Raw genomic sequence first — 57,029 nt, 5'->3', positions numbered from 1 at the left:
CCGTATCGCATCGGCCCGTCCACGATCCCGATGCGGCAAAATCCCTATGGCAGCCGCACGATGGACAATACCGCCGGTGGACGCATTCCGATGGCCAACCGCGACCCTCGCCACAACGGCCGTTTCGCCGAGGCCTTCGCGCTCGGCTATGCGATCCGCGTGCTGGATGCCGGTCTCGAATGCCTGACGCTTTCGGCGCTGACCGGCCCTTTCGGATTGATCGCCGGTCCAGATGAACCGGTCGAACGAGGCGGGCGGCGGCCGCTCTTCAACACGGTGCGGACCTTGTCGGCACTGGCAGGCGCCTCCTGGCAGGAATGCATGTCGTCTTCGCCCTCCGAAGTGCTGTCTTTCGTGGCGCGGGATGCCGCTGGCGCCAAGCTCTACATGGTCAATCTCACAGGCGAAGAGCGAAGTGTGGATGGCGGCCCATTGGCCGAAGAGCTGCGGCTCGCGCCCTTCGCAACGGTCGCTTTGCCGCTGGCGGATTGACCTCTGGCCCGCCCGCCGCATCTATGCAGAGGGAGCTCGTTCTGGGGAGGATCGGCGTGAAGACGAAGAAGCTTATCAATGCGGGGACGAATGCCGTCGATGAGATGCTGCAAGGGGTTCTCGCGGCGCATCCCGAGCACCTCTATGCCGTGGACAGCATGCCGCGCGCCATCATTGCCAGAAACGGGCCGCGCAAGGGCAAGGTCGGGCTGGTGATCGGCGGCGGCTCCGGGCACGAGCCGACATTCCTCGGCTATGTCGGCAAGGGGCTCGCCGATGCCGCCGCGATCGGCAACGTCTTCGCCTCGCCGCCGCCCGATCCGATCATGGCCTGCGCCATGGCCGTCGACGGCGGCGTCGGCGTGCTATTCATGTACGGCAATTATGCCGGCGACGTCATGAACTTCGACATGGCCGCGGAAATGCTGGCGCTCGACGACATCGCGGTGCGCACCGTTCTGACCACTGACGATGTCGCGTCCGCCCCAGCCGATCAGAAGGACAGGCGGCGCGGCGTGGCGGGCAATGTCTTCATCTTCAAGGCGGTCGGCGCTGCCTGCGATCTTCTCTATTCCTTCGACGAGGCCGAGCGCGCCGCCCGCCATGCCAATGCGCGCACCTATACGATGGGCGTGGCGCTCTCGCCCTGCTCGCTGCCCCAGACCTTGAAACCGAACTTCCAGATCGGCGAGGAGGAGATGGAGATCGGCATGGGCATCCACGGCGAGCCCGGCGTGGCGCGCGGGCCGCTGAAGACGGCCGATGCGGTGACCGACGAACTGATGGACAATCTTCTCCAGGAGATGAAAGTCGAGCGGGGTGATCGTGTCGCCGTGCTCGTCAATTCGCTGGGCTCGACGCCGATGATGGAGCTCTACATAATGATGCGGCGGGTGAAGGCGCGGTGCGACGAGGCCGGCCTCGTCATCCATACTTCGCTCGTCGGCAATTACTGCACCTCGCTCGAAATGGCCGGCGCCTCGGTCACGCTCATGCATCTCGACGACGAACTCCGGCGGCTGATCGACCATCCCTGCGATTGCGCCATGTTCAGGAGGTGATCGATGGCGATCACGACCAAAGATCTGCAGCGTCTCTTTGACCTGATCGCCGAAGATATCGCGGCGCATCGCGACCATCTCTGCGAGCTGGACGGCGCGATCGGCGACGGTGATCACGGCCTTGCCATGGACGCCGGCTGTGAGGCCGCGGCCAAGGCGGTCGCTGCGCTCGATCCCGGGCAGGCGGCGCCGACGGCCGCCTTCAATGCGGCTGCAAAGGCATTCCTGAACGCGGTCGGCGCATCATCGGGCCCGCTCTATGCAACGGCCTTCATGCGTGCCGGAGCCGCGGTCAAGGACAGGCCGGACCTCCGCGACGAGGAATTCGTGCGCGCTTTCGCTGCGATGGCTGCGGGCATCCAAGAGCGCGGCAAGACCGAACCCGGCCAAAAGACCATGGTCGATGCCTGGAAGCCCGCGGCCGATGCGGCGCTCGATGCCTTGGCATCTGGAGCCTCCCTTAAGCAATGCTTCGGTCTGGCGGAGCGGGCAGCGCTCCAGGGCTGCGAGGCGACCCGGGACATGACGGCGGCAAAGGGGCGGGCATCGCGGCTGGGGGACCGGGTGATTGGCCACATCGATCCAGGCGCGGCATCAGCGGCCATAATCATCGCTTCCTTCACGAGATTTACCATCATCATGATAGATAGCTCATATATCAGTTGGCATGCAAACGTGCGATAAGGGTTCGGCTTATCAAGAGGAGGACGTCATGCTTCTCCCAATCGGCGGCGGCGCCGATCCTATCGGCGAAATTGAACGCGTCGAGTTCTGCTACAGGCGCAGTGCAAAGATGGAAACCACCTCAGAGCAGCGTGCTTCGTGGGAGCATTGATGAGCTGCGCAACGATGCGCACCCCATCGTTTTCCTTGCACGCGCTGCCCTCGTCATTGGTAAGATTGTCTGTGGTGGCGTGCGAAGGCTTTGCAATCAACGCCAGGGTTCATCTGCAACCTTTCGCCAGATGAATGTGCTGCCTAAGCCACCTCGATCAAAAGCAGAGCGAGATCCACGCTGCCGCCTTGAGCCGGTGATACAGATTGACGCGGCCCATCGGCATAGCACTAACGCGCGGGGAGTATCTCGGTGCTATTACCGCGGGCCAGATCAATTGCCGCGCTTGGGCCGGCACACGGGCAGCAGTGAAATCCAGAATTGGCGACAGGTCTCGAAACGGCATTGGCTTTCGCCTGGGAATGTGAATATTGAGCAAACAAAGTTTCTTGGAGCTTTTGATGACGCTTTCTGGCTTTCTGGCCTATTCGGGCGCGCTCGCCATCGCCGCGATCATACCAGGTCCGCAGATCGTTGCCATTATAGCGCAGGCTCTCCACTCGGGATACCGCAGGGCAGCATGGATGACTGCCGGGATGGTGATCGGCGACGTGATCTATCTTTCGTCGGCGTTGGCGGGGCTGGCCTATATCGCAGCGACCTTCACCACACTGCTAATCGTCATCAAATGGACTGGCGTCGTCTACCTATGCTGGCTCGCCTATCGATTCTGGAACGCTCCCAACTCGCTGCTGCCGCAGCATAGATCCTCCACCGCAGGCGGCGTGTTCGCCTCCGGCATTCTGGTGACCCTGGGCAATCCAAAATCGGTATTGTTCTACGTATCCCTTCTGCCGACAGTCGTGGACGTGAATGGGCTATCGAGCACGGATATCATCCTGCTGCTTGCCATGACGGCCGTGATCCTGGCAGTTGCCCAGTATCCCTTCGCACTCGCCGGCGCCCGGGCGCGAATGGCACTTACATCGCCAAGGGCGATGTCTATGATGAACCGGAGTGCTGCCTTTTGCATGGGAGGCGCAGCGGTAGCTATCGCGACACGCAGTTAGTCCTCTACAACTGGCTTGAGTCACAACGGTATCCATAGGCCACGGTCAGCGATCCTCACAGATCACCCCTGTGTAACACTTCACTTTCGATAAGCGCATTCCCTATCGGCGCATCGAACGTATTGCGGCGGAGCAAACATCGATTCCGACGTATACCGCACTGCGCCTCGCAAAGTACTTCCGCACGACGCCGGAGTTTTGGATGAACATGCAAGCCAGCTTCGACCTCAAGACAGAGGAAATAGCACTTCGTAGCGAACTCGAGCTGATCCGGGAAATCGACAGAGCAGCATAGCCGGGCCCTGCCGACGCCCGGAACAATTCCAGTCGATCCATTATGCGATCTTCCTGGCCTAAAACGTGAACTCTATGGCAAAAAGCCGGTCGTTGGCCTTGAAAGCTCTCACCGTGCCAGAACCGTTGACCCCGGTTTTTCACTCTCAATGGTGTAAGAGGTGTTTATGGAACTTCAACTGCTTCGCTTGATTCCGGTGGCTACGATCACTACGAGTGTACCAACAGCACATCATTCTCAATCTCGTTAACAATACGAGATGCCACTGCCCCGGGGGAAGATTCAGTACGCACGTCTGGCCATGGGTGCCTATGATGACGAGATCTATGTCACCCTCGTCCGCCCAGCCCGGCGCATTGCTGCGCTTCCCCCGAAGGCGTTCGAGCATATTGCGCGTCATCTGAAGCGCGTTGAGCTCCTGTTCGGCCCGCTTGCAAAATTAAAGAGGTTGCGCCACTCGCTGCAGATAGCCTCCAATGGGATGCTCGCGGCTGGGTGATCAGCACGAAAGAGGGCGACCTCCTGATACATCCGGCAGAATTGGTTTGGTTTAGGAATCGGGCGAAAGGGCTAAACAAATATACTTCGGCATAATAGCGAGGGCACTCTAGGCGGAGTTAATGTTGCAACGGCCCTAAAAGAGACACCCTCCCATCACGGGCCGACTTGCCGCGCCGGCGTTTTGCTTGACCGCGAGACCTTCACCCTTGCCGGCGCGGCGCTTTTTCAAGCATGAAACCGTGTTGCCGCAGCTTTGCTCGTCGCGAAACTGACTTAACAACATGCACCGGAACCTGAGTCGGAGGAAGATCAACCGAGATGCGACCGCTTCGATAATCCGAAGCATAGGCTCGTTGACATGAGAGGGAAGTCGGTGAAGCTTGATTGGATCTGCGATGCCTGCACCTCAGATGGTATGCGGGCAGCATCGAAGCGAGCGGTGTGCCATGGACGACACGGTCAAAGATGCGCAGAAGACCAGGAAGAACATGTTCGGGCGGAAGCGCGCTGTCGCTTCCATCGGCCAGCAGACTTCGACTGACCTTCGGTACCACGAGCCACAATCCTCCTGGAGTGACGGCGATCGCATCTTTACACGAGAGCTGATCCGGAGCAGCGACGGCGCATCAAAAGCCGTTCTGAGGGTGCAGCTTGCAGCCGAACATCCGAGTCGAACCAGCCTCGACAGACTGGCCCACGAATATCGCCTGAAAGATGAACTCGACCGGCAGTGGGCAGCCAAACCGCTGGATTTCAAAACCGAAAATGGTCGTACCATACTCGTCCTCGAAGATTGCGGCGGCGTGCCCCTTCCGCAGTTGATGGGACGGCACAGCCGTGGCATGGCCGGCGAACTCACTGTCTTTTTGCGTCTTGCCAAGAGCATTGCGGCGGCAGTCGGCAAGGCTCACGGATGCGGCCTCATTCACAGGGACATCAAGCCGGCGAATATACTGGCGGACGAGGCGGACGGGCGAGTCCGTCTCACGGGCTTCGGAGTGGCGTCGCATCTTTCTCGTGAGCGCCAGTCCGCCGAGCCCCCTGAGGTCATTGCTGGCAGCCTCGCATACATGGCGCCCGAACAGACCGGCCGCATGAACCGATCGGTGGACTCGCGTAGTGACCTCTACGCCATCGGCATCACGCTATACGAAATGATCACCGGCCAGTTGCCGTTCACTGCTTCGGAGCCGATGGAATGGGTGCACTGCCACGTTGCCAGGCGACCGGTGCCGCCGTCCGAGCGTGTAAGAGGGCTACCAGGCGTTATCTCGGCGATCGTGATGAAGCTGCTCGCCAAGAACGCAGAGGAACGCTACCAGACGGCCGCCGGGCTAGAGGCGGATCTGCGACGTGCCCTCGTCGAGAGCGAGAAGTATGGGCGGATCGCAGATTTTCCGCTCGGGACACGCGATGTGCCGGACAGACTGGTAATTCCCGAGCGGCCCTATGGCCGCGAACGCGAGATCGCCGCCCTAACCTCCGCATTCGACCGGGTCGTCGCGGGCGCTGGGCCGACGCTGGTGCTGGTTTCGGGTCATGCCGGCGTGGGCAAATCGATGGTCGTGAATGAGCTCCACCGCGCTCTCGTGCCGCCGCGTGGGGTGTTTGCCTCCGGCAAATTCGACCAGAACCAGCGTCACATCCCTTATGCGAGCGTAGCGCAGGCCCTGCAAGGCCTCGTCCGAGGGCTGCTGGGCAAGAGTGAAGCGGAACTCGTGCCCTGGCGCGCTGCTTTAACCGAAGAATTGGGCGCGAGCGGTCGCCTGATGGTAACGCTTATTCCGGAACTTGAATCTCTCATCGGGCGGCTTCCAGCGATTGCGGATTTGCCGCCTCAGGACGCCAAACGCCGCTTCCAGTTGAACATCAGGCGCCTACTGCGAGTGTTTGCAACAGCAGAACATCCGCTCACGCTGTTTCTAGACGATCTCCAATGGTTGGACGCAGCAACGCTCGATCTGCTTGAAGATTTGTGCACCCAGCAGGATATGCGTCACCTGCTGCTCATTGGCGCGTATCGCGACAACGAAGTATCGTCCACCCATCCGCTGATCCGCCGGCTGACAGCGATCCGGGAGGCCGGTGGCCAAGTGCATGAAATCGTACTGACACCGCTTAGGCTGGAAGATCTGACCCGGATGCTGGCCGACGCTCTTCATTGCGGAAGCAAGCGTGCCCAGCCGCTTGCGCGGCTAGTGCACAAGAAGAGCGGAGGCAATCCTTTCTTCGCACTCCAGTTCCTGAGCACGCTGCCGGAGGAAGGCCTGCTCGAATTCAATCGCGAACAGACGCACTGGGATTGGGATCTCGATCGCATACGAGCCAAAGGCTATACCGATAACGTCGTGGATCTTATGCTAAGCAAGCTGCGGCGCCTGCCCGATACCACGCAGGCTGCCCTGAACATGCTAGCGTGTCTCGGCAATCACGCGGCGGTTGATACCCTGGCTCTGATCCGGAGCGAAAATCACGACGCTGTTCATGCAGCCTTTTGGGCAGCGGCGCGGGCCGGACTCGTGCTGCTTGAAGAGGGGTCATCATACCGCTTCCTGCATGATCGTGTTCAGGAGGCCGCGTATGGGCTGATCCCTGAAGATGAGCGGGCGGCAGCGCATCTTTCCATTGGGCGCCTCCTGCTGATGCATACGCCGCCGCAGGCACTCGAGGATAATATTTTCGAGATTGTCGGCCAACTCAACTGCGGCGGCGCGCTCATCGCGCCCGGTGAAGAGCGCGAGCGTGTCGCGGACTTGAACCTGCTTGCCACTCGCCGCGCCAAGGCGTCGGCTGCATACGAATCGGCGCTTTCCTATGCCGGCACGGGTGCGGCTTACCTGCCGGACGATGCCTGGGAGCGCCGATACGAACTCGCTTTCGCCCTCGAACTCCACAGGGCCGAATGCGAATTCTTGACCGGCTCACCGGCGGAGGCGCAGGCCCGCCTCGCAGAACTGGCAAGCCGCGCCACCAGCCTCGCCGATCTGGCCCGCGTCACGCGCCTGCGCGTCGACCTTTTCATGAGCCTGGGTCGAAGCGATCAGGCCATCATATTCGGCCTCGACTACCTGCACCGGGTCGGCATTTCGTGGTCGTCCCACCCGACCAGGAGCCAGGTGCGCCAGGAATACGCGCGGCTTTGGCGACAACTCGGGGGCCGCCCTATCGAAGCGCTGCTTAACTCGCCCCCTATGGCGGACCCGGTCGCGCTCGCGACCATGGACGTTCTGACTTCACTTGTCACTCCGGCCCTGTTTACCAACGAGAATCTGCGCTGCCTTGTTATCGGGCGAATGGGCAACATCAGCCTCAAGCACGGCAACAGCGACACATCCCCTTATGCCTTCACTGCTGTGGGCACGGTGCTCGGGCCCTATTTCGGCAACTATGAAGCCGGTTTTCGGTTCGGCCTGCTCGGACTGGACCTGACGGAACAGCCCGGAATGGAACGCCTGAAACCACGAGTCTACCTCGCCTTCGGTAACCTTGCGAAATCGTCATCGCGTCATGTCCGCACCGGCCGTGCACTTGCGCAGCGCGTGTTCGAAACGGCACAGCAGGTCGGCGATCTCACCTACGCCGTCTTGAGCCGAAATAACCTTGTGACGTATCTTCTGGCCGCTGGCGAGCCCCTCTCGCAGGTTCAGCGCGATGCGGAAGCCGGTCTGGACTTCGCGCGTCAGGCCGGCTTCGGAGTCGCCGTCGGTTTCATCAGCGGGCAGCTCCAACTCATCCGAACACTTCGCGGGCTCACGCCAATCTTCGGATGCTTCAACGATGAAGGGTTCGACGAGCAGCAATTCGAACTTAAGACCGACGGCAAGCCGGGTAGTTGCCTGTACTGGATCCGCAAGCTACAGGCATGTGTATTTGCCGGAGATACCTCCACAGCACTTTCGGCAGCGGCGAAAGCAGAAAGCCTCCTCTGGATGACGCCCGCTATTTTCGAGCGGGCGGAATTTCATTTCTACACCGGCCTTTCTTTGGCCTCTGCTTTGCAAGGATCGACTACTGAAACAGCTCTTTATCGCAGGGCCATACGCGCTCACCGCCGGCAGCTCGACACTTGGGCCGCGCACTCTCCGGAGAATTTCGCAAGCCGCGCAACATTGCTTGGCGCAGAAATCGCCCGCTTGGGAAGCCGTGAGTTGCATGCCGAGCGCCTCTATGAACAGGCGATCCAGTTGGCGAATGCGCACACGCTCCCACACGATGAGGCGATCGCGTATGAGCGCGCTTCCGCCTTTTACCGGGCGCGCGGCTTCGATCAGATTGCTCGCCTCTATCTTCAAAACGCCCGTCGCTGTTATCTCAGGTGGGGAGCCGACGGCAAGGTGCGGCAGCTAGAAGAAGCCTATCCCCAATTGCGGGATGGACAATCGGCGCCGGCTGCAACAAGCACGATCGAGGCGCCGATCGAGCATCTCGACCTCGCCACCGTCATCAAGGTGTCGCAAGCAGTCTCCAGCGAAATCGTCGTCGACAAGCTGATCGATACGGTGCTGCGAATGGCCGTCGAGCAGGCGGGAGCCGAACGTGGCCTTCTGATCCTGTCGCGTGGCGGCGAACCGCGGATTGCCGCTGAGGCGACGATCCGCGGCGAAGCGGTCCTGATAGAGTTGCGTAATGAGGCCATCACCGGCGTGATGCCGGAATCAGTTCTCAACTACGTCATGCGTATGCGGGAAATCGTGAGCCTCGACGATGCGTCGGTTGAAAACGCCTTTGCGGCCGATCCCTATATCCGCCATCGCGCGGCTAGATCCATTCTCTGTTTGCCGCTGATCAATCACGCGAAGCTGATCGGTGCGCTGTATCTGGAAAACACCCTGGCGGGCCGTGTCTTCGCGCCGGGGCGCATTCCGGTGTTGAAGCTGATCGCCTCGCAAGCCGCCAGCACGCTCGAAATCACCGGACTTTACCGCGACCTGGCAGAACGTGAAGCGCGAATAGGCCGGCTTGTCGAAGCGAACATCATCGGAATTTTTATCCGAGATATCGGCGGTCGGATTATCGAGGCAAACGAGGCGTTCCTGCAAATGGTGGGCTACAGCCGTGACGAACTCTTGGCAGGTCAGCTGCTCGATAAAGAGCTGACACCGCCGGAATGGCGCGAGCGTGACGCCCAAGCCGAGGCCGAGCTGAGAGTGACCGGCAGCGTCCGCGCCTTTGAAAAGGTGTACCAGCGAAAGGACGGCGGTCACGTACCCGTGATGATCGGTGAGGCAAGTTTCGCGGGGGCCGGGAGCCAGGCCGTGGCCTTCGTGCTCGACCTGTCCGAGAGCAAGCGAGCAGAGGAGAGGCTGCGAGCAAGCGAAACTCGCTTTCGGACCTTCGTCGACCATGCCACCGATGCCTTTTTCCTCCATACCGACGATCTGACCGTCATAGACGTCAACCGCCAAGCCTGTGAAAGCCTCGGTTACAGCCGGGAGGAATTGATTGGCATGCACCCGCGCGACTTTGACGGAGCTATCGACGAAAAGGCGCTTGCGACATTGGTGGATCGCGTCGACGCAGGACAGCCAATGACTTTCGAAACGCTCCACCGGCGTAAGGACGGAACAACGTTTCCAGTCGAGGTTCACGTCGGAAAATTCCGACAGCAAGAGCAATGGTTTCGTCTTTCGCTGGCGCGTGACATCACCGACCGCAGGCAAGCCGAGGATGCTATTCAGCTTGCGCGAGCAGAACTTGCCCATGTAAGCAGGCTGACCACTATGGGAGAACTTGTAGCCTCCATCGCGCACGAGGTCAGACAGCCGCTCACCGGGCTAGTCGGCAGCGGCAATGCCTGCCTTCGCTATCTCGACGCAGATCCCCGTGACATCGTCTCCGCCCGTCGCGCCATCGAGCGCATGATCAGCGACGCTTTTCGCGCATCCGAGGTCATCGACCGGATTCGGGCAATGGCGAAGAAATCCCCCGAACGCAGGGACCGGCTGAACCTCAACGATATCGTGTCCGAGACGATTGCGCTGGTGTCCACGGACCTAGAACGTAGCGCGGTGTCGCTTCGTACAAACCTCTCCGACGGCTTGCCCCCGATCGTAGGGGACCAAGTGCAAATCCAGCAGGTGATCCTGAACCTTATCGTGAACGCCAACGACGCGATGGCGGCGATGCCAAAAGGAGCGCGCGAACTCATCATAAGCACTGAAAAGGCAGCACCCAATACCGTTTTAGTGGCAGTCCGCGATAGCGGCCCTATCCTCGACCTGGCGAAGATCGGCGATATATTCGAGGCATTCTACAGTACCAAACCCAAGGGTATGGGCATGGGCCTGACGATCAGTCGTTCGATCATAGAGGCTCACAAGGGCAAACTCTGGGCCACGCCAAACGAGCCCCATGGTGCCATTTTTCAGTTTACATTACCAACCGAGGAGAAATAATGGATCCATGTCCGGGGCGCCGCCTGACCGGCGCAAAATTTGGGGACATGGATGAAGGAGATTGTCTACATCATTGATGATGACGCATCTGTCCGCGAAGGCCTCGGCGATCTCCTGCGCTCGGTTGGACTTGAGGTACTGACATTCGCTTCCAGCCAGGAGTTTTTGGACAGCAAGCGCCCTGACGTACCGGGCTGCATCATTCTCGATGTAAGGCTGCCGGGGCGGAGCGGCCTGGAATTTCAGAGCATGCTCACTTCCCTTGGAATTGAGCTTCCGGTCATTTTTATCAGTGCCCACAGCGACATTCCGATCTCGGTGCGGGCGATGAAAGCCGGCGCTATCGAATTCCTGACAAAACCGCTGCGCGAGCAGGAATTGCTCGATGCCGCCTATGCCGGGATCGAGCGCGATTGCGCTCGGAGGCAGGAAGTCGCGCTCATTGCCGAGCTTCGGTCCCGCTATGATTCCTTGACGCCCCGTGAGCGCGAGATCATGAACCTGGTGGTCGCGGGCAGCGTCAACAAGCAAATCGCTGCTCAAGTGGGCCTGAGCGAGGTGACTGTCAAGGTTCATCGCGGCCACGTCATGCAGAAGATGCAGGCGAGATCTCTCGTTGACCTGGTCCGGATGGCGGACGGCCTCGGATTGTCAACGAAGCCGTCGTGGGTCAGGTAGGCTCACGTATCTAGACCAAAGTATCGGGCGTCCGCCACGGATGGATAGTCGGGGCACCAATTCGGCGAGTCGCTTATCTCATTGGGCAATACGCTCCGAAGGCCCCCGGCTTTATCCTCCAGCTGAAAAACTTGCAGAGACAGGACGGACGTTATCGCGTCGCTGGGCAAGAATCTGCGTCGGGTCCGCGCAACCCTGCCATTGGGCGGACGCGCATCATGATGACGCAACGCGAGTAACCGAAAGACCGAGGAAAGGTATCATTCATGCAAAAACAGAGATACGCCCTGCGGAAGAACCTCAACATCTACTGGACGGTAATCGATACGGTTTCAGACCGAAAAGCTCTCGTCAATGGCTTCGTTATGGACATGCTTACCGCCGATGAGGCCGAAGAATTGGTCAACACGCTGAACCGTGCAGAATCCCATGCTATCCTTGCGCCTACCAGAGGGAGCACCCCGATCGAAGACGACAGTAACTTTTCGATCGCCGTCTAGCCGACCGCTCGTCCTAAAGACTGCGACGAGAGGACGATAGAGGGCGCTGATACTCTAAAGGTGGGATCAACGCGCTGCCGAAGGGTGCGGTGCGCTTTAAGTGACGCGGTCGGGTTAACAGGTGCGCAGCTCGTCGCGCGCATGTCATGGCTTTAAACCGCCGCTCGCGCCGCTCCGATTTCCGCGTCCATGCTCAACTGCAACTGCGGCGGCGTTCGACCTGCAGTGCTACCAGCGGCACCCGGCCGAGCGAGCCGGCCAGCGTCTGCATGCGCGCCGCCTGCCAGACCGGCGTATCGCAAATTCCGGCATAGATCTTGCCGGCACGCATGAGATCGTCCATCCCCCTCATGACCTCGTGGAACTGGCCCGCCTCGCCCACGGATCCCGCCCAACATCAGCCCGGGAGTCCCGCTTCGCAGCGCCAACACAAACACAAACATCTCTAATTGTCTTCCCCTTCCGCCTGGATGCGATCCAGCACCGCTTCCGGCGCAATGTCTTTCTTTAGCTCTTCGACCTCATGGTCCGCCTCGGTCGGGACTTCAAGCTTCTTTGCAATGGCTTCGACCATGGCGATTAGGCGGGTCGTTTCGTGTTCGTTTAATAAGCTGATCTGGAGGTCTAGGTCGGCGCGGATATTGTCCTGTACAGCCATTCGGTTCTGGTTGATCAAGACAAACGTCGAGAGAAAGATCGCCTCGACCGAAGCCTCCATGGCAAGAATCACTAGAGAAGGGTCCCAGGGTGGCACCTGTGGGAGCAATCCTACATTGGCGATGATCCAGACGCCATAAAACACGATGTGAATGTAGACGAACATCATGGAACCCGCAAACTTGCTAATGAGAGCAGCTGAACGCTCCTGAGCCGACGCTGCATTTTGGCTCTGCCGGCGGCGCTGCATGATAGCTTCGATGTTGCGGGTTAAGGCAGGCGTTAATCCTTCCGCGGCCGGTGTTGTTGGGCTTTTGCGCTCCGGATGGTCGTCATTCATTGCGGTAAATCCTAGGACTTGGAGTTTGGTGGCTTCGACCTTTGCCGAAAAGGGCCGTTCTGAGGATCCGGTTCGATGACTAACTCGATCCCAGGAGCAAGGTTGCTGCGCAGCGTTCAATTCAGTCCCATGGGCACGATCCCGTTAACGGTGACCTGCACCATCCAGCACTCCCACCGAAGCATGGAAGCTGTCGCTCAAGAAAAATATAGGCGTTCGAGTCTCTCCGGATTGAAGGAAGCACAGAAAGTCAGCTGGAAGGTCGTTCAGGATTGCCGGCAGGAAAGTCTCCCGCTGAAAACCTGAAGGCTCTAGGCAAATGGACGTCCGTCCATCACTCAGGAGAGGCTGCCACGTCCGGGAAGAAGAGCCGCCCCGTTCCAACATCGCTCTTGTTCGAGGCATCGTCTTCGGTCGAAACGACGGGTGATCAAGCGTGTCCTTGGAAGAGCCAATCACCGTATCGCGATGATTGCGGCTGCCGTGTTCGTCGCCTTCCCGCAATCATCCTTCTTCACACGCTCTTCCACAGCTAGAAGCGAATGGCGAGGTCCTCAAAGCTCTGCAACAAGGCCGCCGTCGCCGAATGCGAGATCGGCGCACGTGCTTTTCACAACCTGCTTCGAATATCCGCGGGAACAGCTGGCCTACGATATCGGCGTGTCGTCGGAAGCGCTCCATCGAGAGCTGTCGCAGCGATGCCGCTCTTTGTGCACATCGGGATTGACCTTCTCATCGTTGGAAACCCCATATCGGGTCACTCAGAGGGTTTGGAGACCATCATGTGCGAATTCGAAATCCACAACATGACCTGCGGGCATCGCAGGGGCAGGTGTAGAAGGCAATCAAGACGGCGATCCGGAAGCTTCCGCCAGCATCGATCTTGCTGCCAGGACTGCGAAGAAAGACGAAGGATACAGCCCAATCAATACGCATTGAGAAAGCGGGTTATCCATCCAGCTTCAGACGGATTTGATCTCGCAAAGGACCCCAGTTTTGACCAGGTGTTCCGCGCCGAAGTCCCACACTGTCACCCGAGGGCGGCGAGTCATAGATCTGCGGCGACCGTCGATATGCTTCCTCACAGCGCGGCGAACAAAACCACGGTCCCTGTGGGGCGCCCGTCTATAGGATGAATACGGTGCATGCATCTTGCACACCGGTTCGATCCAACCCGGGTCAGCCGACGGAGCAAGCTCGATCTCATAGAGAGGGACTTCACCGGCTACGGATCTGAGGGCCACCATTCCGAAGTTTCGCACGAAGATACCTCTGGCGACAGCCGCCTCGGCAACTGATTGAGTGGCAAGCAATTGACCGGGCAAAGCCAGAGCGGCTATTCGTGCGGCGATGTTGACGGTTGATCCAAAGAGATCGCCAGCTCTACAGATGACCGGTCGATGGTCCAGCCCCGCCCGGGTGAGCGGTAGCCGTGGTCCCCTACGAAGCGCTCGACGTGGCGGAGCAGGCAGCGCGCCAGGGCTGCGAAGCGACAAGACCTATGACGGCGGCCAAGGGGCGGGCATCGCGGCTGGGGGAGCGGGTGATCGGGCACATCCATCCCGGTGCCGCTTCGGCTGCGATCATCATCGCCTCAATCGCAAAATTTGCGAGGGAGCACAATGGTTAGATAATCAATGCGACAGGGGCAAGGCTTTACAAGAGGAGACGTAATGCTGACCCTATCCGCGAAATTGAAGACTGCGAGCATCGTCGCATTCGCCATGGTGTCTTTTGCCGCAACGCCGGTCCTTGCCCCGATGCGGTCACTAGAAGGCTGATCCAAACATGACTGACAAAGGGTGGAAACTTGCCGTATGAGGCGCCTGTCGGAACGACGTGAAGGCGCGAACGTGGCCTCGCATATGCGCTGAGGCGTGCTCACTCCAGCGCCGGGTCACTCCGCGGGGCATTGAATGGAAATCGCTACGAAGCTTACGGCAGACCTTAGCCGCCGCGCCTAAGTGTCTCGATGATGGTTCAAACCCACAGAATCATACAGGACGGTGTCGTCGAACAAGTTTTTCAGCAGCTTATTAATGTGCGACTTGGGAAGCTGCTGACAACAATTCTTCGGGACTCGGCGCCCGGCATACATTTTGGCCTCCCTCTTCGGCTTCTGTGAAACTCCAGCGCACAGTGCCTTCCCGATCGAGCAGGAACTCGCCGATAAGCGGCATGTGACCGGCGATCATAATCTGCTGGTCGGCCTCCGTCATTTCATACCGGTCCTTTTTCTCAAGAAAGTCGCCCGCCGCAGCCGGGTTCATCGGCACGGGCAACTCCCCCGGCAGATCGATCCGCATTGTCATGACCGCGTCCATTCCGAGCTTGTGCGGCCATTCGGTTTCATTCTCCGTGAGCTCGAGGATGGGTAAACCGAAGGCGCGATGCGAAGCCCCCTCCGGGTCGGATGCGCTAAGAAGGTTGGGTAGAGGATGGTAACGGAAGTAGAGCCGCGCCCGTTCGACCGGCGTCTTGACCACGGCGAGACATTCGATGCCTTTCTCCTTCAGGGCCGGGTTGAGTTGCGCCATCGCCGAGACATGACGCCGGCAGAACGGACAGTGTAGGCCTCGAAACAAACCGATCAGTAACGGGCTACGGCCTCGAAAATCATCGAGCGCGATCTTGCCTTCGCGCGAAATCGCGTCGAGTACAACATTCGGTGCCCGGTCGCCCGGCTGCAGCGGGCGGTTGACGCTACTCGTGGACATGAACAACCTCCTCGCCCCGGATCAGTCAAAAAAAGGCAGCACACCCCGCGCTTCGGTCGAGCCCGTGCTGGTCGCAAACTCCATACGCCGGGGCAAGTAGGGTTCGGCCTCTGCCATATTGCCGACGTCGAGATTGAGCCTTGCAGGCCCATCATAGCACGGAAAAACCATCTGCGGGTCGCCCGTTTCGTGAGCCATCTCGAGCGCCTCGCTATAATAATAATGGACCGCGAGTTCTGGCTTCCCAGGACGATCAACGGCAGCGCGAGATGTTCACGTTGGTCGAGCGCACGGTCGATCTCGATTGCCTTCTCGGGGGCTGGTACACCTCACACGAGAGACTCCCGAATGCTATTGCGCTGAAGGTCAGGTTCCCGACCTTGTTTTGTACGCTCAAGTCTGCGACCACTAACGTCGTCAACGGGTCGTGAGCTGCCACACATGAAAGCTTATTCTGATGGCTGCAATGGCGCGTTGTTGCCATCTCCGTCACAAGTGGCATTCTTTGAAATGGCACAACGCGTCGTGATCAAGGTGTGAGGCAAACACCGCTCTGATGTCCGTTGTCAATGCTTTAGGCGCGAGAAACCGACCGTCCAGACGAACGCTGTTCATGATGATGATCACGTATGGGTGGAGGCGGAACTGAAGGACGTCGGTGATCAAGCTCTGATGCGTTGGCTACCGCATTCCCGATTGTGCGTCCGGGGCTGTTCCGATCTTACTACGGGCGTCGGTCAATTGCCGGCCACAAAGCGTCTTACGGGTGTTCCCCTGCCGTTGCCCCGCCTCCGCCCATGCGCGAGGTGCAAGTTCGCTTCGGCGACTTATGATTTGATCGCCTGCGCCTCCCTTGCAACCGCCCACATGAAGCCGGTCAGCTCGCGGGCAATGGCGGTGCAAACCACCGTCGTTCGCTTTCCTCGAACGGCGAGCATTCGATATCGAGATGTCAGCCGGCTCTGAGCCTTCCATGCAATCTCTCGAACTTTCGATGGGGCTTGCTCCATGAGGTAGAGCTTTCTCGCGCCGACTTTTGGCGGATGCCGATAAGTCCAGGCGCTCTCGACCAGCATGTGCCGAACCCGACCGTTGCCGGCCTTGGTGATCGCACCCCGTCTGACCATCTCACCCGTTGATCGCTCACCAGGGACCAGGCCGAGATAGCCCATCAGTTGGCGAGGGCTCTCAAATCGGCTCACGTCGCCGACCTCCGTGGCGAATGTCACGGCGACGATCAGATCGACCCCTCGCAGGGTCTGCAGCGCTCGAATGACCGGCGCCAGCGACCAGGTTGGGACGAACTCCTCGATCACCTTCTCCAGTCGTTCGACGCGCTCTTTCGAGACGCGCACCGCCTCGACCATTTCCTACTGTTGCTCCTGCAGCCAGCGCAGGTATCGCATCGTCCAGCCCTTCTTGCGTGGATAGATGCGACTGTGTTTGAGCATAAAGGCACTGATCTGTTGTCGGTGAACCCGCAATGTCTCGACAGCAGCAGCTCGAGCGCGAACGAGGTCGCGCATCGCCTCATGGCCCTCATCAGGAACCCACACTGCCGTGAGCTCGCCGGCCCTCAATAGCCGGGCGAGCGCGAGGGCATCTCGACGATTGGTCTTTACTCTGTCGCCTGGCTTCCTGGGGATCAGTGATGGAGCGACCACCACACATTCATGGCCAAGCGATCGGATAAGCCGATGTAGACCGTATCCGGTCGGACCCGCCTCGTAGCAGAAATGAACTCGGTCAAACTTTGGTGCTATCCGCTGGATGATGCGGCGCATGCTGGTAACAGAGGCGTCAACCTCACCCCAAAAGCGGACCTCTCCCTCCCGGCCGGATTCAGCGACAGCAATCGCATTCTTTAATTTGGCGACATCGATTCCTATAAAAGCTTCTCTATAATCTGCCATGGCTCGTCCTCCTGTGATGAGGATCGGCTCGGCCTATCCGAGCAACCCTCGGAAGACCAGTGTAGGGCGAGCCACCTCAGGCACGAAGATGGACATACGGCGGTCCTGATCTGACCCGAAGGCTGACGTATCTGAAAACTCGCAAGCTTGGACCGTGCCAGGTTGCGAGTTGTATCTGGTGGATTCAGAACTGAGGAGGTTGGCTCGGATTACAGCCTGATGACGCCTATGGTGAAACCACCATCAACGGTGATCTCCTGCCCTGTGACGAAAGCCGCATCATCCGAAAGCAGCCAGGCTACTGCGCTTGCTACATCTTCTGACCTGCCATTTCGGCGAAGAGGCGTGTGGTTGGCTAGAGCCATGCAAAAGCTGGGTCAATGACGTCGCCCGCCATTGGCGTCAAAATGATGGCGGGTGGCCTGCTGCCCCTTTTTGGGACGCTGAGTTAAGCTAGTCCCACCTTTGTTTCAAATTCCATCGGGCTGTGATAGCCCAGTGTCGAGTGGCGACGCTTGGGGTTGTAGAAGCGTTCGATGTAGTCGAACACATCCGCCTTTGCGTCATTGCGTGTCCTACCCCCGCAGGAAAAGGTGCCGAGGCCCCCCCGCCGCCAACCCGGCCGGGGTCCATGATCGGCTTTCTGGACGCGGCCGAGCGGAAGGCTTTGAACGCCAGACAAAGAAGATAAAGGCCGCCGACAATCTTGATGGCCGTCAGCACTGAAGCATAAGCGGCAATCAATGCTGTCGGGCCGATCGCGGTCATGGAGGCCCAGAGAAACGATCCCGCCGAGATGCCGATCGCCAAGGCGATGCCTGCTTTGCGCCTAACGGCCATCGACGTGCCGATTACGGAAAGAATATTTGGACCGGGGCTAAACATCCCAAGCGCGAAGGCACCGAAGGCCAAACCGATTTCTGGCAAATGCTCCATGTGGTTTATCTCCATCCGATTTGTCGCGAGCGGTTGCAGACGGACCCCGAGCGGGTACCCATTCCGAGCTTGCGCAACAGCATTGGAGCCTTCGTGACCTTCGTCGCGATTTTCCCGAAATAACGGGCCTTTCGCCTCGAAACCTCTAATATATGCGTGCCTTTGCCGAGGCATTCCCTGACGAAGAATCGTGCAACAGCTTGTTTCACATTTGCCTTGGGGTCATAACGTCAAAGCGGTCGGGCGGATATTCTTTATTGCAGCCGAGAACGGATCGGTCTGTGGTTTCGGCGGTTTTGAACCCACTGGCCGCGATATCCTGCTCCAGTCGATTGCCGTAGCCCCCAGGCCACCAAGGTCGGGGCATCGGCAAGAAGATCATGTTTGACGTCCTTGAACGGGCTCGCCGATTCGGCGCCCCCAAGCCCATCTGCCATCTGCAGCGTATGAATCGATGATCATGTGGCACGAGGGGAAGGTTCGCGCCGATAAAGCAGCGGTTGCCGGTTGAGCAGCATGGAATCGCCGAATTCATGCGCACGGTAACCGCATGCAGTTAGAGCGGTGGAGGCACGGGCGAGGAGGCTGTCGTCGGCGAAGGCGCGCAACAGCTCGAAATGGCTTTCGCCCGGCTGGTGGACGCCAGTGAGAACCGCATCGACGACGCCGAGCGGAGTGCCACATGCGATGCGCCCCGTCGCAATACCATCTCCGGCGCGCACGCTGCCATCGGGATTGGCGGCTGCTTCAAGTGCGCGCACGACGCTCGTGCCGATCGCGATGATGCGGCTGCCCCTGAGCTGCGCCCGCGCTACCTGCGCCACGGTGCATTCAGGGATATGGTACGGCTCGTCGAAGGGAAGGCGCGAGTCGAGCGCGGGATCGCCGGTGGAAGAAATCCCCGCGGCATGCGTGAGTGTTGCAAAACCGATCTCGCGCCGACGCCAAGCGTGCAGTGTGCGCCAGTCGAGCGCGAAGGAAGCCGATGGCGACTCGAACGCGACCGGCCGGGCGGCAATTCTCGTCCAAACATCCCACAGTGCCAGCGGCTCGGGAACGTGCGCGTATTGAATCGGCCTGCCATGCTGCGCCAGTCCTGCAAACATGGCTGCTCGGGTGCCTTCGAAGCTGAGCTCGACAAGGCGAGGATGGTCGAGAACGCGCTCGACCCTGGCTTGAAGTGGGCCGAGCTGGAGGCGATCGCCTGATGACAGCGCAGGCGGCGGTAGCCGATCTTCCGTGCGGGTGCGGTGATCGCCCGAGCCGAAGACGATCGCAAGGAAGCGGACTGGAGCGGAAGGTGACAGCCAGCCGGCCAAGCGGATCTCGATTGTCTTTCCACATTGGCGATGCGTGCCGTGCAGGCTGGCAGGCAAGGTTGCGGCATCGTTGGCGACAACCAGATCGCCAGGATCGAATAGCGTCCCGAGGTTAGCCCGCGGTAGGTCGCGCATCGTGCCGTCCGCCTCCACGACGAGCAGCCTGGCCGATTGCCGATCGAGGCGATCAGCGGCGATCACGCGTGGGCTCCGGCGGTAAGTGCATCGTGACTCGGCAACGCGTCGAGCATCTTTTCGATGATCTCGGCAGCGGCCAGTTCCGGATCTTTCAAGGTCGACCGATCGGCGTCTGGTAGCGCCAGCGCGTGCAGCGGGGTGTCCATATCGCCCGGGTCGAGGGCAACAAACCTTATTCCATCTCCTTTCGACTCCGCGTCCCAAATCGCCGTCAGATGGGCAAGCGCTGCCTTGCTCGCGCCGTATGCGCCCCAGCCGGGATACGCGTTGACCGCCGCGTCACTGGAGATGTTGATCACCAGCCCGCCGCGGCCCTCGCGCGCGGAAGCGGCAAGCGCACCGAACAGGGCTTTGGTCAGCCGGAAGGCGCCGAGAACGTTGACTACGAGCGCCGCTTCCAGCTCCTCGCACTCCGTATCGGCAAGAAGCGCCAGAGGCACAGGACCGAGGCTCGATGCATTGTTGATCAGGACGTCGACCCCGCCAAGGTTGGCACTGATCTGCATCGCAATCGGATAGATGTCGTCCTTCTTGCCGATATCGGCGACAATGCCTTGCGCACCCGTCTCGGCTCCGACGCGTTCGACATTCGCGGCGGTGCGGGCGACGAAGGCAATGCTCGCACCCTTCTCTGCAAGCTGCCGCACAAGCGCCAGTCCGAGGCCGGAAGTGCCGCCGGTGATCCCTACGCGAAGTCCTTGAAGATCGATATTCGCCTGCATTGCGGTGCTCCTTCAATGGGTACGCCTAACTGCTACAAGTTCAAGTTAACTTGAAGTCAAGAGAGCTTCGTGCTTTTATTTATGCATGGATCCGATGCTGACCATCACCGACGTGTCGCGGCGCAGCGGCGTTGCCTCATCAGCTCTGCGCTTCTATGAGGAGCGTGGGTTGATCGCATCCGAGCGCGCCGGCTCGGGACATCGACGCTACCAGCGGTCTGCATTGCGGCGGATCGCTTTCATCGTCTTTGCGCAGCGGATCGGGTTGACGCTTGAGGAGATCGGCGCCGAGCTCGCCAAGCTGCCGGCCGATCGCGTACCGTCACGTCGGGATTGGTCGCGGTTGTCGAGCGTGTGGGCAAAACGTATCGACCAACGCATAGCCGAGTTACAGCGCCTGCGGTCTGGTCTTGGCGAATGCATCGGTTGCGGTTGCCTGTCGATCGACCGATGCCGCTTGGCGAACCCTTCCGACGTGGCAGGGCGCAAAGGCCCGGGGGCGAGGTATTGGCTGGGGTGAATGAGCCTCCAACGTTACGCCGAACGATCTTACGATCGTCTGCCGGTCCTTCGCGAAGGCGAGTATTCCTCGCGATGGGCGATTCCGGCTAGGGCGGAGCTAGTGACGGTGTTGACCATGAACTCGGCGGCGGAGCCAGTCAGCCCTGGCTGACTTGCGAGCTATAGCCCAAGTCAGGCTCATGCTCGGCAGTGTCGTTACAGGCGTTTTTAACTTCTGTGGTTTGACGCCGGCGCCTGGCCTTGTACCACCGCATCAATGCCGGCCGGTTCAGCGACCGACAGTATCGTTATTTGCTTGATGACGCTCGTTTGGTGGTGTGTATGTTTTACAACAAAAACGCTTATCTTTTTGATCTTCTGCTGCACGAGAATGCCGTTCTGCCGGCTGCATCAATCAATGCGGAACGCTCGGGCCAGAGCAGTCGTCCCGCCTCCCGGGCGCCGCTATGCTGAGGCTCCTGCGGCCGCCATTGTTCCGCCCTTAGCTGTTTAGTCCGGGGATTTGCTGGAGCGGATCAATGGACATTGCATGTCGGAAGAATGCTCGACGATGCGGGCTTTACTTTCGTCTGACGCATTGAGCAGGTTCGAAGACGCGTAGTTCGTGCACAGATTTGAGAATGTGATTCAGCCGTTTTCACCGGTGAACAGATTGGCTCAATGGTGCGTGCTTTCGGTATCCACCTTGAGAAGGCCGACAACTTGCTTTATATGATGCGTGATGTTTGATGCGCGATGAGGCGGATGTGAGAACGACCTTGGCAATCGACGACGATGTCCTGATCGCCGCAAAAGCGATGGCAACCCAGCAGCACCGGAGCGTCGGCGAGGTCATTTCTGAGCTCGCGCGACGTTCTCTGCGCCGACCGCCCAGCAGCAGCGAGCGCAATGGCATTCCTCTCCTGTCAGCTCGGCCGGATACGCCGCCAGTGACGCTCGAAATCGTGAACGCCTTGCGTGACGAACTGCCGTGACTTTCCTGCTCGACGTCAATGTGCTGATTGCCTTAATCGATCCGGGCCATGTAGCTCATGATGATGCGCACGAATGGTTCGCGGCAATGGCTTAGACCGCGTGGGCTACCTGCCCCATTACTGAAAATGGTGTCATCCGGATTGTCGGCAACCCCAAATATCCCAACTCTCCCGGTTCACCGTCACTTGTGATGGAGATCGTCCGCAAATTGCGGTCGCTCCCCGGTCACAGTTTTTGGCCGGACGATGTGAGCCTTGTCGGGTCAGGTGATATCGCTCCCACGAAAATCCTAACATCGGGACAGGTAACTGACACCTACCTGCTTGCGTTAGCCAAGGCGCGTGGTGGCCAGTTGGCGACATTCGATCGCAAGCTCTCAGCGGCAGCGGTTACAAGGGGCAATTCTGCCTTGCACCTGATCACCACGAGTAGATCGTGAGTTCCCGGTCGATCCTTTATGCGATCTTTGCTCTGCAAGAGAACTTGCTCATTAATTGCGCGGAACAATGACCCTGGTCTGGGCAGGTTAACATGCTGAACAAATTGCGACTTTTTAGGCGTGACTGGGTCATTGTTCGGCGCCTATGGTGGGGTCAGACACGACGCCGAGACACATACGACATCATCGACGTCAACGGGCAACGGCACCCTGCGGCCCCCACATTGGAAAAGGTCTTCTGGTATCAGCACCTGTTCCAGACGGAGCGCGGACGCGATTGCCTGTCGCATCACCGCCGGGATCTCTGCCGCAGGGTCCAAGAGTAGATCAACTGAAGCCCAAGGATGAACGAGATGACTTCCCCACTTTCGGAGTTGTATCAAGAATACATTGATTGCCTGAACACCCGGGACTGGGACAATCTGGCAAACTACGTCAGTACCGAGGTCGCCTACAATGGGGAGATCGTCGGACTTGATGCGTATCGACAGGCGCGGGAGAAAGAGGCTCGTGAGATCCCAGACTTGTACTACAAAATCGACATCCTGGTCTGCGACGACAATACGGTGGCGAGCCGCCTCGAATTTGACATCAGCCCAACCGGCGAGTTTCTCGGCCTTCCAGTCAACGGCCACCGCGTGTTGTTCTGCGAAAACGTCTTTTACCAATATAAGGGCGGCAAGATTGTCCGGGTATGGTCGGTGCTCGACAAAGCCGCGATCGAGGCTCAGCTTTCCTCCCAGTAAACCGGACAGACCGACCACGCTTTTCCTGGACGGTCCTCTTGGCATCACGAGCCAAAGTTCACATCGCGAGTTCCTTGGTGGTCGACGACCGGCGCTTCACAATCAACGTTTTCCGGCCCTGTGAAATCCTTGAATCGATGCTCTCGGTTTGCGTCTTCCCGCATGGCCATGGACCAAGCACGCGTTGCTGGGCGCCAGTCCAACGGTAAATGCTCTTCGGCGCTTCCCTGGCGGATGGCCAGAAGGTCAGCTACGAGTTGGGCCAAGACCGGAAGACGGGAAAGTCGAAGGCTGAGAACGTTAGCGTCCTGTGAAATCAAATCCCCGGTCTCGTCGAAAAGGCAAGATCGGGGCAATAGGATCGTCTTCGCCTTGAACCAGTTCGAACGTCGGCCGGCTGATGAGAAAGGAACCGAAAGCCCTGCGACTTGCAACGATCAACAGCAGACTAGTGAAAATTCCGGCTCTTGATCTTCAGCGTATCGATATGAAGATCCGGCGTGAACATATCCCTTGCCCGCACGCCCGGAGGCGCTTTTTCGCGAGAATCCGGACTCCCAGGAGAGCCATGGGCAAATTCGTCGCCGCGACCCGTCGGGGAATGGAATGCGCCATCACGCCCGGCGAGGCCCGACAGATCGCCTGACAAATCGAACAGCTGCTGGGCGACGAGGTGAACCACCTCGCCTTCTCGCTGAATCCTGCCGTTGATCGCCATCATGCTGGCGCCGAGCACCACGCGGCGCGAGCGCTCGAAGAGTGTCGGCCAGACGACGACATTGGCGATCCCGGTCTCGTCCTCGATGGTGATGAACATCACGCCCTTCGCCGAACCCGGCCGCTGACGCACCAGCACCAGGCCGGCCGCCATCAGCCATTGGCCTTCGCGTGCCGTCATCGCCTCGGCACAGGTGACGATCCGGCGCTGAGTAAGATCGGCCCGCAGGAACCTCAAAGGGTGCTCCCGGAGCGTCAGGCCGACGTGACTGTAATCCTCGATGACGTTATGACCGTCGGTCATCTGCCTGAGCTCGACGTTCGGCTCCTGCTGCTCGGCGATCGCCCGCGCCTCGCGTTCAGCGGCGGCCGTGAACAGAGGCAGCGGCTCGTCGCGCAGCGCCTTGATCGCCCAGAGCGCATCGCGTCGTTCAAGCTGCAATGACGGCAGGAACGCGTCGGCCTCGGCCAGTTCGACGAGAGCGGCGACGGGCACACCGGACCGGCGCCACATGTCATCCACCGATGCGAACGGCTCGTCGGCGCGCGCGGCGACAATGCGCGCAGCGTCGGCGGTTGCCAGTCCCCGCACCAGACGCATGCCGAGCCGCACTGCATGCCGGTCCGTGCCTTCGACCTCCTCGAGCGTGCAGTCCCAACGCGAGCGATTAATACACACCGGTCGCACCTCGACGCCGTGTTTCCTCGCATCGATAACGATTTGGGCGGGCGCATAAAATCCCATTGGCTGCGAGTTCAGCAGTGCGGCGCAAAATACATCCGGGAAATGGCATTTGATGTAATTGCTGGCATAGGCAATCAGCGCGAACGAGGCCGCATGGCTTTCGGGAAAGCCATAGGAACCGAAACCTTCAAGCTGCGAAAATGTCTTTTCAGCAAATTCCTTCGTGTAACCGTTTCGGATCATCCCGCTGACAAGCTTATCCTGGAAACGCGAGACGCCGCCGGTGAACTTGAAGGTCGCCATGGATTTCCGAAGCTGATCGGCTTCGCCGCCGGTGAACCCCGCACAGGCCATCGCGACCTTCATCGCCGACTCCTGAAACAGCGGCACGCCGAGCGTCTTGTGGAGGACCGCCTCCAGCTCGGGCGTCGGGTATTCCACCCTTTCCTTGCCTTCGCGCCGGCGCAGATAAGGATGGACCATATCGCCCTGAATCGGCCCCGGCCGCACGATCGCCACCTGGATGACCAAGTCATAGAAGGTCTTCGGTTTCATGCGAGGCAGCATCGACATCTGCGCCCGGCTCTCGATCTGGAAGGTGCCCAATGTGTCGGCCTTGCGGATCATTGCATAGGTCGCCGGATCCTCGTGCGGGATAGTCGCGAGATCGAGATCGTGGTGCTTGTGCTCGCCGATAAAGGCAAACGCCTTGGCCATGCAGGTCAGCATGCCGAGCGCCAATACATCGACCTTCATCATTTTGAGCGCCTCGACATCATCCTTGTCCCATTCGATCACCTGGCGGCCGGCCATCGCCGCCGGCTCGATCGGCACGAGATGATCCAGCCTGTCATGGGTCAGAACAAATCCACCCGGGTGCTGGCCGAGATGCCGCGGCGCTCCCATCAGCTGCTGGGCAAGCCGCAAGGTCAAGGCGAGACGACGGTCGTCCGGATTGAGGCCGAGGGCGCGCAGCTGTTGCTCGCCGACCGTTTCCGACCAGGACCAGATGCCGGAGGAAAGCGCCTTGATCAGGTCCTCGGGCAGGCCGAGCGCCTTGCCGACGTCGCGAATGGCGCCTTTGGCACGATAGCGGGTCACCGTCGAGCAGAGTGCGGCCTTGTGATGGCCGTAGGTCTTGTAGATCCATTGGATCACCTCCTCCCGCCTTTCGTGTTCGAAATCGACATCGATGTCGGGTGGCTCGTCCCGCTCCTGGCTGACGAAGCGCTCGAAGAGGAGGTCGTTGGTTTCCGGGTCGATCGAGGTGATGCCGAGCACATAGCAGACGGCCGAGTTGGCGGCCGATCCCCTGCCCTGGCAGAGAATGCCCTGGGACCGGGCAAAGCGGACGATCGAGAAGACCGTCAGGAAATAGGGGGCGTATCTCATCGTCTCGATCAGGGACAGCTCGTGGCGGATCGTCTTTTCGACATGCGCCGGCAGGCCTTCCGGATAGCGCGTCTTCACGCCTTCCCAGGTGTAGTGTTCCAGCGACTGCTGCGCCGTCATGCCCGGGATTAGCGCCTCCTCGGGATATTGATAGACGAGCTCCTCCAGACTGAACCTGCAGCGCTCGACGATTTCCATCGTGCGTGCCAGCGCCTCCGGATAGCGGGGAAACAGACGCGCGATCTCCTCCGGCGGCTTCAGATAGCGGTCCGCATGTCGCTCGCGCTCGAAGCCGACGTCGTCGATGGTGGTGCCGGTGCGAATGCAGGTGACGACATCCTGCAACTGCCGCCGGCCGGGCTCGTGAAACAGCACGTCATTGGTGACGACCGTCTTCACCCGGTGCTTTACCGCTAGGTTCGAGATTACATGCAGCCGCAGTTGATCGTTCGGACGCCGACGAAGACAGAGCGAAACATAGGCGCGGTCGCCGAAAATTTCCGCCATCTTCCTCAGCTGCACGGCGCAGGCATCGTCCGGCATATCCGGGACCAGGATGCCAATCAGACCTTCGGCATAAAGCGCCACGTCATCGAGATGCAGGATGCACTTGGCTTTGCCGCCGCGGCCCTTGCCCAAGGTCAAAAGCCGCGTCAGCCGCGAATAGGCGGCGCGGTCTGTGGGGTAGACCAGAATCGACATGCCGTCCTGGAGATCGAGCCGGCAACCGACGACGAGCCGCAGGCCGGTGGCGCGCGAGGCTTCCAGCGCCCGGACGATACCGGCCAGGCTGTTGCGGTCGACGATGCCGAGCGCCTCGATGCCCATGAGCTTGGCCGTCGCAAACAGTTCTTCCGCCGAGCTTGCGCCGCGAAGGAACGAGAAATGCGTGGTGACCTGCAGTTCGGCGTAGTGCATCAGGCAAACACCCCATGCAGAAACCACTTGCGCGATCCAGTGTCGGCATCGACGCCATCGCCGGACCGGAAGATCCAAAAACGCTCGCCGGCGTCATCCTCGACAACGAAATAGTCGCGCACCGCGATCCATTCGGAGCTGCGCTGCCACCATTCCCCGAAAATCCGCTCCGGGCCGTCGGCGCGTTTCACCCGGCGCCGCTTGCCGCGCCAGGTAAAGGAAACCGGCGGATGATCGGGCAACAGCGCAATCACCTCGATCGATTCCGGGTGTGGCAAAAGCCGCGACGGCCGTGGCCAATGGAGTGGCCAAGTGGTGCCGATCTCGTCGGCCGTCGGTGCGATCCGCTGGACGCTGCGCTCAGGGACATCGCTTGCCACCGGCGCGACACGAAAAATCCGCTGGCCGCCGCGGTTTCCGAGCACGTCGATCAGCGGCGTCACATCGGTCACCTGTTCTTCGATCAGCGAGGAGGCCGACTGCATCTCGACGAGCGGTTCGGCGATGATTGCCGCGAGGCTCAGCTTCTCGATGCCGAAGCCCGGCTCGATCTTCTCGATCCGGTCGCGGAAGAGTTTTGTCAGCCAGGCGATATCTCGGACGGGCTTGGCCGTGCCGGCCCGAAGCGACTGGATTGTGTTGTCGACGCGGTGGACGATCAGATCCGCGCGCCGCACGCCAAGTCCTTTCTTCTCGAGTTCCAGACAGAGCTGCCGCACCAGGCGGCTCACATATTTCTCGATCGTTTCGGGTGCGCCGACCGGTTCGGCAAAAGATTTTTGGACCTCGACGATGTCAGCCGGCCGGATCGGATCAATGGGTTCGGCGAGCCGGCCGAACATCTGATCGAGGCGCTGTCCGACTTCCGGGCCGAAACGCAGCGCCAGCGGCGCCCGCGGCGTCACTGCCAGATCACCGACGGTAGCGAAGCCGAGGGTTCGGAGGCTCCCGACGATCTCGGCCGGCAGCCGCAGTGAGGATAGTGGCAGACGATTGACCGCCTTGGCGGTGTCGCCGCGGGGGATGATGACCGTTTCGCGATCCTTAGACCGGGCGAGCGCATGCGCCGCACCCCATGTGTCGGCGATCGCTGCGCGCGTCGCAAGACCGCGGCCGCGGAAGCGGTTGACAAGACCCGAGAGCATCAGGTCCTCGCCGCCCTGCAGATGATCGGCGCCCTCCGTATCCATGACGATGCCGTCGGGGGGATCCATGGCGACAACAGGGGAATATTGCGACAAGGCCCATAGCGTCAGCCGTTCGAGCATCGCGCGGTCAGCCGCTGGGTCGGCGTCGACCATCATCAATCCTTGGACCAGCGCTTGCGCCTTTGCCGCAGGCATGCCCATGCGCAGACCAAGCTTGAGAGCGGCCCGATCGGCCGCCGCAATCCATCGCTTCGACCCGCTCCTGGCGATCACCACCAGCGGCGTGTCAGGACTGAGCGAAGGATCGGCGCGCCTGATCCGGTCGGTCGGCAGCGTCGGAAGAAAGACAGATACGGCCCTTGCCATCACATGCTCCGATAATGAATTCTCCTCCCTCGCCTGCCCTGACCCGCATGAGCTCCGCCAGCCAGCGCGCGCGACCGATACCCGGCACCGGAAGCGGCTCGGAGGGCAGCACCGAGATCCGCCAGCGGGTTGCCGCGGCCGTCGGCATACCAAAATCGGAGGCTTCCGTCTGGCGCCGCCAGCGGCGGATCACCAGGCCCAATGTGCCGGACTTTTCCGCCGCAAGCTGCAGCCGGCGCGATGCCGTCATCGGCAGGCGCACCAGTTCGGCGACCACGGCGCCGAGGCCGCCATAGCGCAAAGCCTCTTCGAAACTTGCGAGTACAGTCTCTTCCTTGTCGCACTCGACGAAGATGACGCGGTCGGGGTGAAGTCCGGCTTGGGCGAGTGCGGGAAAGAAGAGGTCGAAACGCGTCAGGCACCAGACCACCTTGCCGGTGGTACGAGCTGCAATGCCGCCAATAAACAGGGCCGCGGCCGCCCCGTCGATGGCACCGTTTCCGCCGCCGGCCACTTCATGCAGCGCGCCATAGGCAAGGCCGCCTCCTGGCAGCTGCGCATCGATTTCGCCAACGCCGAACGGCAGGACACTGCGACGGCGCAGGCCGGTCCCTTCCAGGCTGGCAATTTGCTCGCGCAACTCGTCGAGAACGGCGTTCGAAGTGGCGAGGGCTGTAGTCATGATCTCCTTACGGCAACTCGTTTTTGACTTGAGAAAGCGCGATGTGTTCTTTATTTGTTCTCAAACCAAAAACGAGTCAATGCACGGCAAGCGCGCTCAGGTTGAGGCGGACGAGAGCCTGACGGATTCCATGAACGGATTCAATCCGATGGCCGAACTGGGAATTTTTTCACATGGCCAGACCAGGCCGGTTGAGTGATCTGAGACTGAAGGATTATCGTGAGCCGGTTATCGAAATCAGCTGTCGGCGATGTGACCGCCATGGCGCGCTCGAGTGCAAGCTGTTGGTGAAGGCGTTCGGCGCCGATGCGAGCTTCGCTGTACTCCGCCGGCGGATGGCCATCGGTTGCGAGCGCATGCAAACGCCGGAAGGTGACAAATGCGACGCGCACTTCACATGTCTGGGGGACGTAGATGCTCCTGATGGAAGGCAGAATGACAATTGATGAAGGTCACGAGCGGCCGCGCAAGATCATCCATATAGATATGGATGCCTATTACGCGTCGGTCGAGCAGCGCGACAATCCGGACCTGCGAGGCAAGCCAATTGCCGTCGGTGGATCCGCCGCTCGCGGCGTGGTAGCGGCGGCGAGTTACGAGGCGCGCAAATTCGGCGTTCACTCAGCCATGCCGTCGGTGACCGCCAAGCGAAAGTGCCCGGACCTGATTTTCGTGCCGCCGCGCTTCGACGTCTACAAGGCGGTGTCGCAGCAAATCCGGGAAATCTTTGCGGAATACACCCCGCTGATCGAGCCGCTGTCGCTCGATGAAGCCTATCTCGATGTCACCGAGAACCTGAAAGGCATGGACATCGCCACCGAGATCGCGCTGGAGATCCGCGGCAAGATCAAAGCGGTCACCGGCCTCAACGCATCGGCCGGTATTTCCTACAACAAGTTCCTCGCCAAGATGGCGAGCGACCTCAACAAGCCCAACGGCCAGGCGGTCATCACCCCGAAGAACGGGCCGGCTTTCGTCGAAGCCCTCCCCGTCAAGAAATTCCATGGCGTGGGGCCGGCAACGGCCGAAAAGATGCACCGGCTTGGGATCGACACCGGCGCCGACCTCAAGGGGAAGACGCTGGAATTCCTGGTGGATCATTTCGGGAAGTCCGGTCCCTATTTTTACGGCATCGCCCGCGGCATCGATGAGCGCCGGGTCAAGCCGAACCGGGTGCGCAAATCCGTCGGCGCCGAGGATACCTTCTCACAAGACCTCCATGCCTACGAGCCAGCGCGCGAAGGTCTTCAGCCGCTGATCGAAAAGGTTTGGGGTTATTGCGAGGCTAATGGGATCGGCGCCAAGACGGTGACACTGAAGGTTAAATATTCCGATTTCAACCAGATCACCCGCAGCAAGACTGTTCCCACTCCTCTGGCCGCGATCGCCGACCTTGAGGAGATCGTCGGCCTGCTGCTGGCGCCGATCTTTCCGACCCGAAAGGGCATTCGCCTGCTCGGTGTCACCCTCTCCTCGCTGGAACGGCGCGCCGCTTCAACGGAGCCGCAGCTGCGGTTGGCGCTTTAGATCGCCAGGAGCGGCTGAGCGGAGGCGCCGGCGGTTGACCCGGAACGTCCCCGCCGGAAGCGGCCGCAGGATTTCCTCTCCGGCAACGGTTCCATCGAGCCACGCCATGCGTTGGTCCCGTGTCAGCACTGCCATCTGCCGGTCGTGGAAGGGCGCGATATCGGCATTCGCTTCGATGGTAAGGATGGCATAGGCTTCCGGCCAATCCTCAGCCGCCGGCCGCCAGATCCCCGCGAAATAGAACCAGTCGCCGTTGGCGAGCGAGAAGCAGAAACTCTTATAACGAAACTCCGAGGCCGGGATCAGGCAGCGGTGGGTCGGGAAGCTCCGTCCTTCCGATCGGACGACGTTTGCGGCGCGCGGACCGCCATCGCGGGGACGCAGCCCCCATGGCAGCTCCACCATCTCCACATCGCCGTCATGGCGTCTTATGATGACGCGGCGCTCATCGAGCGGGGCGTCGGACTGGAAAACCTTCGCGCGCATCATAGATAGAACATATCAGGAACGATTTTTCGAAGCAACCAACCTGTCATGGGGGACGCATGTGCAATGATTATCGGCTGATGGTGGATGCTGCTTCGATTGCGAAGGACTTCGCCGATCTGAAGATCAAGATCCGCTTTGGCGAAGGCATACCGAACCTCGAAGCGCGCGAGGACATCAAGATCACCGACGTCGGCCCGATCGTCCGGACGATCGATGGAGCCGGCGATGAGGCCGAGCTCGTCCAACGGCGCTGGAGTTGGCCCGGACCGAACAAGCGGCCGGTGTATAATTTTCGGTCGGAAGGTCGGGAGTTCGCTTCCAATCGCTGCTTGATCATCGCTGATGGCTTTTACGAGTTCACCGACCCGAAGGGCCCGAAAAAGAAGCGCAAGGACAAGTGGCTGTTCACGAAGAAGGACGAGCCGATCTTCTGCATTGCCGGCATCTGGCGCGAAACACCGGAGGTCGGACAGGCTTTCACCATGCTCACGATGGAGCCGGGGCCGGACATCGCCCCTTACCACGATCGGCAGATCGTCATCCTCGAGCGCGACGAATGGGCCGACTGGCTCGATCCGGGCGTCCCCGCGAAGTCGCTGATCAAGCCGCTTCCGCCAGGGACGCTGTGGGTGGAGCAGGTTGGCTGAACCGGAATACCTCCAGCGCCACCCGAATCGGCTGTTGATCGTGAGAATGTTCAAGAATTGCTGCCAATGCGCTGACCGAACTCTTGCGCAGATTAGCAAATTGTAATTCACTCCTCGTAATCAACTCTGGGGCGAGGGGACGTCGATGATCCGGTATCTGGCAGCATGCCTTCTAGTTCTGTTCGGGTCGGCCGAGGCCCTGGCAAGCCAGGTTACCTTCGCGACCTGGAACCTCGGCTGGCACATGGATCAGGAAACGGTCCAGCAGTGGATCAGCGAGTGTTCGAAGAACTATGTCGAAGATCCCCCCACCGGCAAGTTCAAGCCGTCGCAAGAGGCGGGGTTCAAGCAGGGGTGGGACATCGACGCATTCAAGATCGAGGGATGGGATGTCAGCCGCCTCCCCGTCTGCAATGTTTACTTCGCCGGGGGAACCGTTCGCGTCAGTCTCGACGCCTACCGGAAGCGCCAGGAGCAGATCACGCACTTCATCTCAGGGTCCGTGCCCGCCGACATCATCGCCTTCCAGGAAGTCAGCGGCGAGCAGTCGGTCCGGGAAGTGCTTCCGAATGGCGGCAGCGACTTCGACTTCTGCCCCATCACGGGATACAAGGTGCAGCGCCTGGTCATCGCCTGGAAAAAAACGCTCGGTGAAAAGGTGTCCTGCGCAATCGAGGACGCGCTCAGCCTTCCCACGAACCCCGAGGACAAGCGTCCGCGCCCGGGTCTTGCGGTCACGCTCAAGGTCGATGGAAAACTGCTTCGCATCATGAACGTCCACCTCAAGTCGAGTTGCGTCTCGCCCTTCGACGGTGGAAATCTGGAGGGGACTGGAAAGGACTGCATGATCCTGCAGCAGCAAATCGACCCGCTCGAAAGTTGGATTGAGCGCGCGGCGGCCGAAGGCGCCAAGATCGTTCTCCTCGGCGATTTCAACCGCAATCTATGGCACGAACTGCGCGACCAGCGGCCGGCCAGGACCGACGCCACCGGCACCTCATCGCCGCGGCCAGCGGGCGTGCTGTCCCGGTCTCTCATAGAAGAGGTCGCCGACGGCCAGCCGGCGGACGCCAATCTTAGAATTCTCAATGAGCACTGCCAGATCAATGATGCCGGGCAGTCACTTTGCACAGAGGCGGAAATCCGCGACCTGACCACGCCGGAGACACAGCTGCTCGCATCGGAGAATTATCTCGGGTGTCGCAATCCAGTAGGCCTTGATCACATCCTCGTCGGTCCCGGCATCAACAGCGATGGTCCGGCCGAGCACCTGAGCATTGGAAACCTGGGTAGCACCAGAGCAGGCACCCCGAACGGGAAAGACCAGGTGTTGGCGATTTCGGATCATTGCCCGATGATCGCCCGGCTGACCTTTTGAGGACACTTCCTCTGGAATAGGCCACCTCGGATAGGGGCAGACTAAACGTTGCGGGCGAATGCGATCATGAATAAGCTCCCGCCGCGGCGCGTGAGCCGCTCAATTGACGAGGATGACAATGGCAAGCGGTACCGTTAAGTTTTTCAACCAAGACAAGGGTTTTGGCTTCATCACGCCCGACAATGGCGGCGCGGATGTGTTTGTCCATGTGTCGGCGGTGCAGGGCTCCGGACCTCTTGGAGACGGCCAGAAGGTCAGCTACGAACTGGGTCAAGACCGCAAGACCGGGAAGTCAAAAGCGGAAAACGTCAGACCAGCCTGAGTTTAAATCCGTTCCAAAAACCAGAAAAAATCCTGTCGCAACTCAAACTTTTGCGACCCGGTTTCGCGATAAATCGCGCAGCGGGCGCGGCTTACTGAACGCCGCGACCGCAGCACAGACACCGGCGAGCTGCAACGCAGCGCCGATCGCGTTGCAAGCTGCTTCTCACTGAGGCTCGTTCTCGTGCCATATCGTTCGATGCCGCGTTGCCAATCGGAGAGTCGCCCTTCACTGAGGACGTCCTGAATCCGGCTCCGGAAATTTTCACTTCAATATCTGACAGCACGCCCAGCCTCGCAACTCGCAAGGATCATGAGCGTTACGAGCTAAATTAGAGGTAAGCGGTGTGCTGCTCACACCTTGTCGGTAAAACTGGTTTCGACGGCAAGGTTGGTGCATTCCGATCATGAGTGAACAGAAGGTATTTCCTTTTGGCAAGCTAGAGTCCGAGGCGTGTCACCAGTTCCGCAATTAGCGGATTGGTGAAGTCGGCAACGGGATTGTCACTCTTGTCGGGCTTGCGATGATATTCTCCTGCATCAAATGCTAGGTAGATTTCGAAGAATGGCTCGGGGACTTGAATGTTGCCCGGCCCAAAGCCTGCTTGTACTGCCCCCCAGAGATCATTCATGACACCATCACAAAAGGTGTAGTCCAGTTCACCTCGGTAGTATCCTATGGCGATTTCAAGGGCAGTGACGTTGTAGAAAGCCCAGTTATCTAAAGCACCTGCCCATCGGGCCACCTCGCCATGAGAAATGCGTTCTTCCGGCTGCTTGTTAAGTGCGAATTCTAGGAAGTCGTGCATCGCTCTGGCTCTATATGCGTTTCTCTCAAAACTATGGATGAGCATGACGTCGAGCGTCAATGTCCGCCTCGTGCTCGCTATGGCTTTTCCGACGCGTTACTTTTCCTGATAATTCCACGGCAGCAGTTCCTCGATACGGCGCTGCTTGTGGCCGTTGACGATGGTAGTGAGCGTGCTGGTTAAATACGCGTACGGATCGATGGCGTTGAGTTTGCAGGTCTCAATGAGCGAGGCGATGGTCGCCCAATTCTCGGCTCCCGCGTCGTGCCCGGCGAAGAGGGCATTCTTCCTATTGAGGGCAATCGGCCTGATGGTTCGCTCGACTGTATTGTTGTCGATTTCGATGCGGCCGTCGGTCAAGAAGGCGCAGAGCCCTTCCCAATATTTGGCGATATAGGTGAGCGCTTCGCCGAGCGGCGATTTGCCAGCGACACGGGCACGATGATGCGTAAGCCAGGTCCGCATGTCAGCTATTAACGGCGCTGACCCTGCTTGCCTCCCAGCGAGGCGAGTCTCTGGAGAAAGACCGCGCAGTTCCGTTTCGATGCGATAAAGTTCGCCGATCCGCTTCACTCCTTCCTCAGCAATCGGTGCTGCGCCAGTACGGGTAATTTCGACGAGCTTTCGCCGTGCATGCGACCAACAGTAGGCGAGTGTGATATCGGGACCGACGCGATCCGGTGCGATCAGCCGGTTATATCCGGCATAGCCGTCCACCTGAAGTACGCCCGTAAATCCTTTCAATATTCGTTCGGCATGCTGCCCGCTTCGACCGGGAGCATAGGTAAAGGCCACACCCGGTGGCGCACCGCCGCCCCATGGTCGGTCGTCACGGGCCAGCGCCCAGAAGTATCCAGTTTTGGTTTTGCGACAGCCGGGATCGAGGACCGGCGCACGGGTCTCGTCCACGAACAGCTTGGTCGAGCGCTTGAGGTCGGCAATGAGGGCGTCGAAGACTGGCCGGAGTTCGAAAGCTGCCCGACCGACCCAGTCAGCGAGTGTCGAGCGGTCGAGATGGATACCCTGACGGCTCATGATCTGGGCCTGCCGATACAGGGGCAAATGATCGGCGTATTGGATACCAACACATGAGCGATGGTCGCCTCTGTCGGCAATCCGGCCTGGATCAATCGTGCCGGAGCGGGAGCCTGGGCAACGCCGTCGGTGCAGGCACGGCAGGCATATTTGGGGCGACGGGTGACGATGACGCGAAACTGCGCCGGGATGACATCCAGCCGCTCGGACGCATCCTCGCCGATGCAATGCAAGCCTCCGCCGCAGGCGCAGATTAGGCTCTCCGGTTCGATGATCTCCTCGATACGAGGAAGATAGGCGGGAAGAGCGCCACGATTGGCAGCGCGTGGTTTGGGATGCGGCTTGCCAGAGGGGCTATCCGCCTCGTCTTCGGCATGAATGGCCGCAATGGCCGTCTCCAGGTCTTCCAGCGCAAGATCGAATTGCTGGGGATCGGCATTCTCGGATTTGCGGCCGAAGGCAGCTTGCTTGAGCGGCCACGAAACCCGGCCAACGCGCTCGATCCCGGTCCCGCCCGCAGGCCCCGTGCCGGCAAGGATGGCGCGACGGACGACATCGGGGGCGTCGAAGAGGATTTGCTGTGCGACGAAGCCGCCGAGCGAGAAGCCAATCACGTCGGCAGACTTCAGTCCCAGCACCCGGATCGTGGCGATCGTGTCGGCGGCCATTTCGGCCACACTGAGGGGTGCCGTGCCGCCGGAATTGCCGACACCGCGGTAGTCGAGCGCATAGACCGGCCGAACCGACGCCAGACCCTCGACGATCCTAGGATCGAAATTGTCGAGGTTGGCGCCCCAGTGATTGAACAGCACAATCGGCACCCCAACATCAGGCCCGAGCCGGCGATAAGCGAAACGCGTGCCGGCAGCCTCAACGTGTTGGGTTGGTGTTATCTTCCAGTCCGCATTGTGCGTGTTGGTATTCATATTGCGATCCTTGTTTCGAGATATCGCGTCACTTGAGCGTGACGACGACCTTTCCCTTGGCGCGACCGGTGTCGATGTAGGCGAAGGCTTCGTTCAGCTTCTCGAACGCGAACGTACGATCCACGACTGGACGGATCGTGCCGTCTTCGATGAGTTTCGTGATCTGCTCGAGCTGTCTTCCGTCGGCGCGCATGAACAGAAATGAATAGTCGACGCCCGCGCGCCTCGCCTTGCGACGGATGGCCGAACTTAAGAGGCGCAGCACCAGCCGAAGCACCGCATTGAGGCCCTGGGCGCGTGCGAAGGCAGGATCGGGCGGACCGGAGATCGAGATCAGCTTGCCGCCGGGCTTGAGCACCTTCAGAGATTTTTCCAGCGTTGTTGAGTCGAGGCTGTTGAGGACGACATCGTAGTTCGACAGTTCTTCCTCGAACTTCTGACTGCGATAGTCGATGACGACATCCGCTCCCAGTTCCTTTAGCATCGCGGCATTGGCGGCGCTCGCCGTCGTCGCAACGATCGCGCCAAGATGTTTGGCGAGCTGGATCGCGAAGGTGCCGACCCCACCCGACCCGGCATGGATCAGCACTTTCTGTCCCGGCTTGATCTGCGCGCGCTCCACCAACGCTTGCCAGGCCGTTAGGCCAACCAGCGGGATCAACGCGGCTTCGGCCATCGACAGGTTGGCTGGTTTCGGCGCCAGATCGCTCTCCTTAACCGCTATGCGCTCGGCAAAGGCGCCGATCTGCCCGTCACGGGGACGTGCGTAGACTGCGTCACCGATTTTGAAGCGCCGTACGTTTGCACCGGTCCTTATGACGGAGCCGGCCAGGTCATGGCCGAGCACAAGCGGCGGCTTGTAGGGCAGGATCGGCCTGAACGCGCCGTCCCTGATTTTGGAGTCGAGCTGGTTGAGACCGGCTGCCTCAACCTCGATCACCACGTCGTCAGCACCGGGCGTAGGCTCCGGCATGTCGCCGTAACGCAGCGTTTGTTTTTTACCGTAGCGGTCGAGGATGAAGGCCTTCACGATGCTGCTCCTCCGGATCAGGCGTCAGTGGATACGATAGCGGTGGGATAGTCAGTATAGCCTTCCGCGCCACCGCCATAGATCGTGGCAGGGTTCATCTGGGCAAGCGGAGCTCCATTCTGCAGCCGCTCGACCAGATCGGGATTGGCGACGAAGTGATGGCCGAAGGCGATCAGATCGGCCTTGTCCTGGCTGAGGCGCAACGTCGCCAGCTGAAGGTCATAACCGTTGTTGGCGATGTAGGTGTTTTGAAAGCGCTGCTTCAGCGCGTCGAAATCGAAAGGCTTCGCATCGCGCGGCCCGCCCGTCGCGCCCTCGACCACATGGATGTAAGCGATGCCGAGACCGTCTAGGGCTTCCACCACATGATTGAACTGCAGTTGCTCGTCGCTCGACGGGATGATGCCGCTGGCCGGCGACACCGGCGAGAGGCGAACGCCCGTGCGATGTGCGCCGATCTCGCCTGCCACCGCGGCCGTCACTTCGATCAGCAGCCGGGCGCGGTTCTCGATCGAACCGCCGTAGACATCGGTGCGGATGTTGGCGGTTTCGCGCAGGAACTGGTCGAGCAGATAGCCGTTCGCGCCATGCACCTCGACCCCGTCGAAGCCGGCCTCGATCGCATTGGCGGCAGCTTTGCGGAAATCCTCGACGATACCCGGGATTTCGCCGGGCGCCAGCGCACGCGGCTCGGATACATCGGCAAAACTATTGTTCACGAAGGTCTTGGTCTCGGCGCGGATTGCTGACGGCGCAACCGGAGTTTCACCACCGTGAAGGTCCACATGGCTGACGCGGCCGACGTGCCAGAGCTGGACGAAGATGCGCCCGCCCTTGGCATGAACCGCGTCGGTCACCTTGCGCCAGCCCGCGATCTGCTCCGGCGTGTAAAGGCCGGGCGTATTCTGGTAGCCTTGGGCTTGCTGGGAGACCTGCGTTGCCTCGGTGATGATGAGTCCTGCGCTCGCGCGTTGGGCATAATAGTCCGCCGCAAACTGGCTTGGCACGAGGCCCGCGCCGGCGCGGTTGCGCGTCAGCGGCGCCATGACAATGCGGTTGGCAAGCGCGAGGCCGCCAAGGTCGTAGGGGCTGAACAGGTCTGTATCTGTCATTGTTAGTTCTTTCGTTTTTTTGATCTAGATTCATCTCGGAGGCTGGAAGCGGGCTCAGGCGTCCGCGAGATAGCGAGCGGCCGGCCGGGATTGTCCAAAACCCGGGATCATGGCCTGACGCGCCGCCTCGAATGCGTCCCATTGGCCCACATCGTGCAGCGGCGGTATGGTAACCGCCTCGCGCCGGTCGAAGCCAGAAAGCGCGGCATCCACCAGATCGTTCACTTCCATCACCGCCTGCAGTGTATCGACATCGATCCCGGCATGGTCCCAGATTTCGGTTCGGGTGGTGGCGGGCAACACCGCCTGGACATAAACTCCATGCGGTCCGAGCTGCAGGTTAAGGGCCTGCGACAGGTGAAGCGCGAAGGCCTTGGTCGCGCCATAAACGGCCATACCGAATTCCGGCGCCAGGCCGACTACCGAGCCGATATTGATGATCGAACCTTCCCCAGCTTGCGCAAGACGCGGAGCGATGGCGTGCGCCAAGCGCACCAGAGCGGTCGTGTTGAGCGTCACCAGCCGCTCGATGTCGTCCGTCGTCTGCTCCACGAAGGTCCCTGCCAGGGTGGTCCCGGCGTTGTTGACGAGGATCCCGATCCGCGCATCGTCGCTGAGCCGTGTTTCGACCACAGCGCGCTCTGCTGGATTAGCGAGGTCGGCGGCAATGATGTCGATTGCAACGCCAGTCTCAGCCCGCAGGCGTTCGGCCAGGGTCTCCATACGCGCTGTATTTCGCGCGACGAGTACCAGGTCGTGGCCGCGCTGCGCGAAGCGCTCGGCGTAGCCTGCGCCGATACCGGTAGAGGCGCCGGTAATGAGGACGGATGGTTTGGCGGTCATGGTATTGCCCTTTCGCGGCATAGAAACTATATTCATGATGATTGTCATCAATGAATCTAAATATGTTGGCTATCATCAAAATGTCAACATTGGTGGGAGAACAACGCAAATGAAAGTGAGCCCGGAGCAGAAGGCGAAGAACCGTGGCCGCATCCTGTCGGAGGCAGGACGCCTCTTCCGGCAGAAGGGTTTTGATGCCGTCAGCGTCGCAGAAGTAATGCAAGCCGCGCGGCTGACCCACGGCGGCTTTTACGGACATTTCCGGTCAAAAGATGATCTGGTCGCCCAGACCATTCTCCATGCCGTCGGCGGCCAATCAGCGACAGAGGGTATCAGCGACTGGATCGAGACCTATCTTTCTAGGCCCCATCGTGACCACCCGGATCTGGGCTGCCCCATGGCCGCTCTCGCGGGCTTCATGCGGCAACAGGCTCCAGAGGCACGCGCTTCGATGGAGCAGGTTCTCGCCGCGCAGATTGTCACTCTGACCGAGATGATGCCGGGTGTTGATCCTGTCAAACGCCGTACAGCTGCCATCGGCAGCTTGTCTGCGATGGTTGGTGCGCTCATCCTCGCCCGGGCGATTGATGATCCCACCCTGTCGGACGAGCTCTTGTCCGGGACGCGGGCGTGGATTGACGAAAAGACGCCCGACGCGCCCGACCCTGCGCAGAAAAGGCGTGTGGCATGAACATCCTTGACAGCAACCATGGCCTCGACGGTCACGACCAGTTGGCGGCCCTCATGCAGACCGGTATTCAGCCACCGATCGGTGAGACGCTGGTGTTTGCTCTTGTTGAGCTTGAGCGCGGGCGCGTGGTGTTCGAGGAACGCCATCTCACAAGGTCTTCAATCCTATCGGCTCAGTACATGGTGGTTACGCTGCAACGTTACTCGACAGCGCCTGCGGCTGTGCCGTTAATTCGAGTCTCCCGGCAGGCCAAGGCTATACGACGCTCGAATTGAAAGTGGCGTATCATCGCGCCTTGAATGAGAGCAGCGGGCAGGTCCGGGCTGAAGGAAAGATTGTGTCGCCTGGTCGACGTGTTGCTTTCTCCGAAGCGCGGCTCAGAGCAGGACCCAACTGGTGCGCCTCCAAAACCAGTGCTCGCTGCGTCGGCCGGCTCGCGGTAGGCGGGCCAGGGCATTGTGGAGAAGTAGGCCGCAAGCGCCTTCATGTCGTCGTCGGAAAGATTCTTCGCGATCCGGCCCATGAGGTCGTCGGTGCGTTCTTCATTGCGATATTCCTGCAAAGCTATCAGCAAGAGGACTCGTGCTGGCCGGCGATGATTGGCGTGTTCTTAATAGTCGGCAGACCTTTCCTCCTGTGACACATCTGGCAAAGCTTGGCCTTGTGGGAGATTGCCGCCGGGCGCAGCATTGTTCTGCGCTCCAGCCTGCAGCGGACCGAGGGCCACGAGAGCGGCGATGACGAACGGAGCGAGCGCGCTGCTGCAAGGCGTGCGAGGCCTCCAGATCGGGGCTTAAGCTGAAGAGTGATGCTGATCTAAAGAGCCGTGAGCAGCCGACGGCTCTGCCGCGAAACATTTGGCGCCCGGGGTAAGGAGGAGCCGGGCATGTCGTTTTGCATTTAAACGCACGATTCCGCATGCAATGCGGGATACACTTTTCCGACATCGGCAGAATGTGCGAATCATTATGGACGCCGCTGAAAGTCAGGTAGATGATCGGACTACAAGCTTGCCCGGCAGAGTCACCGTCTCTGGCTCAAGTTCACCCGAAATCATGCGGATAATCACTTCTACCATTTCCTGGCGTGGCTGCTCGTAGGTTGTCAGCCCAAAGGCTGAGGACCCTCCCAGCTCGTAATTATCGAATCCGACGACGGCCATATCCTTGGGCACGTTGAGGCCAAATTTTCCTCTCATCTCATCCATGGCTCCGAGCGCGAGAATGTCGTTCTCGCACATCAGGACATCGATCCTGTCTTCGGCTGACGTTCCAGCAAGGTAGTCGCGAACACCGCGTGCCCCCGCCTCGGCGCTATACTTTTCCGCGGATAAAAGCTCGATCCGGTGCACCCCCTTCTGCTCCCAGAACTCTGTAAAATGCTGGCGGCGTCTCAGGGCAGTGGAGAGAGCCGGTGCACCGGTCATGAAACCGGGGCGACGATAGCCCCGGGCATGAAGATGGTCGACGATCTCACGCAGCGCGAGCTCGGCATCGCACACGACGGCTGGAACGCCCTCGATCTGGCTGTCCCGTGCGAGCACGAACATCGGAGGGGTTCCATGACCTAGTTGCGGATCCGATAAGGTCTCATCCCGAAACGCAGTACCGAACAGGATGACTGCATCCACCTGGCGCTGGTCTGCATGCAGAAGCGCATGTACGTGGTTGAAGTGATTGTTGATGTTGATCAGCACTGCGACCAAATCAGCAGCTTGGAGCTGCTCCGTCAGCGTCTCGAGAAAGGGCAGCTTCTGCGGATTGGCGAAATCGTCGACGAACACGGCGACCTGACGTGTCGAATTGGTCGCAAGGCTGCGGGCAAGGAGATTCGGCGTGTAGTTCAAGGCGGCCGCTGATTCCAGCACACGGCGCTTGCTTTCCTCGGCGATCGAGGCACCCGGTGTGAAGGCCCTGATGACGGTCCACTTCGATACTCCGGCCGCCTCCGCCACCTGCTTCGCCGTTGCTCTTTTGCGCATGCTGCCTCCCGAAAATGGAACATATATTCCATTTTTCGATTTCGATGAAATGAATGCTTGCTTTTAACTCATTCTTGCATAATATGCACCTGCTTGCACCCGGTGGCAAACTGTTTTGCACCCGGTAGCGCGACAATTTGCACCCGGTGGAGATTGGTTTGCACCGGTAGCGCATTTCACCGCCTTGGAGTGGCGGGTATCGGAGGAGAGAAAAATGAAAGCATTTATCAAAACGCTTGCATCGTGTGCGGTTGCAGTTGGCATCGCCGCCTCGTGGTCAGTCGGCGTAAAAGCCGAAGAACAGATCAGCATCATCGCCGTGACGCATGGCCAGGCATCCGACCCCTTCTGGTCGATCGTGAAGAACGGCATGATGCAGGCTGGCAAGGACAGCAACGTCAAGGTCGACTACCGCGCACCGGAAACCTTCGACATGGTCGCGATGGGCCAGCTCATCGAAGCGGCAGCCAACCAGAACCCCGCGGGCATTGTGATCTCCGACCCTGATCCGGATGCGCTTGGCCCGGCCATTCAGAAAGCGGTCGCCGCTGGCATCCCCGTCATCTCCATGAACTCGGGCATTGCTGCTGCGGAAAAGCTCGGCATCAAGCTCCATGTCGGCCAGGACGAAACTCCGGCAGGCATCAAGGTCGGCGCGAAGCTCAAGTCGCTCGGTCTGAAGCATGTCCTGTGCGTCAACCAGGAAGTTGGTAACGCCGCACTCGACCAGCGTTGCGCAGGTACCGAGAAGGGCTTCGAAGGTGGCAAGGTCACGGTTCTGCCGACCACTGCCGATCCGGCCGAAATCGAATCCAAGATCCAGGCTGCCCTGACCTCCGATCCGTCCATCGACGTCGTCCTCGGTCTGTCCGCTCCGCTCGTCGGCGAGCGTGCTGTCGCCGTCGTTGAGAAGATGGGCAATGGCGACAAGGTTAAGGTTGCTTCCTACGACTTGTCGGCTGGCTTCCTGAAAGCTGTGTCTGAGGGCAAGGCGCTCTTCGCCGTCGACCAGCAGCCCTATCTGCAGGGCTACCTGCCTGTGACTTTCCTTGCGCTCAATGCCCGCTATGGCACGATCCCCGCTGGCAACGTCGCCTCCGGCCCGAGCTTTGTCGAGAAGGACGCAGCAGCCTCGGTTATCGAGAAATCCTCCCAGGGTATCCGCTAAGCGGACCCGAGGCGGCTCCCGCCCCTCCTGCGGGGGCCGCCATCATCGCCCGACATCCGATCCCAATACGGTCTGACCGGATACAGGTGGCGCACGACTAACTCTTCATCTTTGAGGTACGACCATGACCCTGGCCAACGAACAGAACGGGACCGCTTCCCGATCCGACGAGCGCCTGAAGAAGGTCTCGACCATGACCACGCTCGCACGTCGCCCGGAACTCGGCGCCGTGGCAGGACTGGTTCTCGTAACGATCTTCTTCTTCTTCACTGCCAACCCCGCCATGTTCACGCTCGCAGGCGTTGTCAACTTCATGGCTCCCGCAGCCCAGCTTGGAATCCTTGCGGTTGGTGCGGCGCTGCTGATGATTGGCGGCGAGTTTGACCTTTCCATTGGATCCATGGTCGCGTTCGCTGGCCTCGTCTTCGGTACCGCCCTGGTTGTCCTTCACCTGCCGCTAAGCGTCGCTATCCTGATCGCGCTCGCATTCGCTGCGGTCATTGGTGTCGTCAACGCTCAGCTCACCATGCGGACGGGCCTGCCGTCGTTCATCGTCACGCTTGCATTCCTCTTCATTCTCCGCGGTCTGACGCTCGTGGGCCTGAAGTGGGCGAGCGGCGGCGCGACCCAGCTTCGCGGCATGAAAGAAGCTGCCGCTGACAGCCCGATTGCGCCGATCTTTTCTGGCGACGCCTTCACGGGGCTGTTTTCCTGGCTCGGAAGCAACGGCATCATTGAGACCTTCCCAAGTGGTGCGCCCAGGGTCCCTGGCATTCCGGTGGAAATCCTCTGGTTCGTCTTCATTGCGTTGTTCGCAACGTGGATTCTCCTCCGCACACGGTTCGGCAACTGGATCTTCGCCTCTGGCGGCGACCCGAAGGCCGCGCGCAAGTCCGGTGTCCCCGTTGCTCGCGTGAAGACTACGCTGTTCATTGCCACCGCCATGTGCGCCACTCTCGTAGCCATTCTGACCGTCCTCGACGCAGGCTCCACAGATGCACGCCGCGGCTTCCAGAAGGAGTTCGAAGCAATCATCGCAGCGGTCATCGGCGGATGTCTCCTGACCGGAGGATATGGCTCGGCAATCGGCGCGTTCTTCGGGTCCATCGTCTTCGGCATGGTCCTGATCGGCCTGACCTACACCTCCATCGACCAGGATTGGTATCTGGTTTTCCTCGGCGGCATGCTGCTCACCGCGGTCATCTTCAACAACATCATTCGCAAGCGCGTGACGGGAGAACGCTGATGAGCAACACTCAGACGCCACTCGTCGAGGTCAGGAATCTCGTAAAGCATTTCGGATCGATCATCGCTCTCAACGGCGTTTCGCTGAGTGTCCACGCAGGGGAAGTGCTCTGCCTGCTTGGCGACAACGGTGCGGGCAAGTCGACATTGATCAACACGCTGTCCGGCGTATTCAAGCCCACGTCGGGCGACTTTCTTGTCGAAGGCAAGTCGCATTCCTTTAACGGGCCACGCGGAGCGCTCGATGCCGGGATCGCCACAGTCTACCAGGATTTGGCGATGATCCCCCTAATGTCGGTAACGCGGAACTTCTTCATGGGGCGCGAACCGCTCAAGGGTTTCGGTCCGTTCAAGTACATGGACATGGAATTCGCGGATCGCATCACCAGCCAGGAGATGAAAAAGATTGGCATTGATGTCCGCGAGCCCGGCCAGGCCGTCGGTACGCTATCCGGCGGGGAACGCCAGTGCGTGGCAATTGCCCGCGCTGTCTACTTCGGGGCGAAGGTTCTCATTCTTGACGAGCCGACTTCCGCCCTCGGAGTAGCGCAGACCTCGATGGTCCTTAAGTACATCGATCAGGTGCGCAACAAGGGGCTGGGTGTGATCTTCATCACCCATAACGTCCGTCACGCCTACGCCGTGGGCAACCGCTTCACGGCGTTGAACCGTGGCAAGACGCTCGGCACCTTCGCCAAGGACGAAATCAACCTTGATGGCCTCCAGAACCTGATGGCTGGCGGCAAGGAACTTCAGTCCCTGTCCGCGGAGCTCGGCGGGACGATCTGAACAGTCTACGAAAAGGCAAACTCGGTTCGGCGCGAAGGCGCCGGGCCATGGACATCCATACCCAGAAAATCAGGGACAACCCCAATGAGCAATTCCATTTCTTCTCCGTTTCCCCTGGCGGCGTGCGCCGAGATGCTGTGGCGTGACAGCCCGATCGAATGGCGTGCATCGCGCCTCAAGGACTTGGGCTTCGGCGTTGGCCTGTGGAACTGGCCGGAGCATGACCTTTCCAAGCTTGAAGCAACTGGCGCGACCTTTACCATCATGAACGGTTACCTAACGGGCCGTCTGACCGACGACGAGGGTGCGGATGCGCTTCTGAAGACTGCACGCGAGACTGCGCAGGTCGGCAAGCGTCTCGGCGTTCAGCGCCTCAATCTTCATGGGACCGGCCTCGGTGACCGCGGCCTGCCTGTTCAGCCGATTGAAGTCGTAACAGGTGCCATGTGGCTGAAGGCGCAGGATACGCTGCGTCGCATCGTTGACATGGCTGAGGAAGAGAACGTCATCTTCACGCTCGAGAACCTCAACCTGCCCGTTGACCATCCGGGTGTTCCATTCGGACGCGCGGAAGACACGCTCGCTCTGGTCTCCAGCATCAACCATCCGCGTCTCCGTCTTAACCTCGATCTCTACCACGCACAGATTGGCGAGGGGAACCTGATCGAGCTGTGCCGCAAATCGCTTCCGTGGATCGGCGAGATCCAGGTTGCCGACGTGCCTGGCCGCTGCGAGCCGGGTACTGGCGAAGTCAATTGGAAGGGCATCGCGAAAGCCCTGAAGAACATGGGTTACTCCGGCCCGATCGGAATGGAAGCCTGGGCTGCCGGAGATTCCGATGCCGCGCTGATCTCCTTCCGTGAAGCATTCACTCTCTAATTTCCCACACAGGATACAAGTCATGGCAAAGGTCAAAACTGTAAACATCGGTCTCATCGGCGCTGGACGCATCGGCTCCTTCCACGGCGAGAGCGTCGCCAAGAGGCTCGTGGACGCTGAACTCGTAGCAATCGCGGACCCCGCGCCGGGCGCTGCCGCAAAGCTTGCTGGCAAGCTGGGCGTCGATGCTTCCTATACTGATGTCGCTGAAATGCTGGCGCAGCCGGGTCTCGATGCCGTCATCATCGCAACGCCGGCTCGTTTCCATACCAACGTCCTCGTACAGGCGGCAGAAGCCGGAAAGGCTGTCTTCTGCGAAAAGCCGATGGCACTGACGCTTGAAGATGCCGATCGTGGCATTGCTGCTGCCAAAGCCGCTAGCGTTCCTTTGCAGGTCGGATTCAACCGCCGTTGGGACCAGGCGTTCGCCGAGGGCCGTGCGGCCATCGACGCAGGCAAGGTCGGCGCTCCGCAGCTCATCCGTTCGCTGACGCGCGATCCGGGTCCGTTCGGCGCCGATCCCGACAAGATCCCCCTTTGGACGATCTTCTACGAAACGCTGATCCACGACTTCGATACCCTTCTGTGGCTGAACCCCGGCGCGAATCCCGTGGAAGTCTTCGCCATGGCTGACGCCCTCGTTCGTCCGGATGCGCGCGACAAGGGCTTCCTCGACACCGCAGTCGTTAACATTCGCTTCGACAATGGTTCCATTGCCGTTGCGGAGGCGAACTTCTGCGCAATGTACGGCTACGACATCCGTGGCGAAGTGTTCGGCTCCGGCGGCATGGTCACGATGGGCGATGTCCGTCGTTCCAGCATGACGCTCTTCGACAAGGACGGCGTGTCGAACGACACGTGGCGTCGTGACACCGACCACTTCATGCAGGGTTACACCGCCCAGCTTGCCTCCTTCGTCAACGCTGTACGAGAAGGCAAGATTGGAGACGCACCGACTGGCATCGACGCCCGTAATGCTCTGGCAATCGCGCTTGGTGCAATCGAGTCCGTCTCGAAGAAACAACCTGTCCGCATCGGCTGATGTTGACGATGGCGGGAGCACATACCCCTCCCGCCGTCAGATCGAATTCGCGGTCGCGATTTGGTGACCGCAACCGGATGAGGGAGGAGGCGGAATAATGGTCTTGCGCATTGGGGTCATTGGAACGGGCGCGATTGGACGCGAGCACGTTCGCCGTATCAATCAGGTTCTTGCTGGCGCAAGAATTGTCGCATTGAGCGATGTCCACAGACCCTCCGCCGAGGCGGTCAAATCGTCAAGCGCACCGGATGCAATTGTCTTAGATAGAAGCGAGGAACTGCTTGGTTCCCCGCACGTGGATGCCGTCGCTGCCATTACGGCTGACGCCTGCGTTCGCGCCCAGGAGACGGATGGACAGGCTGTGCGCTTCGAACTCCCTCCACGACCGGATCTCTACAGATAACAGTCCGTCAACCTTGAAAATTGGAAACGCTCATGAACAAGAACCTGGATGTGATCACGATCGGACGCAGCTCCGGCGCTCAGGTCGGGGGCCGCCTCGAAGACATGGGGTCGTTCCGAAAATACATCGGCGGCAGTCCGACGAACATCGCCTGCGGTGCCGCCCGTCTCGGGCTGAAGAGCGCCGTCATTACCCGCGTCGGGAACGAACACATGGGGCGGTTCATCCGCGAGCAGCTTGCTCGAGAAGGCGTGGACACGCGCGGCGTGGCGACGGATCCGGAACGACTGACCGCACTTGTGCTTCTCGGCATCAGAGACGAGTCGCAGTTCCCCCTGATCTTCTATCGCGAGAATTGTGCCGACATGGCCCTGTCGGTCGATGATATCGACGAGGGCTTCATCGCCGATGCTCGTTCCGTGGTGGCAACGGGTACCCATCTTTCGCATCCTCGAACCGAGGCCGCTGTCCTCAAGGCACTCGAAGTTGCGCGCAAGACTGACGCGCAGACTGCGCTCGACATCGACTATCGGCCGAACCTTTGGGGCGTTGCGGGCCACGGCGACGGCGAGAGCCGATTCGTCGAGAGTGCCATGGTGACCGCGAAACTACAGTCGACACTGCATCTCTTCGATCTCATCGTCGGCACGGAAGAGGAATTCCATATCGCTGGCGGGTCGACGAACACGATCGAAGCCCTCAGGGCCGTCCGAAAGGTGTCGAATGCCACGCTCGTCTGCAAGAGAGGCGCGAAGGGCGCAGTCGCGATCGAAGCCGATGTTCCCGATAGTCTCGATGATGCGCAGTCCGGACCCGGCTTTCCGATTGACGTGTTCAACGTACTCGGCGCCGGGGACGGGTTCTTCTCCGGCCTGCTGAAGGGATGGCTGGACGGCGAAACCTGGCCGAAGACGCTCGAGTACGCAAATGCCTGCGGCGCGTTCGCCGTCAGTCGCCATGGTTGCACTCCTGCATATCCGAGCCTGAAGGAACTGCGGTTCTTTCTGAAACGCGGCGTGAAGCGGCCGGACCTCCGCAACGATCAGGAGCTGGAACAGATTCACTGGTCGACGAACCGCAGCGGCGACTGGCCGAGCATGCATGTCTTCGCCTTCGACCACCGCATGCAGCTCGAAGAGATGTCGGGCTACACGCTGGAGCGCGGCGGTGATTTCAAGCTTCTCTGCCTGCAGGCCGCACAGCGTGTCCAGAACGGCAGAGCCGGATATGGCATCCTGTGCGACAATCGGATCGGTCGGCGCGCACTTCATGCGGCCGTTGGCACAGGGCTGTGGGTCGGACGACCCTGCGAATGGCCCGGATCGCGTCCGCTGACGCTTGAACCAGAACTGGGCCTGGATTGCGGTGGCCTGGACGAATGGGCTCGCGACAATGTCGTCAAGGTCCTTTGCTTCTGCCATCCCTCCGACAGCGCAGAGCAGCGCGCCAATCAGGAGGAGACGGTCAAGAGGCTCTACGAGGCCTCCCGTCGCAACAGCCTGGAATTTCTATTGGAGATCATCCCATCGAAGGTTTCCGCCGTCGACGAGGACACCACCGCCACACTTATCCAGCAGTTCTACGACATCGGCGTCTATCCCGACTGGTGGAAACTCGAGCCTATGAAGACGAGAGCGGGCTGGGAAAACACAATCCGGGCGATCGAGCGCAATGACGACAACACGCGCGGGATCGTCGTTCTAGGTCTCGATGCCCCCGAAGCGGAACTCGCCGCGTCGTTCCAGGTTGCCGCGTCTTTCGAGCTTGTGAAGGGCTTCGCCGTTGGCCGGACGATCTTCGGTGACGTGGCACGCGCCTGGATGAAGGGCGATCTGTCCGACGAAGCCGCGGTCGCCGACATGGCGTCTCGTTTCGAACGCCTCTGCGGCGTCTGGGACAAGGCGCGCAGCGCCGCGAAAGGAAACTGACATGACGACCATACGATTGACCGCGGCACAGGCCATGGTTCGCTTTCTCTCCGTCCAGATGACCGAGGAGGGTGACCGCTTCATCGAGGGGGTATGGGCGATTTTCGGCCACGGCAACGTGGCGGGACTTGGCGAGGCTCTCGAAGGCATCGGCGATGCCCTTCCCACGTGGCGCGGCCAGAACGAGCAGACCATGGCCCATACCGCGATAGCCTACGCGAAGGCGAGCAAGCGCCGACGCGCCCATGCTGTCACATCGTCGATCGGACCCGGCGCGACGAACCTGGTCACGGCAGCCGCACTGGCTCACGTCAACAGGCTTCCAGTTTTGTTTATCCCCGGCGATGTCTTCGCAAATCGTCGTCCCGACCCGGTTCTCCAGCAGGTCGAGGACTTCGAGGATGGCAGCCTGTCAGCGAACGACTGCCTGCGACCCGTCAGCAAGTATTTCGACAGGATCCATCGCCCGGAGCAATTGTTGACGGCATTGCCGCGCGCGCTCCGCGTCATGACCGATCCTGCAAACTGCGGTCCCGTAACGCTCGCTTTCTGCCAGGATGTGCAGGCCGAGGCTCACGACTACCCCGCTGAGTTTTTTGAGCCGAAGGTATGGCGGATTCGTCGCCCCGAGCCGGATCGGCGTGACCTCGAGGACGTAGCGCAGCTCATCCGCGGTGCTACCAGCCCGGTCATCGTTTGTGGGGGCGGGGTGATATATTCCGAGGCCGAGAATACGCTTGCCGATTTCGCGACACGCCACGGCGTCCCGGTCGTCGAGACGCAAGCTGGTAAATCCGCTCTCGCTCAGTCACATCCGATGAACTTCGGCGCGGCGGGCGTGGATGGGTCCGCAGCGGCGAACGAACTCTGCGCCAATGCAGATCTGGTCATCGGTGTAGGCACCCGCTTCCAGGACTTCACCACGGGCTCCTGGGCACTGTTCGGCAAACCCGGGCGGAGACTTGTGTCGATCAACACCCAGCCATACGACGCCGAGAAGCACGGTGCTGTCGGCCTGATCGCGGACGCCCGGGTAGCGTTGGAGGAGCTCTCCAGCCGTCTCGGATCCCACAAGGCTTCTTCCTTCGATCCGCAATCGAGAACCTCCTGGCTGTCGAAGGTGGATGCGCACTGCGCCGCGCCGGAGAACAAGCCCGACGGTTATCTGCCGACCGATGCCCAGGTGATTGGAGCAGTGCAACGGGTATCCACCGATAAGACGATTGCTATGTGTGCCGCGGGAACGATGCCCGGTGCCCTGAAGCTCCTCTGGCAGCCTGCGCAGGGCGGATATCACATGGAGTACGGCTATTCCTGCATGGGCTATGAGCTTGCAGGTGCGCTCGGAATCAAGCTGGCGATGCCGGAGCGAGAGGTGGTCTGCTTCGTAGGCGACGGCAGCTACATGATGGCGAATTCCGAACTGGCGACGGCGGTCATGCGCCGGATCCCGTTCACCGTCGTCCTGACCGACAACAGGGGCTACGGCTGCATCAATCGACTGCAGATGCATTGCGGCGGCGAGGAATTCAACAATCTCTACAAGGACTGCAACATCGAGGCTCAGCCGGAGATCGACTTCGTAGCGCATGCCGCCTCCATGGGCGCCCATGCGGTCAAGGCGAAGAACATTGCGGATCTCGAAGTGCAAATCGCGAAAGCACGAGGCAGGGACCGTCCGACGGTAATCGTCATCGACACGGATCCGAAGCCCGGCCCCGGTGAAGCCGGCGGCGGCTTCTGGTGGGACGTGGCTGTGCCGGAAGTCGGCCGCACTGAGAAATCAGAAGCGGCTCGCTCGCAGTATCTGCGGAGTATCAGCCTGCAGAGCCTGGTGAATTGAGGAGCCCCGAATGTGCGATCTTCTACGCAAGCCTTTCGGCCGTCATGGCAAGGTACACGAAATCACTCCGCAGTCTGCGGGTTGGAGGTATGTCGGCTTCTCACTCTACAGGCTGCGTGCAGGCGAGCACGCCTCCGCGCAGACGGGAGCCAAAGAAGTCATCCTCGTCATGGTGGAAGGCAAGGCTTCGATTACCGCCGCCGGGCAGGAATGGGGCGTTCTGGGCGAGCGGATGAACGTGTTCGAGAAGACGCCGCCGCATTGCCTCTACGTTCCGAATGATCGCGAATGGAGCGCCAGGGCAGAGACGGACTGCACGATTGCCGTATGCTCCGCGCCGGGTAAGGGCGGCCAGGAAGCGCGGCGTATTGGGCCCGATGGCATCTCGCTCACAGAACGGGGCAAGGGGACGAACACCCGGTACATCAACAACATCGCGATGGAGACCGAGGACTATTGCGACAGCCTTCTCGTAACGGAGGTGTTCACTCCGCCGGGACACTGGTCGAGCTATCCATCTCATCGGCATGACGAGGATGACTTTCCGCGGATCACGTACCTCGAGGAGACCTACTATCATCGAATCAATCCAGGCGAAGGATTTGGGATCCAGCGTGTTTACACCGACGACGGCAGGCTGAACGAAACGATGGCAGTTTCCGACGGGGACGTAGTTCTGGTTCCAAGGGGACACCATCCTTGCGGAGCACCTTATGGTTTCGAAATGTACTACCTCAACGTCGGCTGGGCCCCTTCGGAAGTGGCGCTTCATTCCGGCTCCTGAAGTCGAATGGATCATGAAACGGGACGCCTGACAGCTCGCCGAGACCAACGACAATCAGGTTCGAGGACACCCCAATGCCACTCATGAAGTTCCACATCTATCGCGGTCGCAGCGCGGAGCAGATCGATACGCTGCTCGATGCCGCGCACGATGCCATGGTCAGGTCTTTCAACGTTCCGGAGCGGGATCGATACCAGATCCTCAACGAACACGAGCCGAGCCATCTCCGTGCTCTCGACACAGGACTCGATATCCCGCGGACGGACCGTTTTGTGATGGTCGAAGTCGTCTCGCGTCCACGTTCGACCGAAGAGAAGACGACCTTCTACGAGGCTCTCTGTTCGGCTCTCCAGGAGAGATGCGGAACAGCCTCCACCGACGTGATGGTGTCCTTCACGCAGAACACGGACGAGGACTGGTCCTTTGGCCGAGGCCGGGCGCAGTTTCTGGTCGGAGAGCTTTAGGCCGAGTCGTCTGTCCCTGTGGCATTGCAGATCAACAGTCAGCACAACGAAAGAGATTCAATGAGCCAGCAATCAACCCTGCCTTCGTCGAAGGCGCGACTAGCCGTGAGCCCGCTGTCGTGGGCGAATGATGTCCTCGAAGATCTCGGTGCCGATATCTCCCTTGATACATGCTTGAGCGATGCCGCGGCCAACGGTTATGCCGGCGTCGAGCTGGGAAGGAAGTTTCCGCGCGAAGCATCGGTCCTGAAGCCGCTGCTTGACAGTAACGGCCTTGCCCTCGCATCGGGATGGCACTCCGGTCAACTGGCAGAGAAGTCGGTCGATGAGGAGATGGCTTCCGTCGCTGCGCACGCAGAACTTCTGAAGGCCATGGGATGCAGTGTCCTCGTGTATGGCGAGGTCGCGATGATGACGCCCGGCTCGCCGCTCGACGAGCCGATGTCCCGCCGCCTTCTCATGCCGTCTACGCACAGGACCGGATATTCATCCCGCCTGACTGAGTTCGGAAAGCGGCTCTTCGACACATACGGCCTTAGGCTTGCCTATCACCACCACCTGATGATGGTCGCGGAGACCTTCGAAGAGATCTCCGACATCATTGGAGCGGTTGGGCCGGAAACTGGGCTTCTTCTTGACACCGGACACGCCGCAGCAGCCGGATTCGACTATGCGAGACTGATCGAGCGGTTCGGCGACCGTATCGTTCACATCCATCTGAAGGACGTTCGCAAGGCAATCCGCGCCGAGGTCCAGTCAAAGGATCTGAGTTTCAATGACGGCGTGCGAAACGGCATGTTCACGGTTCCCGGCGACGGCGTTGTAGATTTCGACCCGATTGTGCGGTTCGTGAAGGACAGTGGCTACGCCGGTTGGCTGGTTGTCGAGGCGGAACAGGATCCTGCCGTTGCGACGCCGAAGGAATACACGGCGAAGGCGTTCGAATTCATCCAGGCTAAATTCCGCGCCTAGCTTGGAAATGGCCGAAGTCGGCGCGATGACAATGAGGAGCGCATCATCATGACTGCTGCGAAGCCCACCAGTATCAGTGAGTTGAAGCAATTCATCGTCGCCACCGGGCTTCGGCTGCCGGAGCAGCAGGAGCGCGTTGCTCGCCTAGCACTAGCTCATCCGGAAATCGTCGCATTTGGAACTGCCCATTCTCTCGCCGACCGCTGCATGGTTTCCCCGTCAACGGTCGTCAGAGTGGCCAACGCGCTGGGCTTTGAGAGCTTCAAGGAGTTCCGGCAGTTTTTCCGCCAGCATGTTCGTGCGGTTGCGGGCACAGCTTGAACGCCCTCATCGATACATGCAGGGGTCAGCGCCGGCCCCAAGCGCGACAGTTTAATAAGACACAGCTAACTTACGCTTAAGTTTTAGTTAAAATGCGATTCACTGTGTTTGCAGATGATGGGCGACGTTTTCGGCAGCTGACGCGTTAAGACGCCATGCAACAGATTTACCGCCAATGGCAGCTCTCCTCCCAGAACGCGACGAGCTACCGCGCCAAATACATTCTGGCGACGGAGATCCTGAAATCCGATATGTCTTCTCGTGAAATCCGCCGAGTTGCCCGCCGTGTCGTTCGTGCGCTCGAAGCCGTCATCGATCTTCCTATCGCCGGCGCTGATGTACTGAGGACGGCGCGGGAGCACTTTGGAGCATTAACGGAACTCCTCGCAGCCATCGAACCCCAGCCAGCCGGTGATGATGCGCATTGTCCCGAGCCGCGAGGGCCGCGACAGCAAGCTGATGTAACCCTTGGCCTTGGGGGCCGGGAAGGCTCGGCTCCTGACATGGCGCCGAGCGGGTTTGAGCTGACCCAGCAAGATCGCCACGTCGGTAAGCAAAGCGTGAACAGGCTAACCCTACGACCGAACTGACCTCTCGAAAACCCTCGCCAGCCGTTGCGCGAATTTTCGGGGATCTTGTGGCCGTTCGCCGTCGAGAATGCGCGCTTGGTCGAGCAACAGGAACGTTGCGTCCTCTTGATAAGACGCATCGTCCTCGACGGCCGCGATGGCTTTAATCACGGGATGTGCCAGGTTGATTTCGAGGATCGGTTTGGTGGCTCCTTGGAGACGACCTGCGTTTTGCAGGATCTTTTCCATCTGCCTGTCATAGCCGTCCTCCGGCGCAACCAGGCAGACCGCGCTCTCCGTCAAGCGGTCGGATGCCCGAACATCGGAGACTTGACCGGTCAGTTTTTCTCTTGCGAAGCCAATAAATGTCGCCAAACCGGCGCTGTCTTGTTCCGGCGTCGTTTGATTGTCGAGCCTTGGAAATCGTGCCAGGTCCGCAGTTCCCTGCGTGATCGATTTGAACGCCTTTCCTTCGAATTCCGGCGCGTTCACCACCCAGAAGCTGTCGACCGAGTCGGTTAGCAGCAGCACATCGATGCCTCGCGCCCGGAAACCTTCGAGCTGCGGCGACGCCTTCAGCTGGTCAAGGCTGCCACCCGCAAGATAGTAGATGGCATTCTGGCCTTCTTTGGCGTCTTTGACGTATTCGGCAAGTGAACGGTGCCCTTCCGGCGATGCCGACGTGTGAAATCGTGCAAGCGCCATCAATTGCGCGCGCCGCTCGTAATCCTCGTAAATGCCCTCCTTCAAAACGGGTCCGAAATTCTCCCAGAACTTGAGATAGGTCTCCGGGTCGCCGTCAGCCAGTTTCTCGACCGCTGTGATAACCCTATTCGGGACACCCTTGCGGATTGCCGTAAGGAGGGGGCTCTCCTGGATCATCTCGCGAGAAACGTTGAGCGGCAGATCAGCCGTGTCGATCAGCCCTCGGACGAAGCGCAGATATCTGGGCATCAGTTCCGCATCGTCGGTGATGAAGACCCGCTTGACGTAAAGCTTCATCCTTCCTTTGCGTTCCGGATCAAACATGTCGAACGGCTGCGTTCCCGGTACAAACGCCAGGGCTGTGTATTCGTGCCGCCCCTCGGCACGAAAGTGCACAGTCAGGGCCGGTTCGTCGTATTGGCCAGAGAGGCCGTGGTAGAAGTCGGTATAGTCTTCCTTGCTGACTTCGCTCTTCGATTTGGCCCACAGCGCAGTCCCGTCCGTTATCTGGACCGGCTCGCCATCGGGTTTGTCGACAATACGGATCGCGACCGGGACGTGACCGGATTGTTCTTTGACGATTCGTTCGACAGTCCACCTTGAGGTGTACGTCTTGGCATCTTCCATCAGATGCAGGACAATGCGCGTGCCGCGGGGTGGCGCTTCGACGAGGTTTGCCGCCTCGACACTATAGCTTCCCTTCCCGTCCGAGGACCATTTCCAGGCCTCCTCTGAGCCGGCGCGACGGGAAATCACATCGACATGCTCGGCGACCATAAAGCAGGAATAGAAGCCGACGCCGAACTGTCCGATCAATTGTGCGCCTTCAGCGGCCTTGTTTTCTGCGATCCGCTCCATGAACGCCCGCGTCCCCGACCTCGCGATCGTACCGAGCGCCTCAATCATCTCGTCACGCCGCATCCCGATGCCGTTGTCCTCCACGACAAGCTGCCGGCGGTCTTCGTCAAGCCGCAGCGTGATGCGGCTCTCGGGATCGGCCGCCAGCAGCGACGGCGTCTCGATCGCCTCATAGCGCAGCTTCTCGCAGGCATCGGCGCCATTCGAGATCAATTCGCGCAGGAAAACGCCCTTGTCCGAGTAAACGGAGTGGACCATCATATGCAAAAGGCGGGCAACATCGGCCTCAAAGACGTGGCTTTCAGCGGTCTGTTCGACAGTTATCGTCATGTGCTCGGATTCTCCAAAGAAATGCAATTTGCGCCGATCAATTGGCGAAACCAGGCTCAAAATTCAAGATCCGAAAACAGGTGGTCGCGGCCGAAATTTACCGTCGCGCAGTGCCATTTTCATTGCAACGATTGAATGGCCAGAACCTGTCCTGTGCGCCGATTGCATGGGATTATTGGCGTCGAAGCGCGTCACAAGCGCCTTGTTCAGGCGTCCATGAACAAGGTGACGCCAGGTCACGAGCATCCCTTTCGCTGTTCGGATGATCTACATTCCCTGTGAAATGTTCTAGCGCGATTCCGGCTGCCAAATTCTTTGGTGCGAAGACACATTGCATCAGTCCCTCGTTCCCTTGTGTGTGGCCCGAAGGTATCTGTTGTCGACGAATGCCGGGCGGTTGGGAGTATGTAATGTCGGCAGTGCCTTTCTCAAAGATTTCGACGCCGCTCAACGCGCTGTTCGCTACAATCGGTCTCTTGGTCGTTGCTACACTGACGACGCAGGGCCTTACTGGCCAGGAGAGGCTTGTCTTTGAGCTGCTACTTGCGGCAATTTGGCTGGCCTATGTCCTCCAATTGAGCGGCACATTGCTTTCACGGCGACACCGCTTGTCGGGCGGGATGACGGCCCTCGTGATCGATTTGCTCGCGGTTCTGGTTCCGGCTGCTGCATTCTTGTTCGTCGGGTCCCCTGATCGAAACCTCTATTGCGCCATCTGGCTTCTCAAACCGTTGCGCGACTCGACCTTCTTCAGGCTGCTGGCAAAGGTGGTCGCGAATGA

At 60.0% G+C, this 57,029-nt stretch carries 48 protein-coding genes and 13 pseudogenes (1 of these 61 running past the window's edge); 40 read left to right on the top strand and 21 right to left on the bottom strand.

From position 1 onward, the window contains the following. From apnL to PYR71_RS23780, 9 genes and pseudogenes are all read left to right on the top strand, one after another. On the top strand, positions 1-492 hold the end of the coding sequence (apnL, locus tag PYR71_RS23820) for a D-apionate lactonase (protein WP_275621086.1). The gene continues 1,353 nt to the left of window position 1, outside the view; only the last 492 of its 1,845 coding nucleotides appear in the window; the start codon falls outside the window, past its left edge; the stop codon is at positions 490-492. Between the two features lie 56 nt (positions 493-548). Further along, positions 549-1,553 carry a dihydroxyacetone kinase subunit DhaK gene (locus PYR71_RS23815; protein ID WP_275621085.1) on the top strand — a complete coding sequence of 335 codons (1,005 nt, stop codon included), beginning with the start codon at positions 549-551 and terminating at the stop codon, positions 1,551-1,553. A 3-nt stretch (positions 1,554-1,556) separates the two neighbouring features. Beyond that, a complete protein-coding gene (dhaL, locus tag PYR71_RS23810; RefSeq protein ID WP_275621084.1) occupies positions 1,557-2,237 on the top strand; it encodes a dihydroxyacetone kinase subunit DhaL in 681 nt (226 codons plus the stop codon). Between the two features lie 28 nt (positions 2,238-2,265). Then, the gene (locus PYR71_RS23805; RefSeq protein WP_275621083.1) at positions 2,266-2,388 is read left to right on the top strand and encodes a hypothetical protein; all 123 of its coding nucleotides are present in this window, start codon (positions 2,266-2,268) and stop codon (positions 2,386-2,388) included. Positions 2,389-2,759: 371 nt separating this feature from the next. Continuing rightward, a complete protein-coding gene (locus tag PYR71_RS23800) occupies positions 2,760-3,398 on the top strand; it encodes a LysE family translocator (RefSeq protein WP_275621082.1) in 639 nt (212 codons plus the stop codon). Between the two features lie 97 nt (positions 3,399-3,495). Beyond that, on the top strand, positions 3,496-3,693 hold the full coding sequence (locus tag PYR71_RS23795; protein ID WP_416340312.1) for a HigA family addiction module antitoxin: 198 nt from the start codon (positions 3,496-3,498) through the stop codon (positions 3,691-3,693). 947 nt (positions 3,694-4,640) lie between these two features. Continuing rightward, the gene (locus PYR71_RS23790; protein ID WP_275621081.1) at positions 4,641-10,589 is read left to right on the top strand and encodes an AAA family ATPase; all 5,949 of its coding nucleotides are present in this window, start codon (positions 4,641-4,643) and stop codon (positions 10,587-10,589) included. Positions 10,590-10,640: 51 nt separating this feature from the next. Next, positions 10,641-11,267 (top strand): response regulator transcription factor, encoded by a 627-nt coding sequence (locus tag PYR71_RS23785; protein WP_010004392.1) that lies wholly within the window; start codon positions 10,641-10,643, stop codon positions 11,265-11,267. A 266-nt stretch (positions 11,268-11,533) separates the two neighbouring features. Continuing rightward, a pseudogene (locus PYR71_RS23780) lies at positions 11,534-11,748 on the top strand (hypothetical protein). Positions 11,749-11,960: 212 nt separating this feature from the next. On the opposite strand, the gene PYR71_RS23775 reads toward PYR71_RS23780, so the two are convergent. Then, positions 11,961-12,110, bottom strand: a complete 150-nt coding sequence (locus PYR71_RS23775; protein ID WP_323115737.1) for a hypothetical protein — start codon at positions 12,108-12,110, stop codon at positions 11,961-11,963. A 102-nt stretch (positions 12,111-12,212) separates the two neighbouring features. Then, positions 12,213-12,764 carry a DUF1003 domain-containing protein gene (locus PYR71_RS23770; protein WP_183918243.1) on the bottom strand — a complete coding sequence of 184 codons (552 nt, stop codon included), beginning with the start codon at positions 12,762-12,764 and terminating at the stop codon, positions 12,213-12,215. A 1,459-nt stretch (positions 12,765-14,223) separates the two neighbouring features. On the opposite strand from PYR71_RS23770, the pseudogene PYR71_RS23765 reads away from it, so the two are divergent. Continuing rightward, positions 14,224-14,394: pseudogene (locus PYR71_RS23765) on the top strand (DAK2 domain-containing protein); the annotation flags it as partial. A gap of 406 nt (positions 14,395-14,800) precedes the next feature. Here PYR71_RS23765 and PYR71_RS23760 read toward each other — a convergent pair. From PYR71_RS23760 to PYR71_RS23735, 6 genes and pseudogenes are all read right to left on the bottom strand, one after another. Next, positions 14,801-15,481 carry a peroxiredoxin-like family protein gene (locus tag PYR71_RS23760; protein ID WP_183918245.1) on the bottom strand — a complete coding sequence of 227 codons (681 nt, stop codon included), beginning with the start codon at positions 15,479-15,481 and terminating at the stop codon, positions 14,801-14,803. 21 nt (positions 15,482-15,502) lie between these two features. Next, positions 15,503-15,810: pseudogene (locus tag PYR71_RS23755) on the bottom strand (hypothetical protein); the annotation flags it as partial. 498 nt (positions 15,811-16,308) lie between these two features. After that, a pseudogene (locus PYR71_RS23750) lies at positions 16,309-17,394 on the bottom strand (IS110 family RNA-guided transposase). A gap of 209 nt (positions 17,395-17,603) precedes the next feature. Continuing rightward, positions 17,604-17,812 (bottom strand): annotated as a pseudogene (locus PYR71_RS23745) (SDR family oxidoreductase); the annotation flags it as partial. 30 nt (positions 17,813-17,842) lie between these two features. Continuing rightward, positions 17,843-17,971: pseudogene (locus tag PYR71_RS23740) on the bottom strand (IS3 family transposase); the annotation flags it as partial. A 74-nt stretch (positions 17,972-18,045) separates the two neighbouring features. Beyond that, positions 18,046-18,279 (bottom strand): annotated as a pseudogene (locus tag PYR71_RS23735) (LysE family translocator); the annotation flags it as partial. A 407-nt stretch (positions 18,280-18,686) separates the two neighbouring features. Between PYR71_RS23735 and PYR71_RS31060 the strand changes: the two are divergent. Next, positions 18,687-18,788 (top strand): annotated as a pseudogene (locus tag PYR71_RS31060) (hypothetical protein); the annotation flags it as partial. On the opposite strand, the gene PYR71_RS23730 reads toward PYR71_RS31060, so the two are convergent. Together PYR71_RS23730 and PYR71_RS23725 are read right to left on the bottom strand one after the other, a co-directional pair. Then, positions 18,789-19,850 carry an S-adenosylmethionine:tRNA ribosyltransferase-isomerase gene (locus PYR71_RS23730; protein WP_275621080.1) on the bottom strand — a complete coding sequence of 354 codons (1,062 nt, stop codon included), beginning with the start codon at positions 19,848-19,850 and terminating at the stop codon, positions 18,789-18,791. Further along, the gene (locus PYR71_RS23725) at positions 19,847-20,569 is read right to left on the bottom strand and encodes an SDR family NAD(P)-dependent oxidoreductase (RefSeq protein WP_275621079.1); all 723 of its coding nucleotides are present in this window, start codon (positions 20,567-20,569) and stop codon (positions 19,847-19,849) included. The genes PYR71_RS23730 and PYR71_RS23725 overlap by 4 nt, the downstream gene beginning before the upstream one ends. Before the next feature lie 85 nt (positions 20,570-20,654). On the opposite strand from PYR71_RS23725, the gene soxR reads away from it, so the two are divergent. The 6 genes and pseudogenes from soxR to PYR71_RS23695 form a co-directional block, all read left to right on the top strand. Then, complete coding sequence (gene soxR, locus PYR71_RS23720) at positions 20,655-21,089, top strand: redox-sensitive transcriptional activator SoxR (RefSeq protein WP_275621078.1); 435 nt, start codon at positions 20,655-20,657, stop codon at positions 21,087-21,089. A 242-nt stretch (positions 21,090-21,331) separates the two neighbouring features. Continuing rightward, a complete protein-coding gene (locus tag PYR71_RS23715) occupies positions 21,332-21,544 on the top strand; it encodes a hypothetical protein (protein WP_275621077.1) in 213 nt (70 codons plus the stop codon). 293 nt (positions 21,545-21,837) lie between these two features. After that, positions 21,838-22,065 (top strand): CopG family transcriptional regulator, encoded by a 228-nt coding sequence (locus PYR71_RS23710; RefSeq protein ID WP_275621229.1) that lies wholly within the window; start codon positions 21,838-21,840, stop codon positions 22,063-22,065. Continuing rightward, a pseudogene (locus tag PYR71_RS23705) lies at positions 22,062-22,505 on the top strand (TA system VapC family ribonuclease toxin). The gene PYR71_RS23710 and the pseudogene PYR71_RS23705 overlap by 4 nt, the downstream one beginning before the upstream one ends. Positions 22,506-22,858: 353 nt before the next feature. Next, the gene (locus PYR71_RS23700; RefSeq protein WP_275621076.1) at positions 22,859-23,251 is read left to right on the top strand and encodes an ester cyclase; all 393 of its coding nucleotides are present in this window, start codon (positions 22,859-22,861) and stop codon (positions 23,249-23,251) included. A 215-nt stretch (positions 23,252-23,466) separates the two neighbouring features. After that, positions 23,467-23,565 (top strand): annotated as a pseudogene (locus tag PYR71_RS23695) (cold-shock protein); the annotation flags it as partial. Between the two features lie 134 nt (positions 23,566-23,699). On the opposite strand, the gene PYR71_RS23690 reads toward PYR71_RS23695, so the two are convergent. Genes PYR71_RS23690 through PYR71_RS23680 form a run of 3 tightly spaced genes read right to left on the bottom strand, consistent with a single transcriptional unit; the run spans position 23,700 to position 29,159 of the window. After that, positions 23,700-26,963 carry an error-prone DNA polymerase gene (locus PYR71_RS23690; protein ID WP_275621075.1) on the bottom strand — a complete coding sequence of 1,088 codons (3,264 nt, stop codon included), beginning with the start codon at positions 26,961-26,963 and terminating at the stop codon, positions 23,700-23,702. Beyond that, complete coding sequence (locus PYR71_RS23685) at positions 26,963-28,477, bottom strand: Y-family DNA polymerase (RefSeq protein WP_275621074.1); 1,515 nt, start codon at positions 28,475-28,477, stop codon at positions 26,963-26,965. Before PYR71_RS23685 ends, PYR71_RS23690 begins: the two co-directional genes overlap by 1 nt. Then, positions 28,398-29,159, bottom strand: coding sequence for an ImuA family protein (locus PYR71_RS23680; RefSeq protein ID WP_275621073.1), 762 nt, complete (start codon positions 29,157-29,159; stop codon positions 28,398-28,400). Before PYR71_RS23680 ends, PYR71_RS23685 begins: the two co-directional genes overlap by 80 nt. On the opposite strand from PYR71_RS23680, the gene PYR71_RS23675 reads away from it, so the two are divergent. The 3 genes from PYR71_RS23675 to dinB are packed head-to-tail and all read left to right on the top strand — an operon-like array spanning position 29,158 to position 30,686. Continuing rightward, the gene (locus PYR71_RS23675; RefSeq protein ID WP_275621233.1) at positions 29,158-29,358 is read left to right on the top strand and encodes a hypothetical protein; all 201 of its coding nucleotides are present in this window, start codon (positions 29,158-29,160) and stop codon (positions 29,356-29,358) included. The genes PYR71_RS23680 and PYR71_RS23675 overlap by 2 nt on opposite strands. Next, positions 29,333-29,605: a hypothetical protein gene (locus tag PYR71_RS23670; protein WP_275621072.1), complete on the top strand. Its 273-nt coding sequence runs from the start codon at positions 29,333-29,335 to the stop codon at positions 29,603-29,605. Before PYR71_RS23675 ends, PYR71_RS23670 begins: the two co-directional genes overlap by 26 nt. Continuing rightward, positions 29,595-30,686, top strand: coding sequence for a DNA polymerase IV (gene dinB / locus PYR71_RS23665; protein ID WP_275621071.1), 1,092 nt, complete (start codon positions 29,595-29,597; stop codon positions 30,684-30,686). Before PYR71_RS23670 ends, dinB begins: the two co-directional genes overlap by 11 nt. On the opposite strand, the gene PYR71_RS23660 is transcribed toward dinB, so the two are convergent. Continuing rightward, entirely contained in the window at positions 30,654-31,175 is a 522-nt protein-coding gene (locus PYR71_RS23660; RefSeq protein WP_275621070.1) for an SOS response-associated peptidase family protein, read from the bottom strand. The genes dinB and PYR71_RS23660 overlap by 33 nt on opposite strands. A gap of 56 nt (positions 31,176-31,231) precedes the next feature. On the opposite strand from PYR71_RS23660, the gene PYR71_RS23655 reads away from it, so the two are divergent. From PYR71_RS23655 to PYR71_RS23645, 3 genes are all read left to right on the top strand, one after another. Next, a complete protein-coding gene (locus PYR71_RS23655) occupies positions 31,232-31,822 on the top strand; it encodes an SOS response-associated peptidase (RefSeq protein WP_275621069.1) in 591 nt (196 codons plus the stop codon). 145 nt (positions 31,823-31,967) lie between these two features. Next, positions 31,968-33,200, top strand: a complete 1,233-nt coding sequence (locus tag PYR71_RS23650) for an endonuclease/exonuclease/phosphatase family protein (protein ID WP_275621068.1) — start codon at positions 31,968-31,970, stop codon at positions 33,198-33,200. A gap of 118 nt (positions 33,201-33,318) precedes the next feature. Next, a complete protein-coding gene (locus PYR71_RS23645; RefSeq protein WP_275621067.1) occupies positions 33,319-33,522 on the top strand; it encodes a cold-shock protein in 204 nt (67 codons plus the stop codon). Between the two features lie 439 nt (positions 33,523-33,961). Here PYR71_RS23645 and PYR71_RS23640 read toward each other — a convergent pair whose 3' ends face one another. The 5 genes and pseudogenes from PYR71_RS23640 to PYR71_RS23615 all read right to left on the bottom strand — a co-directional run bounded on the left by PYR71_RS23640 (position 33,962) and on the right by PYR71_RS23615 (position 39,276). Continuing rightward, a complete protein-coding gene (locus PYR71_RS23640; protein WP_275621066.1) occupies positions 33,962-34,390 on the bottom strand; it encodes a hypothetical protein in 429 nt (142 codons plus the stop codon). 36 nt (positions 34,391-34,426) lie between these two features. Further along, positions 34,427-36,291: pseudogene (gene tnpC / locus PYR71_RS31055) on the bottom strand (IS66 family transposase). A 28-nt stretch (positions 36,292-36,319) separates the two neighbouring features. Beyond that, positions 36,320-37,321: an NADP-dependent oxidoreductase gene (locus PYR71_RS23625; RefSeq protein WP_275621063.1), complete on the bottom strand. Its 1,002-nt coding sequence runs from the start codon at positions 37,319-37,321 to the stop codon at positions 36,320-36,322. 17 nt (positions 37,322-37,338) lie between these two features. Continuing rightward, positions 37,339-38,433 carry an alkene reductase gene (locus PYR71_RS23620; RefSeq protein ID WP_275621062.1) on the bottom strand — a complete coding sequence of 365 codons (1,095 nt, stop codon included), beginning with the start codon at positions 38,431-38,433 and terminating at the stop codon, positions 37,339-37,341. Between the two features lie 54 nt (positions 38,434-38,487). Further along, the gene (locus PYR71_RS23615) at positions 38,488-39,276 is read right to left on the bottom strand and encodes an SDR family NAD(P)-dependent oxidoreductase (protein WP_275621228.1); all 789 of its coding nucleotides are present in this window, start codon (positions 39,274-39,276) and stop codon (positions 38,488-38,490) included. 109 nt (positions 39,277-39,385) lie between these two features. Here PYR71_RS23615 and PYR71_RS23610 point away from each other — a divergent pair, with 109 nt between their 5' ends. The 3 genes from PYR71_RS23610 to PYR71_RS23600 are packed head-to-tail and all read left to right on the top strand — an operon-like array spanning position 39,386 to position 40,607. Next, entirely contained in the window at positions 39,386-39,967 is a 582-nt protein-coding gene (locus PYR71_RS23610) for a TetR/AcrR family transcriptional regulator (RefSeq protein WP_275621227.1), read from the top strand. Beyond that, entirely contained in the window at positions 39,964-40,242 is a 279-nt protein-coding gene (locus tag PYR71_RS23605; protein ID WP_275621061.1) for a hypothetical protein, read from the top strand. The genes PYR71_RS23610 and PYR71_RS23605 overlap by 4 nt, the downstream gene beginning before the upstream one ends. Next, positions 40,134-40,607 carry a PaaI family thioesterase gene (locus PYR71_RS23600; RefSeq protein ID WP_275621226.1) on the top strand — a complete coding sequence of 158 codons (474 nt, stop codon included), beginning with the start codon at positions 40,134-40,136 and terminating at the stop codon, positions 40,605-40,607. Before PYR71_RS23605 ends, PYR71_RS23600 begins: the two co-directional genes overlap by 109 nt. Positions 40,608-40,952: 345 nt before the next feature. On the opposite strand, the gene PYR71_RS23595 is transcribed toward PYR71_RS23600, so the two are convergent. Continuing rightward, a complete protein-coding gene (locus PYR71_RS23595) occupies positions 40,953-41,948 on the bottom strand; it encodes a LacI family DNA-binding transcriptional regulator (RefSeq protein ID WP_275621060.1) in 996 nt (331 codons plus the stop codon). Between the two features lie 214 nt (positions 41,949-42,162). Here PYR71_RS23595 and PYR71_RS23590 point away from each other — a divergent pair, with 214 nt between their 5' ends. From PYR71_RS23590 to PYR71_RS23530, 13 genes and pseudogenes are all read left to right on the top strand, one after another. Beyond that, complete coding sequence (locus PYR71_RS23590) at positions 42,163-43,116, top strand: sugar ABC transporter substrate-binding protein (protein WP_097582923.1); 954 nt, start codon at positions 42,163-42,165, stop codon at positions 43,114-43,116. A gap of 124 nt (positions 43,117-43,240) precedes the next feature. Continuing rightward, a complete protein-coding gene (locus PYR71_RS23585) occupies positions 43,241-44,362 on the top strand; it encodes an ABC transporter permease (RefSeq protein WP_275621059.1) in 1,122 nt (373 codons plus the stop codon). Beyond that, positions 44,362-45,150, top strand: coding sequence for an ATP-binding cassette domain-containing protein (locus tag PYR71_RS23580; RefSeq protein ID WP_275621058.1), 789 nt, complete (start codon positions 44,362-44,364; stop codon positions 45,148-45,150). The genes PYR71_RS23585 and PYR71_RS23580 overlap by 1 nt, the downstream gene beginning before the upstream one ends. 84 nt (positions 45,151-45,234) lie before the next feature. Further along, on the top strand, positions 45,235-46,029 hold the full coding sequence (locus PYR71_RS23575; protein ID WP_275621057.1) for a TIM barrel protein: 795 nt from the start codon (positions 45,235-45,237) through the stop codon (positions 46,027-46,029). A gap of 22 nt (positions 46,030-46,051) precedes the next feature. After that, positions 46,052-47,071, top strand: a complete 1,020-nt coding sequence (locus PYR71_RS23570) for a Gfo/Idh/MocA family oxidoreductase (protein ID WP_275621225.1) — start codon at positions 46,052-46,054, stop codon at positions 47,069-47,071. A gap of 97 nt (positions 47,072-47,168) precedes the next feature. After that, positions 47,169-47,474, top strand: a complete 306-nt coding sequence (locus PYR71_RS23565) for a Gfo/Idh/MocA family oxidoreductase (protein ID WP_097582913.1) — start codon at positions 47,169-47,171, stop codon at positions 47,472-47,474. A 32-nt stretch (positions 47,475-47,506) separates the two neighbouring features. Beyond that, positions 47,507-49,402 (top strand): bifunctional 5-dehydro-2-deoxygluconokinase/5-dehydro-2-deoxyphosphogluconate aldolase, encoded by a 1,896-nt coding sequence (locus PYR71_RS23560; RefSeq protein ID WP_275621056.1) that lies wholly within the window; start codon positions 47,507-47,509, stop codon positions 49,400-49,402. Between the two features lies 1 nt (position 49,403). Then, positions 49,404-51,245, top strand: a complete 1,842-nt coding sequence (iolD, locus tag PYR71_RS23555) for a 3D-(3,5/4)-trihydroxycyclohexane-1,2-dione acylhydrolase (decyclizing) (RefSeq protein ID WP_275621055.1) — start codon at positions 49,404-49,406, stop codon at positions 51,243-51,245. Positions 51,246-51,255: 10 nt separating this feature from the next. Beyond that, positions 51,256-52,060, top strand: a pseudogene (iolB, locus tag PYR71_RS23550) (5-deoxy-glucuronate isomerase). Positions 52,061-52,103: 43 nt separating this feature from the next. Beyond that, on the top strand, positions 52,104-52,493 hold the full coding sequence (locus tag PYR71_RS23545) for a tautomerase family protein (protein ID WP_097582906.1): 390 nt from the start codon (positions 52,104-52,106) through the stop codon (positions 52,491-52,493). A gap of 60 nt (positions 52,494-52,553) precedes the next feature. Beyond that, entirely contained in the window at positions 52,554-53,465 is a 912-nt protein-coding gene (gene iolE / locus PYR71_RS23540; RefSeq protein WP_275621224.1) for a myo-inosose-2 dehydratase, read from the top strand. 48 nt (positions 53,466-53,513) lie between these two features. Next, positions 53,514-53,786, top strand: a complete 273-nt coding sequence (locus tag PYR71_RS23535; protein WP_275621054.1) for a MurR/RpiR family transcriptional regulator — start codon at positions 53,514-53,516, stop codon at positions 53,784-53,786. Between the two features lie 155 nt (positions 53,787-53,941). Then, complete coding sequence (locus PYR71_RS23530; protein ID WP_275621053.1) at positions 53,942-54,376, top strand: hypothetical protein; 435 nt, start codon at positions 53,942-53,944, stop codon at positions 54,374-54,376. Here the strand turns inward: PYR71_RS23530 and htpG are convergent. Continuing rightward, the gene (gene htpG / locus PYR71_RS23525) at positions 54,362-56,248 is read right to left on the bottom strand and encodes a molecular chaperone HtpG (protein ID WP_275621052.1); all 1,887 of its coding nucleotides are present in this window, start codon (positions 56,246-56,248) and stop codon (positions 54,362-54,364) included. The genes PYR71_RS23530 and htpG overlap by 15 nt on opposite strands. 410 nt (positions 56,249-56,658) lie before the next feature. On the opposite strand from htpG, the pseudogene PYR71_RS23520 reads away from it, so the two are divergent. Continuing rightward, positions 56,659-57,029: pseudogene (locus PYR71_RS23520) on the top strand (hypothetical protein); the annotation flags it as partial.

Source organism: Rhizobium mulingense (assembly GCF_029194105.1).
GTDB lineage: Bacteria > Pseudomonadota > Alphaproteobacteria > Rhizobiales > Rhizobiaceae > Rhizobium > Rhizobium mulingense.
This window is presented reverse-complemented; position numbering and strand designations above follow the sequence as displayed.

Coding starts and splice junctions, on each gene's coding strand:
- PYR71_RS23545 (WP_097582906.1), top strand. CDS start 52,104: ATGCCACTCATGAAGTTCCACATCTATCGCGGTCGCAGCGCGGAGCAG.
- PYR71_RS23785 (WP_010004392.1), top strand. CDS start 10,641: ATGAAGGAGATTGTCTACATCATTGATGATGACGCATCTGTCCGCGAA.
- PYR71_RS23675 (WP_275621233.1), top strand. CDS start 29,158: ATGATCTCCTTACGGCAACTCGTTTTTGACTTGAGAAAGCGCGATGTG.
- PYR71_RS23655 (WP_275621069.1), top strand. CDS start 31,232: ATGTGCAATGATTATCGGCTGATGGTGGATGCTGCTTCGATTGCGAAG.
- PYR71_RS23760 (WP_183918245.1), bottom strand. CDS start 15,481: ATGTCCACGAGTAGCGTCAACCGCCCGCTGCAGCCGGGCGACCGGGCA.
- PYR71_RS23725 (WP_275621079.1), bottom strand. CDS start 20,569: ATGCAGGCGAATATCGATCTTCAAGGACTTCGCGTAGGGATCACCGGC.
- soxR (WP_275621078.1), top strand. CDS start 20,655: ATGGATCCGATGCTGACCATCACCGACGTGTCGCGGCGCAGCGGCGTT.
- PYR71_RS23575 (WP_275621057.1), top strand. CDS start 45,235: ATGAGCAATTCCATTTCTTCTCCGTTTCCCCTGGCGGCGTGCGCCGAG.
- PYR71_RS23535 (WP_275621054.1), top strand. CDS start 53,514: ATGACTGCTGCGAAGCCCACCAGTATCAGTGAGTTGAAGCAATTCATC.
- PYR71_RS23620 (WP_275621062.1), bottom strand. CDS start 38,433: ATGACAGATACAGACCTGTTCAGCCCCTACGACCTTGGCGGCCTCGCG.
- iolE (WP_275621224.1), top strand. CDS start 52,554: ATGAGCCAGCAATCAACCCTGCCTTCGTCGAAGGCGCGACTAGCCGTG.
- PYR71_RS23670 (WP_275621072.1), top strand. CDS start 29,333: ATGGCCAGACCAGGCCGGTTGAGTGATCTGAGACTGAAGGATTATCGT.
- PYR71_RS23650 (WP_275621068.1), top strand. CDS start 31,968: ATGATCCGGTATCTGGCAGCATGCCTTCTAGTTCTGTTCGGGTCGGCC.
- PYR71_RS23610 (WP_275621227.1), top strand. CDS start 39,386: ATGAAAGTGAGCCCGGAGCAGAAGGCGAAGAACCGTGGCCGCATCCTG.
- dhaL (WP_275621084.1), top strand. CDS start 1,557: ATGGCGATCACGACCAAAGATCTGCAGCGTCTCTTTGACCTGATCGCC.
- PYR71_RS23775 (WP_323115737.1), bottom strand. CDS start 12,110: ATGGACGATCTCATGCGTGCCGGCAAGATCTATGCCGGAATTTGCGAT.
- PYR71_RS23560 (WP_275621056.1), top strand. CDS start 47,507: ATGAACAAGAACCTGGATGTGATCACGATCGGACGCAGCTCCGGCGCT.
- PYR71_RS23585 (WP_275621059.1), top strand. CDS start 43,241: ATGACCCTGGCCAACGAACAGAACGGGACCGCTTCCCGATCCGACGAG.
- PYR71_RS23790 (WP_275621081.1), top strand. CDS start 4,641: ATGGACGACACGGTCAAAGATGCGCAGAAGACCAGGAAGAACATGTTC.
- PYR71_RS23805 (WP_275621083.1), top strand. CDS start 2,266: ATGCTTCTCCCAATCGGCGGCGGCGCCGATCCTATCGGCGAAATTGAA.
- PYR71_RS23570 (WP_275621225.1), top strand. CDS start 46,052: ATGGCAAAGGTCAAAACTGTAAACATCGGTCTCATCGGCGCTGGACGC.
- PYR71_RS23645 (WP_275621067.1), top strand. CDS start 33,319: ATGGCAAGCGGTACCGTTAAGTTTTTCAACCAAGACAAGGGTTTTGGC.
- htpG (WP_275621052.1), bottom strand. CDS start 56,248: ATGACGATAACTGTCGAACAGACCGCTGAAAGCCACGTCTTTGAGGCC.
- PYR71_RS23690 (WP_275621075.1), bottom strand. CDS start 26,963: ATGCACTACGCCGAACTGCAGGTCACCACGCATTTCTCGTTCCTTCGC.
- PYR71_RS23590 (WP_097582923.1), top strand. CDS start 42,163: ATGAAAGCATTTATCAAAACGCTTGCATCGTGTGCGGTTGCAGTTGGC.
- PYR71_RS23565 (WP_097582913.1), top strand. CDS start 47,169: ATGGTCTTGCGCATTGGGGTCATTGGAACGGGCGCGATTGGACGCGAG.
- PYR71_RS23580 (WP_275621058.1), top strand. CDS start 44,362: ATGAGCAACACTCAGACGCCACTCGTCGAGGTCAGGAATCTCGTAAAG.
- dinB (WP_275621071.1), top strand. CDS start 29,595: ATGACAATTGATGAAGGTCACGAGCGGCCGCGCAAGATCATCCATATA.
- PYR71_RS23595 (WP_275621060.1), bottom strand. CDS start 41,948: ATGCGCAAAAGAGCAACGGCGAAGCAGGTGGCGGAGGCGGCCGGAGTA.
- PYR71_RS23700 (WP_275621076.1), top strand. CDS start 22,859: ATGACTTCCCCACTTTCGGAGTTGTATCAAGAATACATTGATTGCCTG.
- PYR71_RS23615 (WP_275621228.1), bottom strand. CDS start 39,276: ATGACCGCCAAACCATCCGTCCTCATTACCGGCGCCTCTACCGGTATC.
- PYR71_RS23680 (WP_275621073.1), bottom strand. CDS start 29,159: ATGACTACAGCCCTCGCCACTTCGAACGCCGTTCTCGACGAGTTGCGC.
- PYR71_RS23530 (WP_275621053.1), top strand. CDS start 53,942: ATGCAACAGATTTACCGCCAATGGCAGCTCTCCTCCCAGAACGCGACG.
- PYR71_RS23685 (WP_275621074.1), bottom strand. CDS start 28,477: ATGGCAAGGGCCGTATCTGTCTTTCTTCCGACGCTGCCGACCGACCGG.
- iolD (WP_275621055.1), top strand. CDS start 49,404: ATGACGACCATACGATTGACCGCGGCACAGGCCATGGTTCGCTTTCTC.
- PYR71_RS23770 (WP_183918243.1), bottom strand. CDS start 12,764: ATGAATGACGACCATCCGGAGCGCAAAAGCCCAACAACACCGGCCGCG.
- PYR71_RS23605 (WP_275621061.1), top strand. CDS start 39,964: ATGAACATCCTTGACAGCAACCATGGCCTCGACGGTCACGACCAGTTG.
- PYR71_RS23660 (WP_275621070.1), bottom strand. CDS start 31,175: ATGATGCGCGCGAAGGTTTTCCAGTCCGACGCCCCGCTCGATGAGCGC.